This window comes from Ancylobacter sp. 3268, assembly GCF_031456575.1.
GTDB lineage: Bacteria > Pseudomonadota > Alphaproteobacteria > Rhizobiales > Xanthobacteraceae > Ancylobacter.
Map to the genome: position 1 here is coordinate 1 of NZ_JAVDUX010000001.1, position 57480 is coordinate 57480.

Sequence of the window (57480 nt, forward strand, 5' to 3'; positions counted from 1 at the left end):
CTACGAACGCCACGCCGACCTCTATCGCGCTTTCCTCACAATCGCCGCCGCCATCATCGCTTTCAGGGCCCGCACGAGGTTTTGTTAGGCGCTCTTATTGCACTTCTTGCAGGGGATGCCGCGCGCGATCTCAGAGAATGTGAGTGTGCCTTTTATCTTGGCACACAGCCCGCATCGTGCGCATTTGAACTCGGCCCAATCCACGCGTGCAATCGAGCCGGACGCCAGCTTGCTCCTCCCGACGAGTGGCACGGCTCGCATCATCACCCGGCGTTTTCGAGTTGTGTCCGGCAGGGAGGGCGGTGTCGACATCGCCAAGCTCACGCAGATCAGCATTGTGATATCTGCCCGAACTGCACGATCGGTGCCGTTGAGAGCCATTCCAGATCGTCCGCGTCTTGCCATAGCGCGCGATCACGACCGCGGACGCGAACTCTCCTGACGTGGGATCGCCGGTTCGCTCAACGCGATCATGCCGGCCGTGTTCTGGCCAGGAGCGTGGCCTTCGACTTGGCGGCTGTCGCGCTCTGCACCTCGATGCCCTCCCGTGCGACAAGCTCGCCATCCCGTCCCGTACGAAGGGCAGGACGACGTAAAAGTGACAGTGGCCATCGGCCATCCCTCGATTTCGCCCCGCCCGTCCTCACCATGAGGGTGGGCGGGGCTTTTTGTCGTTCCAAGGCCTATGCGCACGCCTGCGCACGGCGAGAAAACCGTACCCGCGACTGCGAGGCCAATCGCTACCCCCGCCCAATACCCAAGCATTGGCAGTCCACCTTCGACCAGCAGGATGATATAGCGGCGGCATGCTGCGCGCACCCGCACTCCTCTTGCTCCTCACCCTCGCATCGATTGTCACCGCCGCCGAGTCGATAGCCGGCCGGGCCACGGCGATCGACGGCGACACGATCGAGATCCACGGCCAGCGAATTAGGCTCAACGGCATCGATGCGCCGGAGAGCCGGCAGGTGTGTCAGCGGGCTGACGGCTCGCCGTACCGCTGCGGCCAGGTGGCGGCGCTCGCCGTGGCGGACTGGATTGGTCGGGCCACGGTCACCTGCGAGCCGCACGGGCATGATCGCTGGCGGCGCGCGACGAGGATATGAGCCGCTAGATGCATTGACAGGCGCGGGGCTTCATGGAGGCGTTCCGCTCGGGCGTCAATTGCGTCCGGCCGCCACATCTAGCGTTCGTCCCAGCATCGCGCACGCCAGCAGCGCCACCGCAACTCCGCTGACGCACGCTGACCATCCGAAGGCGTCGAAGCTCCAGCCGAGCAGCGCGCTTCCACTGAGGCCACCAAGAAAATAGCTCGCCAGATAGATGCCACTGGCAGCCCCGCGATCTGATGTGGCCGTCTGGCCCACGAAGCCGGTTGCGATGGCCTGCGCCAGGAACGTGCCGACTGCGACGAGGCCGAGGCCACACATCAGCACCGGCAGGTGCGGCACCACCAGCATGGGCAGCCCGAGGGCGGCAATGGCGAGCCCGGTCCACAGCGCCCTGCGGGTGCCGAGGCGAATTGCGAGGTGGCCGGCGAGAGGCGTCGTGACGATCGAGGGCAGAAAGACGAGGTAGACGAATCCCACGACCATCATTCCGATGCTGATCGGCGGGCGAACCAGCACGAAATTCACGAAAGTGAAGGTGCCGATGAAGGCGAACAGGATGCAGAAGCCGATGGCGAAGGCGGCGCGGAGCTGGGCATTGCGCAGATGGATCGCGAAGGCGGCACCCGGCGAGGAGTCTCGCCCGCCCGCCGCAGCCGCCGCTTTCGACCGCATCGCGACATAGGCGAGACCGGCGCCGAGCAGGTTAAGGCCGGCGAAGACGATGAAATTAGTGGCAAGGCCAAAATGGTCGGCGATGCCGGCGGCCATCAGCCGGCCGAACAGGTTCGAGGCGACATTGCCGGTGATGTAGGCGGCAAACACCCTGGCCGATTGGCGCGCCCGGAAGGTCTCGCCGAGATAGGCAAGCGTCAGCGTGAAGGCCGACGCCATGAGCAAGCCCTGCAGGACGCGCAGCGCGGCGAAGGAGACGAGATCGGGTGCCGCGGCAAGCAGCAAAGTTGGAATGCTGAGCGCCGCCAGGCTCGCCACCACGCCGATGCGCCGATCGATGCGCCGACTGAACACGGCGACGAGCAGGCTCGCCACCACCATGCCGAAGGTGCTGGCGTTGACGGCAAGGCCCATGGCAGCCGGGCTTACGCCATAGGCGTGCGTGAGCGGCGGCAGGATGGCCTGGGTGGCGAACAGATCGACCAGGGTGAAGAACGCGATCAGGCCGACCAAGGCCGCAACGAAACCAGGTTTTGTGGCGAAGCGATCGGGCCCGTCGGCGCCGGCCTGCGGGGAGTGCGCAGCGGGTGGTGCGGTCATGGTCATGGGGTGCTCTCCGAAGAAAGGGCGCCCTCGGCTTTGCCGGGGCGCCCGGTCGCGCGCGAGATGGGGGGTCACATGTTTTTGTCGCCCTCGTCGTGGAGTACATCGGCCGAGAGCAGGATCGCGGTCCCGCGGCCGGTGTTCTTCCACCAATGCGAAGTGGCCTGGGTCTCTGCGGTCGACTCGCCGCTCTTGTGCACGATGGGCGTCGCGCAGTTGCTGGCGTATTCGGTCACCTCGCCCTGCACGATGTAGATGATGGCGGGACGGTCGCCATGGCTGTGCCAGGGAACGATGCCGTTCGGCTGGATCACCAGCTTGCGCAGGCGCAGCGTGCGGTCCTGGATCGCCGCGGGTTCCTTGGCCAGATCGATCGAGGCCAGCACGTTGTCGGTGACGCCCTTTGCCGCATAGGCGACCGGCTTGGTCGCGTCGGCGATCTGCTTGCCGGCGGGGCACTGGCCGGCATTCGCGGTGCCGGGAAGCAAAGCGGCACCCAGCAGGGCGAGAGCGGCGAGGCCCGGCATGGACCGGACCGGCGAAAATGTGTTCGTCATGGATTCTTCTCCTCATAGTGACCAAGTCTGGGTATCGGCCTTGGCTATGGGCGGAAGGATCGGACCTGCCGGTTCCGTTCTGAAATATCCGATGGCTCTCGGTTCGATAGCGTTCGACTATTCCGCCGCGGAATCTGCCGGAAAGACAAAAGGGCTCGACGCGACCCGAGGTCGGCGGCGAGCCCAGAAAGGCGCGGGGGCAATCGCTATTTGGACGTGACGCTCGATGTCACCGAGCTGATCACGGAAGCCGCCGTTTCGAATTGCTCCTGCCGATCGCGAATGCCGTAGCGGTCGGCGATCCAGGCGAAGTCCGAATAGGCGACGACGACCGATCCATCCGCGTCCTGGCGCACCAGCAGCCGCACCGGCCAATCAAGCCCGGCATTGGGGTTCGAGGTCAGGAACTGCGCGCCGAGCGGCGGATTGCCAAAGATCAGCAGCCGGGAAGGCTGCAAGGCGATGCCGGCGGCGTTGGCGAGGCCGGACTGATCGATCTCGGCGAAGAAGGGGATGCCCTTCGCCGCCACATCCTGCTTCACGCGGACCACCGTCTCTTCGACGGAATAGGCGCTCCTGACCTTCACCACGCCATTGCCGTCACCGGCCGAAGCCGCGACGACCGAGAAGCTGAAGATGAACGCAAGCGCCGCGAAGTTCTTTCCTGCTTTGCGCAACATGAAATCCTCCATTTGACTTCGGTCCGGGCGTCATGCCCGACCAGTGTCGTGAAGAATGGAAGGGGAGCGGCGGGCGTTGAAATGCCGGTTGGCTCCGAAGTCCATAGCGGCGGGCTTGGATACTCAACACGTCCGCCAGGCGGCGCGATAGACGTCCGCCTCCGGGGACCGGGACGTGGGCGAATGTCGCTCCGGCTCGAGCCGCGACGCCGCCAGCGCCCCGGCGACCGCCCTGATGCCGATCTTCCGGTAATGGCGCTGCAAATCATCGACGGGGCCGGGATCCGCGATGCGTGCGCGCTGCGGTGGTTCGTCCGGGACAAGGGTGTTCAAGAGGGCCAACATGGTCGTTTCTCCGATGTTCTCCCGGCACGAACGCCGGTTGCTGTCAGAGCAGGATCGGACGTCCCAGCGGCCGGTTGAAATGCCGGATGTCTCCCGGTTCGATAGAGCCGTGCTATGGAACGGCGGGGGCTGCGGACACGAAAAAAGGGGCCCACACGGGCCCCTTATGAGCTGCGGTTGATGCCGGTGCGTCACGCCGGCTGCACACCCGCCCGCCGCAACTCGTGCAGATGGAAACCTTCCAGCGGATCGAACGGCCTCTCCCAGGGAGCGGCCTCCAGCATGCTCATCGTGTCCTGATAGCCCGCTTTCCACCGCTTCCTTATGCCGGAATGGCTGAAATCGATGTCCTTGGTGTGGTCCTCGTGGTCGAGGCGCTGCGCGAGCAGCCGCACCACATGCATCTGGGTCAGGCAGCCATAGGCGGCGAGTTCGCGGGTGCCGTCGGCGCCGCGTTCGTCCTCCGGCAGCTTTGCGGCGAGCTCGGCGATGATGTGGCGCAGCCGATGGATCTGCTTTTGCCGCATGATGTGGCTGAGTGCGCGGCTCGAATACTGGATCTCCTTCTGCCGGTGCATGACCTGCCAGATGCTCTCCGGTTCGTCGCCCTGCGGATTCCAGATATGCACCGCGAAGACCAGCGAATTGCGGCGCGGATTATCGTCGAAAACCGCTTCGACCGGCGTGTTGGAGAGGATGCCGCCGTCCCAATAGAGCTCGCCATTGATGCGCACCGCCGGGAAGGCCGGCGGCAGCGCGCCGGAGGCCATGATGTGCCGCGCTGTCAGCACGCTGTCGCGGCTGTCGAAATAGCGCATCTCGCTGGTATGCAGGTTCGCCGCGCCGACCGTCAGTCGTGGCGCACAGTGCGATATCCGCGAGAAATCGACCAGTTCGCCAAGTGTCTTCTCCAGCGGCTTGGTCGAGTAGTAGCCGGCGGCGTCTGCAGAGAGCGGCACATGCAGGCCGAGGAAGGCGAGAGGGTTGGGCTTGAAAAAGCCGGTGATGCCGTTGGTCAGCGTAGCCCAGTTCGGCAGGGCGTTGGCGAGCCACGGCACGCCGCCGCCCACATCGAACAGCGGCGTGTGCGTGACCCGGTCCCAGAATTCCCTTAGCCGTGGCAGCCGGTCGGCCGGCGCATTGCCCGCGATCAGGCTAGCATTGATGGCGCCGATCGAGGTACCAATCACCCAGTCTGGTTCGATGCCGGCCTCGTGCAGCGCCTGATAGACGCCCGCCTGGTAGGCGCCAAGCGCGCCACCGCCCTGAAGGACGAGCACGACCTGGCCGGCACTCGGCCGACTGCCAGCGCGTTGCCCGGCAGCAGGAACGTCCGCCACTGGCCGTGTCGCCTCGCGCTTTGCGGGGCGATGGAGGCTCTTGTCCTCGATATTCATGTCGCGCTCCCGTTTCGGTTCAGTGAGCCGTCCAGCCGCCATCGGCGGCCAGGGCGGCGCCCGTGATCGAGGCCGCACCCTCGCTGGCGAGGAAGACGGCGATCGCGCCCATCTGCTCGACGGTGGCGAAGGTCTTGTTGGGTTGCTGCGCGAGCAGCACATCGCGCACCACACGCTCGCGCGGCAGGTTGTGGGCCTTGGCCTGACCTTCGATCTGCGCCTCGACGAGGGGGGTATAGACGTAGCCAGGGCAGATCGCGTTGCAGGTGATGCCCTGTTCGGCGGTCTCGAGGGCGGTCACCTTGGTCAGCCCGACGATCGCGTGCTTGGCCGCGACATAGGCCGATTTGTAGGGCGAGGCGACGAGACCATGGGCCGAGGCGACATTGATGATGCGTCCCCAGCCGTTCTCCCGCATCGACGCCAGCGCCAGCCGGGTGGTGTGGAACGCCGAGGAGAGATTGATCGCCAGGATGAGATCCCATTTATCGACCGGGAAGCTCTCGAGTGGCGCCACATGCTGGATGCCGGCATTGTTGACCAATATGTCGATCCGGCCGAAGGCGTCCCGCGCTTCGGTGACCATGCGTTCGATCGACGCCGGGTTCGACATGTCGGCGTCGGAGTAGATCACGTGCGTCCCGTGTTCCTCCTCCAGCTTCGCCCGCAGATGTTCCATCTCGTCGGCCGGGCCGAGCCCGTTCAGTACGAGCCGGGCGCCGGCCGCTGCGAAGGCGCGGGCGATGCCCAGCCCGATGCCGCTGGTCGAGCCGGTGACGAGGGCGGTCTTGCCGTTCAGCGAACCGGTAGGATGATAGGCGTTCTCCATCGGTGTCATGCGCATGGCGCTCTGCTCCTCGCGGTGGGTGGGATGTGCGGTCGTCACTGTCCCGCCTCGGCCGGACCGACGGAAATACCCTCTGGCTCCGAAGACGATAGAGTCGCGCTATGGCCCGCTGGACGCGCGCCAGGCAGTCCCGTGATGAGACGCGCCCCGCGCCGGTGGGTGAGGTAGTTCCAGCCCCAATTGAGCGCGACGACGAAGCGGTTGCGGAAGCCGATCAGGAAATAGATGTGGGCAAGCGACCAGAGCAGCCAGGCCGGATATCCGCTGATCCTCAGCAGACCGATCTGCGCGACGGCGCGCTTTCGCCCGATGGTCGCCATCATGCCCAGCCCGCGATAGCGGAAGGGTGGGAGGGATCGCCCCCGCGCCTTCGCCTGCAGCAGCTTGGCCACATACAGGCCCTGCTGCTTGGCCACCGGGGCGATCCCCGGCAGCGGACGCCCGTCGGCGGTTTCGACATGGGCGGTGTCTCCGAGCACGAAGATCTCGGGATGGCCGGGCAGCGACAGGTCCGGTCCGACCTTCACCCGCCCCACGCGATCCGTGGAGGCACCGAGCCAGATGCCGGCCGGCGACGCCATCACGCCCGCCGCCCAGATCACGGTCGTAGCGTCGATGCGCTCGTCGCCCAGCTCGACGCCATCGGCATCGCAACCGGTCACGGACCGCTCAAGACGCACCTCGACACCGAGTTCGGCCAGCGAGCGGCGCGCGGCTTCCGACAGCGCCGGGTGGAATGGCGTCAGCAGGCGTGTATCTGCCTCGACCAGAACGACCCGCGCCGCGCCGGGATCGATGGACAGGAAGTCGCCGGTCAACGCCTTGCGGGAAAGCTCGGCGATGGCACCGGCCATCTCGACTCCGGTCGGTCCGCCTCCCACGACCACGAACGTCAGCAACGCCCGCCGTCGCGCCGCGTCGCTCTCCGATTCCGCGCGCTCGAAGGCGAGCAGGAGCCGCCGCCGCAGGTCCGTGGCATCGTCGATGCGCTTCAGCCCGCAGGCATGGGCGGCCCAGTGCTCATGGCCGAAAAAGGCGTGCCGCGCGCCGGTCGCGAGCACGAGATGATCGTAGCCGAAGCGCCTCCCCTCGGCGATCACCTCCCGCCGGTCGAGATCGACTCCGGATACTTCGCCGAGAACCACCGAGATGCCGGTCCTGCCGTGCAGGATTCCACGAATGGGTGAAGCGATGTCGGCGGGAGACAGCACGGCCGTGGCGACTTGGTAGAGCAGCGGCTGGAACAGATGATAGTTGTGTCGGTCGATCACCGTCACGTCACGACCGGTTCCTGCCAGTACCTTCGCCGCCGACAATCCGGCAAAGCCGGCGCCGACGATGACGACGCGTTCTCTGCTCTTTCCGACGGCGACCATGTCTATGCTCCCAGGCTCGACGATCGGCCGCACGGCCGCGCTTCGACGAGGAGCATTAGGAGGCGGGGCGGCCTTCAGCGGAAATGCCGCCTGCCTCCCGATTCGATAGTGGCGGGCTATTGGCCGCCGCCACGCTGATCATGCATCATCCGGTTTCGGCGATTGCCTGGAGCGGCACGAGGTGTGACGTGACATCGACCAGAACCCTGGGCGAATCTTTGGCCGAGATAACGGCGATGAATGCACCGCTGGCCGAGCGGCTCGCCGCCTATTCACAGGCCTTGAAGCAAGCCCAGTCCCCCTTTGTGGAAGAGTATGACCGTCTCGTCGAACGTATTCGCCACGGGCTTGTTGGGGCCGCCGCGCCTGCGGTTGGCGATGCGATGCCGCCTTTCCTACTTCTGGACCCGACCGGACGTATGGTCGCTCTGGACGATTTGCTGGCCGCCGGCCCGCTCGTGGTCAGCTTCAACCGCGGCCATTGGTGCCCGTTCTGCACGATCGAGCTCACCGCGCTTGCGGCGGCCCGCCGCGAGTTCGCCGAACTCGGGGCGCGGGTGGTCTCGGTCATGCCCGAGCGGCAGGCCTTCACCGCTCCGCTCCAGGCGGGCCTTGGCGGCGGGGTACTCGTCCTGACGGACATGGACAACGAATATGCGCTGTCGCTCGGCTTGGTCATCTGGGTGGGCGAAGCCATTCGCGAGCTGATGATCGGCTGGGGCCCGCGGCTTGACGAGTTCCAGGGCAATGACAGCTGGTTCCTGCCATTGCCCGCGACGTTCGTCGTCGGGCGCGACGGGCGCGTGCTGGCACGCCATGTGGAAGCCGACTTCCGCATGCGGATGGAGGTGGTGGATATCCTGCGGGCGCTGCGCTCGGAATAGGGTTCAGCTCACGTCCGCCGACCAGTCGCGGGCTCGCAGCAGTTTCAGCAGCGCCGCCGCCGGTGCTGACCGCTCCCGACCGGAGACGCCGTAGAGCGACACGGTGCGGTGTATTTCGAAGCCGTCCACCTGAAGCCAGCGCAGTCCTTCGGTGTTGCCGGACGCCGTGCTCTTCGGCAGAACTCCGACCCCGAGGCCCGAGCGGACCAGATGCAGCAAGTCCTGTTCGCTGACCACCTCGTAGCGGTCCGTCCATGATACTTGGCCCTCGAGCAGATGCTCGTCGATGAGGCCGGCCATCTCGCAATAGGGTCGATACAGTAGGCGGCTGCGCGCGAGATCGCGTAGGCTGACCGGCTCGTCCGAAGCCGGCCCGCTCGCCTCGCCCACCACGATCTCCATCGCCTCGGAGAACAGCGGCCAGGCGTCGAACCGCTCCCAGCTTTCGCCGAGCGGTCCAGCAACGGCGAGCGCGGCGTCTCCCTTCTTAAGATGTTCCGCGATCTCTACCGCAGTTCCGCGCAGGAAGCGGAGCTCCAGCTGAGGAAACAGCCGCAGCAATTCGGTTAGAGCGGGGATCAGCAGCGTCATGCTGACCGTATGCGACAGGGCCAGCGTCAGCGATACCAGCGAGCCGCTGCGGATAGAGGTTGCGAGCCTCTTCGCTGCCACTGCGCTCTCGTAGCATTGCCCGAGCAGAGGCAGCATGCGCTTGCCGAACTCGGTGAGGTGCGTGAGGTTGCGCTCGCGCCGGAACAGATCTCCGCCGAGTTCGGCCTCCAGCAGCTTGATGGCACGGGTGAGCGAGGGCTGCGCCACGTGGCAGTCTTCTGCCGCCCGGGTGAAGTTCAACGTGCGCGACACCGCCAGAAAATATCGGATCTGATGCATTTCCATCGGGAATCCTCCCCGTGAGACATCCGATGTCACATCCCCTGCGGTGTCACTATAGCGGATCACTATCGAATTGGCAGTTTACGGGTATTTCCGTCCGCTCGCGCGATCCCGCATCGTTCTGGCCGTGAACCACGCAACCCCGGCATAGCCCGGGCAACCACGGATCCAGCCATGACCACGAAACTCTCCGCCTCCCTCGCCCTCGCCAGCGCTGTCGCCGGCGCCGTCACCTTGCTCGCGGCCCAGCCGGCGAAGGCCGACGATGCATCGAGGGAGAAGTGCTACGGCGTGTCGCTTGCCGGCAAGAACGACTGTGCGGCCGGCCCCGGCACGACCTGCGCCGGCACCAATAAGGTCGACTATAACGGGGCCGCCTGGAAGCTGGTGCCGAAGGGTACCTGTCTCACCATGTCCACTCCCTTCGGTCCTGGCGCTCTCGCCGCCATCAATCGGCCGAGCTGACAGCCTTCCGCGGACCCGGCTCAGGCCGGGTTCCGCGCCGCTTCCCCCGACAAAGAGGAGTGACGAACATGATTCCCATTCCTGATCGCCTCAGCACGAGCCGCGCCCGCCGCCGACTGCCGAACCGGGCAGGAGCGGGCCTGAAGCCGGAGCATGTCGACGACATCTTGCGCGACGGCGCGGACATCGGCTTCTTCGAAGTCCATGCGGAGAATTACATGGGCGAGGGCGGCCTGCCCCATGCCCAGCTCGCGGCGATCCGCGATCGCTACCCGCTCTCATTACACGGCGTCGGCCTGTCGATTGGAGGCGCGGGGCGGCTCAACCGCGAGCATCTGCGGCGCCTGCGCCGCCTCATCGACCGCTACCAGCCGGAAATGTTCTCCGAGCACCTTGCCTGGTCGAGCCATGGCGAGGTCTTTCTTAACGATCTGCTGCCCTTGCCTTACACCCCGCGCACGCTGAAGCGCGTCGCCGACCATGTCGATGAGGTACAGGAGGCGCTCGGACGGCCGATGCTGCTGGAGAACCCCGCGACCTATCTGGTGTTCGAAGAGAGCGAGATCGCCGAGACGGAGTTCCTGCGGGAGACAGCCGAGCGCACCGGCTGCGGCCTGCTGCTCGACGTCTCCAACGTCTTCATCTCGGCGGCCAATCACGACACCTTGCCGGAAGACTATATCGACCGCTTTCCGCTGGAGCGGGTCGGCGAGATTCACCTGGCTGGCCATGACGTCTCGACCGACGGCGCCGGCAGGCCCTTGCTGCTCGACACCCATGACCGACCGGTCGCCGACGCGGTCTGGCAGCTCTATGCGCGCGCAATCCGCCGCGCCGGAGCGCGGCCGACGCTGATCGAGTGGGATGCCGACCTGCCATCCTGGCCCGTGCTCGCGGAGGAGGCGGAACTGGCGGATGCAGTTATGTTTGCGGCCCTGCCCGCCGGAACGCTGTGAGGCCCGCCATGTACGGCAACACCGAGCTCCGCATGCGCCGCGCCTTGCTCGATCCCGCCGCGGCGGTTCCGGCCGGCATCGGTCCTTACGCGCAGGAGGCGCGCGATCGCCGTTTCGCCGTCTATCGCAACAATGTCGCCCTGAGCCTCGTCGAGGCGATGGCCGGGCGTTTCCCGGTGGTGCGCGCCATCGTGGGCGACGAGTTCTTCCGGGCGATGGCGCGGGAATTTGTGCTCGCCTCGCCGCCGCGCTCGCCCGTATTGATGCGCTATGGCGAGGTGTTTCCGGACTTTCTGGCGAGCTTCGGCCCGGCTGCCGATTTGCCCTATCTCGCGGATGTCGCCCGGCTGGAGATCGCGCGCGGACAGGCCTTTCACGCGGCGGATGCCCCGCCGCTCACGGCTGAGGCGCTCGCGGCGCTCGATCCGCAGCGGCGGGGCGTGCGTGTTGCGATCCACCCCGCGGTGCGGCTGATCCGCTCGGCCTATCCGATCGTCACGCTGTGGGCGATGAATTCGGGCGAACAGGAACCGGCGGCGATCGATGATTGGACCGGCGAGGACGCGGTGGTCACCCGGGCGGCCTATCAGATCCTCGTGCGCCGTCTTTCACCGGGACATTTCGCTTTCCTTCAGGCGCTTCGCGAAGGACAGACGCTGGAAGCCGCCATGATGGTGGGCTTCGCCGAGTGCGAAGATTTCGACGCGTCCGCGACCCTCGCCGACCTTGTGGTCCTTGGAATCGCTACATCTCTCATTCAGATCAGGAGTCGATCATGAGCCTCGCCTTGACGAGCCGGGTTCTCGACCCGGCAAGCCCTGCCGCACGCCTCTTCAAGGGCATGCTGCAGCTCTTCGGGCGCATTCCGCATTCGCCGCTGGCGCTGCTCGCGCGGCTGTCGATCGCCTCGGTGTTCTGGGCCTCCGCGCGCACCAAGGTGGAGGAAGGGACGCTATTCACGCTTTCGGACAGCGCCATCTATCTGTTCCGCGAGGAATATCGGCTCCCGATCCTGCCTCCGGAGATCGCCGCGCACCTCGCCCTGATCAATGAGTACGCCATGCCGATATTGCTGGTGTTTGGCCTGGGCAGTCGCTTTGCGGCGACGGTGTTACTTGCGATGACGCTGGTGATCCAGCTCTTCGTCTATCCCGACGCCTATGGCGTCCATAGCCCCTGGGCCGTGTGCCTTCTCTATCTCATGAAGTATGGTCCAGGGGCGCTTTCGATCGATCACCTGTTCGCTCGGACGTCGTACTTCAAGCGATGGCACAGCGGCTTTGATGATATCAGGCGGTGTGGACGGACTTAGCGGTTCGAAGCGGATGGGCATTCCTTTGTGTCTGGGCGCAGGCGCTCGCGCCGGCGCTTGTCATCAAGGACACCGATCCCAAGGCGGACGCCGAGGGACTGGAGAAGCTCGTGCTCTGGGCCTTGCAGCGGCTCTCGCCGATCGTGGCTGCCGATCCGCCCGATGGGCTGGTGATCGACACCACCGGTGCCATCTCCACGGGGGCGAAGAACCTATACTGGCGATGCCGGTACAGCGGCTGGCGGCCGTCGATGCCGAGGCCCGGAACGCCATTGCGGACAGCTGGGGCGCCGCCCACGCGGCCGCCCGCTATGTCTCGCGCGCCACAACGCGGCATCTGCCGATCGCAGCGCTCCGGCTCGACATGGAGATCGTGCGTGGCCTGCGGGTGCTCGGCTTCGAGCGTGTTGGCGAGTTGCTCGACCAGCCGCACGCGCCGCTGCCTCTGCGGTTCGGAAATCGGCTGGCACCTCGACCAGGCATTGGGTGTGTTGGCCGGACCGAGCGGCCGTTCCGCTCAGTCGATGATCTATGGCGCCGCGCCGGCGTCCCCTCCGCGACGCTGGTGGAACTCACCGAAGCCGATGCGTTCCGTCCCTCTATGGGGCTCGCCCGGCATGAAGCGCTATGGGCGATCAAGGCGCTGCGTGACGAACCGCTGCCGCTGTTCGCCGCGGCGGCCGCCCGCGAGGCGACGCCGGTCGCCGAGCAGGTCGAGCCATCCGTGCAGTTGCGCCCGGCGACCGCCGGCAGCGAGGTGGTCGAGGATTACAGTCATGTCGGCCTCACCCTGCGCGATCACCCCGTGTCCTTCTTGCGAGCCGACCCGACCCGTCTCCGCCTGTTGGAACGCGCCCATTTTGCGGGTTTGCGTCGAAAGCCCGGTCATGCACCGCGATGCACGTGAGCGCATGAAGGGCTGGGTGAAGCCGCAAACTGGTGCCGCCTCGGCCGGCACACCGGAGCACAAGGCGTGGTCGCGGGTGCATCGGGCGTCACCGGGGCCAGAGCGGTGGCGTGAGCGCTCGCGGACCTATGAAGGTGTCGCCGCCGCCATGGCGGCGCAATGGAGCGCGGGCTTTCCTTTGTCGATGGAGGCGGAGTGAGATTGCACGCGGGTGTGTCAGTTCGGCGGTTTGTTTTGCTGTGCCTTGCCGGCGCGGGCCATGCGCGCGATCTGCGTCTTGCGGAACCGGTCATATTCATCGGTCATAAATTTCTTCAGTTCTTCTTGGAGGCGACTTCGCCCTCCCGGACCTTTCTGACGCTGGGCCATTGCGCCCATATCCCGGCTCAGTTCGCCAGGGGCCCATCGGGCGAGAGCGCGAACCCTGACAATGTATCCGGTCCCTTGGCCGCGGCCGGCGGTTAGAAGGAGGTGAAGGTCACTGGGCACCGATGCTCGGGCCCGAGCCACCTTGGCCAGTGACGGATGTTGGTGACGCCCTTGTCCGGCTCAAGGCGCAGTCGCTCCTGAAGTCGACCGTCTGGCCCTTGGCTGCAAGCTTGGCGCTCGCTTCTTGGTTGCCTCAAACCGGACGGACGACGACATCGGCATGCCTGATCGTGCCATGACCAACACACCCTCGCCATCGACGTCCGTGCGCACGATCGGCGTCGGGTCGTCGGGGAAGATGCTGGGCTGCGGCGGCAGGTTACCGGCGCCGTTCCGCAGGGCACCGACCACTGCTATCGATCAACACGTCGATATCATTGGCTTGCCGGCTGGTCCCAGATCCGAATTCTGCCGACACGCTGGGTAACGTTTCGCGGCGAGGCCCGGCGAAAAAGCGTATAGCTGTGTCAGGATGGGACGGAGTGAATCGCCCCCTGGAGTGCCTGATGGCTCGGATCGACCTGCCGCATTCGACCTTTCTCGACTACACCAGCCACGGCACCACCGACGCCACCTCCGTGGTCGAGGCCTATGGGCTCGAGCTGCCGCTCACACCCGCCTTGCAGACGATCAACGTGGCGCTGACGCTGCCACGCGCCAACGATCCGAGCGCCCTGCTGACGAGCGACTGGGCGACGCGCCAGACGACACTGAAGGCGCTCCGCGATGCGGGCGAGCTGTGGTCGACTTATGGTGCCTCGCAAGCCGATTACGACTCGACGCTTACCGCCCTGGGCAACATGGGCATCAAGGTGCTCGGCCTCGCTGGAGACGACGGCTATGTCACTTCGGCGGAATCCCGCACGGTATGGGTGCAGCTCGACCCGGCGCAGTTCGAGGTGCTGTTCGGTACCCAGCCCTATCAGAGCGCGCCGCTGGCGGATTACGGCCTGTATTTCTGGGAGGGCGGACTGTCGCTGCCCGACAGCATCAATGCCACCGGCATCTGGTTCGACACCACGCCGATCTGGGGACAGGGACCGGCGACGTCCGACATGTCCGGCGGCGCCACCCTGCCGATCGTGCCGGGCGAGCAGAGCATCGGTAATGCACTGTATCCGCTTACCCAGAATGGGGATTACAAGGAAACCAATTTCTACGCCGGCGCGATCGCGCGGAACTTCTACAATTTTCCGTTGGCCGATCAGGCGGTCGCCACCAAAACCATCGGCCTTGTCGAGCCCGGCATCGGCGCGGCGCTGCCGGGCGGCAGCAAGAGTTTCCAGGATCTGCTCGATGGGTTCCGCGAGGGCGCCGGCATCGACACGCCGGGCAGCTACTATCTCGTTGCTCATGGCGGGCAGAGTTACGAACTCGGCAATTCCGGCGAGCGCTCTCTGGATATCGGCTTCATCGCCTCGGCGACGCCGAACAGCGCCATCGGCCTCTATGCCGGCTCGGGCTTCAAGGACCATGCGCAGGCCAACAGCTTCACCGCCTTCCAGTCGGCGTTCTGGGACGAGGTGAACGATCCGTCGGTAATCTCCTCGTCCTTCTCCATTTTCCCGCAGTCGGACCCGGATTCACCCTTCGCCTCCGCGGTACGGGAGTTGTTCGTCGATGCGGCACTGATGAACCGCACCGTCGCCTTCGCGACCAATGATTTTGGCTCCAGCTGGTCGTTCGGTAACGGGCTCGCCAATGTCTCGTCCAGTTCGTCCTCGCCCTTCGCTTTGCTGGTCGGGGGCACCTCGCTGACCACGCTCGGCGCCGCCCCGCGCGATCCCACCGTCTCGCTGCAGCCGAACGAGGCGGCATCGCTGTACGGGCTCGCCATGGCGAACGATCCGGCGACCCTGTGGAGGCTGATGCAGGGCGGCCTGAACGTGCTACCCTCCGCGGTGGCGCCGGACGAGCTGAACAAGGTCGCGCTGCTGGAATCGGTGTGGAACATCCTCACCATCCGCCACAATGACGAGACCGGCGAAGACCACCTGCTGCCGGCGCCATGGGATCTGGCGGCCGGTGATGGCGGCGTCGACACCAGCCAGCCTACGCCGTGGTATCAGACCGCCTTCGGCCTGACGCCGACCAGTGTCAATCCCGGCGGCGGCACCGGGCGCGGCACGCCGGACGTGTCGGCCAATGCCGGCGGCAACATGTTCTACATCACGCCGACCGACGACATGACCGGCCTGAGCTGGGACGAGGGCACCAGCGCCGCCACCCCGCTCTGGGCGTCGCTGATCGCGCAGATCGACACCATCTTCGCCGACCAGGGTCTGCCGGATCTCGGCTTTGCCAACGACCTTATCTATCAGGCGGCGGCGGTGGCGCCGGCGGCGTTCAACGACATCGTCTATGGCAACAACGTCTCGTCCTATATCGATGGCGGGCCTGTTACGACCGGCGAGGGGCGGCTGACGCTGACCGGCTACGGCTATTACGCGGCGCCCGGCTACGATCTCGCCAGCGGCCTCGGCACGCCCGACGGCGTGCTTCTGGCGCGCGCGTTAAGCACCATCGCCCATGCGCAGATGTATGGCGCGACGCCAGACATGATCGAGCAGGCCGAAGGCGGTAGCTGGTCCAGCGGTGCCGACCAGAGCCTGCTGGTGCAGGCCATGGCGTCGCAGGACCACAGGGTGGCGGTGCTGATCGGCGACAGCGTCACCGATTTCGCCAGCGGCGCGGCGGACGTTTACGGCTGGACCAGCCGGCTGGCGCAGCAGTCCTTGCAGGCGGATTTCGATCCGGAGCTGGTGCGGCTGTTCGACCGCCAGTCGCAGGGCACGGTGATGCAAGTGCAGGCGAATGTTGACGATAATCTTGCCGTGGCGGTGGATTCCAGCATTGGCGCGGCGACGCAAGGCGCGCTTACCAGCCCTTTCGGCTTCGTCGACTTTGTGAGCGCCGACGGGGCGGTGCGGGTGGCGCGACCGGTGGCCATTGCCGAGACCGCCGGCGGCGCTGACGACCAGACGGCGATGCTGCGGCTGCGGCAGAACGGTGCCGACGACCTGTCGCTGGAGCTCTACCGGGTGGACGACCTCTCGGGCGCGATTGGCGGCCTGCACCCCGGCGATCCCGGCTATGAAGCGGCGGCCGCCGCCCGCGCCTACCAACTTGGCACCGGCGACGATTTCGTGCTCGGGCCCGGCTATGGCGAATATGGCCAAACCACCGTGTTGGGCGTCGACGCCGGCGACATCGTCGCCATGAAACTCACCAACATGACGACGCGGGACAATTACTGGAGTTTCGAGGCGCAGAACGAAACGGTGGACGGCACGGCGGTCGGCCATATCTGGAACTACGGCTTGAACACTTGGGGCTTCGAGGACACGTATGGCGGCGGCGACCACGACTTCAACGACCTGCTCCTCCAACTCGACTTCACTAGCACGGCGGGCCATGGCTGGCTCGTATAGGCACAGGGCTATCCTCGCGGCATGCCCAACATGGTCGACCGTATCCGCATCTTGAAGAGATCAAGGCGAGACCGAGGAACTCCGGTAGCGACCGCCCAAGCCGCGACGTCATGCTACGGCGATGGTCCCAGAGCGGCCGTTGAGGCTCACGTGCTCCAGATCGCCGGCGTCGGCCGCGCTGGAGCCGACCTGCCGATTGGGCGGTTCATAGTGACGCGCGGCATGACGACGTGCATGGCGTGGGAGGAACGCCGCAGAGTGGCCCGCGCGATCCTCGCCGCGGGCGATGAAGCCGAAGGCGCTGGCCAGAAGGAATAGTGGCGAGCGGCTTCCTGGATGGGCTGGAGGCCGACCGCATTCAGGCATAGGAGGCCTCGACGATCAGCCTTAGTCGTTCGGTATCGGACACCCGTCGTCAACCCGTGGACGAGTTGCCGGCAGCGCGGCGAAGATCGGCGCCTTCCTGAAGCAGCGCGAGCGGCGGCACCGGGCAACGATGTTTGTCCACGCCTCCTCGAATGCCGCATCGGTTTCTAAGCCATTGATGTCTCTAACGTCCGACGGTAATCTGCTGAGACCACAATTGGGTGAAGCGGTGGGGATCAACCTCGTTGCCGTCGCCGTCGAGCGCGCTCACGATGCGAACACTTTCCCAAATTTCGAGAGCATTGCCGCGCTGGAGTTCGCGGGCACGTGAAACGGCGGCTGCATCGTCATGCGCCTCAACGTCGGTCGCCGACTGGATACGGCCTTGGCCGCTAAGTTCATAAATTCGGAAAACTGGCATGCGCCTGCTCCCCTGTTCGGGTTGAGCGAAAGCGCGGCGGGGGTGGAAACCCACGCTCTCACAGTCGTCAGCGTGCTGGTAACGCTAAGCCTGACGATGGCCCAATATACCATCGGGGAACACGTCGATGAAATAACATAAGTTAACAAAGTCGTTAACGTCATTTGCATTCGATCATTGTCGGACATTCGAACCGATTTGTTGCAACTTTCCAAGTCGCGTCGCATTGTACGGCAATGGGCAAGTACATGCGGTCAGTCAGCGTTTGGGAAAGGGATGCGGTAAAGCGGACCTTTACCGACGTGGAAAGCGCCGCCCGGTTCCTCCTTGAGGGATGGCCGGACGTTGAGCGGACCGAAATCCATGGGGCGGCGCGTCAGGCGGCGCTTGACGCGGTCACCGGGGCTGGCTTTCCGGAACGATTTCGCGCTGCCTTCGTCGCCGCGGCCAAAGAGGCGGGCATTCTGGCGTAATGGGTGGGACGGAACTTGTAGCATCTCTTGGAGGAAAGGCCACGGCGATCGGCGCGGCTTGTACTATCACCCGGGCCGGATGTCATGGCGGGCGGCTGGTGCGGTGGCTGCGGCTGGATGACGAGCCCTGGAACATCGGCCCGGCCGGCTTGTACGCAGCAAGCCCGTGGTAGTTCGACGACGATGTGATGGGCGCAGGTTGTCGATGAGGCCCTGCAGGAAGACGACCACGGACAAAGCGAAGAAGGCTAACTGGTTCCCTCCGCCCGGCGGGACCGCGGCGCACGGAAACGAGAGCGGCAGGGACCAGATTTTTGCCTGAGTGCGACGGGGGTCGCATAGCTGAGCGAAGAGCCTTCGAACACTCAGGGCACCAAGATCGCCGCGCCCTGCAACCGCCCGGCGCGCAGATCCGACAGAGCCTCATTCGCCTGCTCCAGCGGGTAGGCAGTGGTTTTCGTCTTGATCCCGGCCTGCCGGGCGACGGACAGGAATTCGCGGCCATCCGCACGGGTGAGATTGGCGACCGAAACCAATTCGCGTTCGTGCCAGAGCAGGTCATAGCCGAAGCTGGGAATGTCACTCATATGAATGCCGCCGCACACGACGCGTCCGCCCTTCACAACGGCACTCAGCGCAAGCGGGATCAGCGTGCCGACAGGGGCGAAGATCAGCGCGGCATCAAGTGGCGCCGGTGGCCTTTCCTCGGAGCTTCCGGCCCAGCAGGCGCCAAGCGAGCGAGCATGAGCCTGTGCGGCTTCGTCGCCCGGGCGGGTGAAGGCATAGACTTCGCGCCCCTGCCACTTGCAGATCTGCGCGAGGATATGAGCGGCCGCGCCGAAGCCGTAAAGGCCGACCCGCCGGGCTGTGCCTGCGCTGCGAAGGCTACGCCATCCGATCAACCCCGCACACATCAGCGGGGCGGCTGCGACGGGGTCGGGGAACTCATCGAGGGGAAAGACATAGGCTGCGTTGGCGATGACATGGCTGGCGAAGCCGCCGTCGCGCGTATAGCCCGTGAATTTCGGCGCATCGCACAGGTTTTCCCGCAGGGTACGGCAATAGGCACAATGCCCGCAAGTATACCCCAGCCATCCGAGGCCCACGCGCCGACCGATCAGTTCGGGTGCGACGCCCGTTCCGACCAGATCGACCCGGCCGACCACTTCGTGGCCGGGGATGCGCGGGCAATGCAGATCGGCAAGCTCCCCGTCGACGACATGCAGATCCGTGCGGCAGATCCCACATGCCTCGACCCTGATCCGCAGCTCTCCCGTAGCAGGTACGGGATCGGGGCGCCGTTCCTCGACGAGCGGGCGCCCTACTGCGTTCAGCACCATCGCTTTCATGGGATGCTCCCGCTCCCGCTCTACGCACCGAAGAACCTATTGGGCCCAGGACTCACCGACTTTGACCAAACTCAAGGAGAGCAAGGTTCTTGGAGCGCATCTCCACGATATCTCGAAGCAAGGAACCATGCATTCCCATCGCCAACCGGGATGGCCCGGAGGCCCCGGCCGCCGCGCCTTGCAGGGAGGAGGCGCGCGGCGAGGAGACGTTCTCGGTGATCGTTCGCACGTGCGAGGTCGTGATGGCGGAATTCACCGCGGGTTCTCGCCTATGGCGCTGACGCTGGCCCATTTCGACTGGACCATCCATTGGCCGCCGCGTCAGGCAAGCATTCGAACTCGCGAGCAAGGCGGCTCGCCCAGGAGCGCAGTCGATCTCGGATATCCTTGAGGCGCCAGCCCTGACGGATGGCCGGAGATTCGCCGAAAACGCGGATGGCGGGGGCGGGCCGGAGATGCGACGCCGCTCCCCGCTAGAATCGGAAGGTTGCGTTTGCGTTGAAGCTGTGAGCGGTGAGATTTTCGCGGATCTCCGCCTCATAGGCCGCACCAAGCACGAGGCGCTCGGAGGCGCGTGCATTCAGCCCTATGCGCCCGAGGAAGGCATCCCGCCCGATAGGCGCTCCCTGCGCGGTGAAGGAGGCGCCGAGAATATCGAGCTCGGCTGTCTGCTCGAGGTCGCCGAAATCATGCCGCCAGCCGGCGCCGAGCACCGGTTCCAGTACGGTGCCGTTGGCAAGCTCGACACGCCGGGAGGCGGTGAGCGCCAGCGTCGCCTGCGTCTCCTCGAAGGTCTGGCCGGGGGCCGACAGCGCGAACGGGCTCCCGGTTTCCTGCAGGGCGTCGCGGTGGAAGCCGCGATAGCCGAGCGTCGCCGATGGCGTGATCGTCGCCGCCGACATCTCGAAAGCGCGGAACAGCGTCGCCTCCGCCATCCCGCCCAGCCCGTGTCCCTTCGATCCGGCTGTCGCGGCCGTGTCGCCGAGCATGGTGGCGCGGGCGGTGGAAAGCTCGCCATAGGTCAGGCCGCCGCGCAGCGCCAGCATTGCCGGGCCGAGGGCAAACGTGCCGTACACGCCGCCATGATAGGTGTCGACGTCGCCCGACCCGTTCCAGGCCGAGGAGACGTCGGCATATTCATAGGACACGGCCACGCCGGCGACACCGGCATCCAGCCGCCAGTCGAGGCCCAGCACTACCGTGCCGGCGCGGGTGTCGTAGCCGGCGATCCCCTGCGAGCCGCCGACATTGGTGGCGTTGGCCTCGCCGGCCACCCAGGCCTCGCCGGTGCCGTAGGCCGTTCCGGTGGCGTCGAGCCGGCCCAGCGCGAGGCCCATCTGCCGTTCGCCGAGCGTGTCGGCGAACCGCCCCACGGCGCGTACCGCCGTGGTGGCCATCTCCGCCTGCAACTGGCCGGTGAGCGAGGCGAAGCCCTGATCGAGCGCCAATGCGTCGGCGGAGTAGAGGGCATTGAACAGGTCGTTGGCGTCCGCTTCCGGCCGCACGCCGGCGGCCGGACGCACCGCGTCGAGCGCTGCGCCGAGCGCGCGTTCGTTGCTCGTTTGTGACAGGCCGAGGGCGGAAAGGTCGCCATAGCTCGCCGGCGTCACCGCCAGCGCCAGCGTCTGCGGCGCATAGAGCACGTCGAAGCGGGTGGCGGCCGGGAGGCCGGCGTCGGGCTGCGACAGCGTGGCGAAGCCGCCGGCGATCGACGGCGCCTGGACGAAGGCGAAGCTCTGGCCGAGCGTCGGCGTGAAGCTGTTGGTGGCTCCGCCGGCAATGCCGCGCAGCACCGGCGCCAGCGTGCCGGACGCGGTGAAGGTCGAATCCGTCCCCAGTACCACCAGCCGGTCGAACGACCCGGCCCCGGCGCCGGTTGACGGGCCGTCGATCTCGATCCGGGTGGTCGCGGTCGGGGTGAGCGTCACGTCGCCGGCAACGGTGAGGGTGCCAGGCGAGTGGCCGGGGGCCAGCGTGCCGGCGATGGTGACGTCGGCGCTCACCAACCCGGTGCCGCCGAGCGTGCCGGAGCGGGCGATCGCGAGCGCCGGCGTGGTCAGCGCGCCCGCGACCGAGAGCGTGCCGGCCTCGACCGACGAGGCCTTCTGGAACGTCACCTCGTCCAGCACCGTCAGCGTGCCCGCCCCGATCTTTTCGAGGCTGCCCTGGCCGGTAAAGCCGACCAGCCAGGTGGTGTCGATGTCGCCTGCACCGACGGTGTAGGCGCCCGATCCGTTCATGCCGATCGGGCCGGCGGCGAGCGCGCGGTCGAGCCGCACCAGGCCCCAGCCATAGACATCATCGACGCCCGGCGCGCCGAGATCCTGCGCGCTGACGAACATCAGGTTGACGATCTCGGCCGGGGTGAAGCTCGGATAGGCCTCGATCAGCACCGCGAGTGCTCCCGCCACGTTCGGCGAGGCCATCGACGTGCCGCTGTAGTAATCGTATGCGTCCTTCGGCACCGTGGAGTAGATGCCCCGGTCACCCGGCAGTCCTCGATCGGGGAAGCGGACGGCGACCTGGTCGCCGCCCGGTGCCGAGATGCACCAGTTCATGGCGACGCCGCACATCTGGGAATAGCTGGCGAGCTGGTTATAGGCATCGAGCGCCACCACGACCACGATCCGCCCGCGTGCCTTGCCGTCCGAAGCTTCGGCGGCGCTGAGGGCTTCGGCCGAGGTAAAGCTCAGGTCGAGGCCCGAGCCGTGATCGTCATAAACCAGATAGCCCGCCTTGTTGCGCACGCCCTGATTGGCCGGCTGGATGAAGGGGTAAAGCCCTATGCCATCTGGATTCTCCGACCGCACGGGGCTGTAGATCCGCCCATTCCCAGCCGCCATGACGATGATCTGGCCGGCATCGAGATTGCGCCTGATCGTCTGCGCCTCGGCGAGCATGTAGCCCTGATCGACTTCGTTTCCCAGGTCCCAGTTGCCAGCCCCTCGCGGAGGATTAGGCCCGAAGCTGCCATTGATGACGCGGACATCCGGGAACTGAGCGAGGTACTGGAAAGCGTAGGTTTCTGCCGCGGCGTCTTTGCCACCAATCTCGTCGCAGCCGCCTTTGAGAATGCTGGGGCCACAGTACTCGATGTCGACTAGGGACAGTTCTCCACCGTCGTGGGGAATGGTGCCGACTCCGGCTATAGCCTTGACGGCCAGCAAAGTGGCCTCGGGCGCGACGCCTTGCATGCCGAAGCCATTCTGGCCGGCACCGATGATGCCTGCAACGTGCGAACCGTGGCCATCGAGGTCCATGGAGTCGGTAGGACCCTGCACGAAGGCGGCATAGAAGTCGTCGTCGTTCCAGTCCTTGGGCAGCTTGGAAGGGTCAAACCAGTAGAGGAAGCTGGTCGAGCGAGGATCGATGCGGCCGGCGAATTCGGGATGCATCGTCCCGTCCGCCCGGATGTCGATGCCGCTGTCGATGACGCCCACCGTCACGCCCTTGCCGGTCAGGCCAAGAGCAAGCGCGGCATCGGCATGCATGGCATCGAGGCTGTAATTGCGCTGATATTCCGACAGCGTCGTCGGGGGAACGTTCGGGTCGCCGCCGGGAAACGGCGTCGGATTGGCACGGATGGCCGCCCCGCCTGTAATGGACCGTGAGGCTGCCGGGGGCAGATGTGAGAGGTGTTCGCCTATTGCGGCGGCTTGCCGGATCGCCTGGCTCAGTTCGGGACGCAGTTCCCTCGCGACGGTCTCGATCGCTGCCGAACAATAGGGCGTCAGGCGGGCATTCTCGATGATGCTGGCGATAAGCGAACGATCGCCGTGATCCGCGGCGGCGCTGAGCGCTGTTTGCAGGGCAGTGTTCTGCGTGCCTGACGGCTGCTGCGGCTCCGCCATCGCGGCGGAACCCATTAGAGCCGTGATCAACGCCACATATGAGACGACAACGCCACGCCACCCGAACCGAACGCTCAACACTCCGCCCCCGCATGTGTCGATTCACCACCACAACGCGCATAACATTGAGCCACTCGTTAGCGCCACCTTTTTCTGACTATGCATCAAAGAGTTACCGTCAGCCGTCTTCCGGCGGGGAGAGTTGCTTTGCCGGACTTCACCGGTGTTTCGTCGGCTGCATGCCGCTCCGCTGTCGTCCTGATCCCGCTACGGAAGGTATCGGATCCAGCTGAGGCCGCCGGCGGGGCTTTGCCGGTGAGCGGGATGCGGCGGTTCGAGCCGATCTGGCTCAGATCCGTTCCATCATCTGCAACGCGGCGCGATAGTCCGGCTTGGCGTGCCCTTCTTTGAAGGCGGCGACGGCTTCGCCCAGCCGCGTCGCGAAGCGAGGCGCCTGGGGCTGCAGCCGCGCTGCCGCCGTCGCGGTGCGCAATGCCCATGAGCGCAAGCCCGTCCGCTGCGCCAGCCGCCACGCCTCATCAAGATCGTCCATCGCCTCTTCCGGCCGCTCCTGCGCGACGATCTTGGCGCGGATGCGCAGAAGCTCCGGCAAGATCCATCCCTCGCCACTGGCGCGACAAAAGGCAATTGCGCCGTCGACACTGGCGAGCGCTTCCCTTCCAAGTCCGAGCGCTCCAAGCGCCTGCGCGTAATGGCTGAGGAACATCGCCCGGCGGATCGGCCAACGGGTGCGGTCCAGTGCCTCGATGCCGGCGGCGAGATCCTCGGCCGCCTGCGAGATATTTCCACTCAGCAGATGCAGCGAGCCGCCATAGCAACGGGACCAGGCTCGCCAAGGCCCGAAGGCATGCCGGCCGGAAACATCGGCCAGCAGCTCCAGACGCTCGGCGAGAGCGGCGGTCTCGCCGCAATAGAAGGCGACAGGGCATCCGGAATCGACGAGGCTGAGCGCCAGCGTCGTTGCATGGCCGTGCGCCTGTGCATCGACCACGTTGCGGGTGGCGAGGGCGGAGGCCCGATCCTGCAGGCCGAGCAGATACAGATTGGCCGAATGAAAAGCGCGGCCACTCAGCTGCTGATCATACTGCATGCGAACGATGACATTGGCCGCGCCGCCGCCTTCGATCGCCGCTTCCAGTGCCGTTCGCGCCTCCTCGGCACGGCCGAGGAAAAGGAGGGAAATGCCGGCGAGTCGATTGGCGATGACAAGATCGGCCGCACCCGCGCCGTCGCCGGCGGTCCGGGCGAGGGCGGCAAAATCGCGGGCGGTATCGAGGGATATGCCATAGCGGCCGGAGCAGAATTCGACCAGCCACAGCGCCCAGCCCGTCCGCAATTGCAGCTCGATGTTGCCGGTCCTGTGCGCGATCCGGGACGCCGCCCGGAGCGGCTCCTCGGCCTCGGGGCCGGGCCCTGTGGTGTAGATCAGCGCCGTGCCCAGCCCGGTCAGCAGCGAGATTTCACGGGCGGCATCAAGCGGCGGCCCCTCGCGAAGGCTGATCACCGCCCGCTCGAAATGCGCCCGGCATTCATTCACTAGCGACAGCTGAAACCACAGCGCCGCCGAGGAGATGGTGATTGCCACGCCGATCTCGTGGTCGCCTTTCGGCCCGAAGCTCCAGTCGAGTGCGGCGCGCACATTGTCCAGTTGCCCGGCATAGGTGGTAAGCCATTCGGCCGGACGCGCCCGCGGCCATTCCTGCTCGGCGGCGGCGACAAGCTCCTTGACGTGGAGGGCATGCCGGCGGCTCAGCCGATCAAAGCCTCCGCCCTGCCTGAGTTTCTCCAGCGCATAGGCGCGGGTGATCTCCAGCAGGCGATAACGCGGCACCGCCTGTGAAAAGTCGGCGGCGATCAGCGACTTCGACACGAGACTGGTGAGGTTCTCGATGATCTCCCAGCTGGGTTCCTCGATGGCGGCGACCTTGCTGGCGGCATCGAGCGAGAAATGCCCGGCGAAGATCGCCAGGCGGCAGAGCGTGGTCCGCTCGCCGGGGGCGAGATGGTCGTAGCTCCAGCTCAGCGTCGCCAGCAACGTCTGGTGACGCGGCAGGGCGGTGCGCCGGCCGGCGACCAGCAGGCGAAACAGGTCGTCAAGCCGTTGTGCCAGCCCCTTGACGCCAAAGGCATCCACCCGGCCGGCCGCGAGTTCGATCGCCAGTGGCAACCCGTCGAGGCGGCGGCAGATGCCGACGATGACCGCCAACTCCTCGGGTGTCGGCTCGTAGTTTCCCAGCGTGGCGGCGGTACGCTGCACGAAGAGCCGAACTGCCGGAAAGGCCAGTGCGTCGATGCCGGCGCCGTCAGGATCGCGTGGTGGCACCTGTAGCCCCGGCAGCCGGAATACATGCTCGCCCTTGGCCCGCAGCGGCTCGCGGCTGGTCACCAGGAGACGCAGTTCTGGGTTGGCGTTGAGTAGCTTCTCGGCGAGGTCGGCGACGGTGCCCACCACCTGCTCGCAATTGTCGAGGATGAGCACCCCCCGCTCGAGTGGCAACTTCTCGGCGAGCTGGATCGGTCCGGTTTCCAGGGTCATGCCGATCGCCGACGCGATGGTGTTTTCCACCAGGGCGGGGTCGCTGATCGGCGCCAGTTCCACCAGGATCACCGCGTCGGGGCCGGCCGTCCCCTCCTGTCCCAGCAAGGACCGTGCCGCATCCAGCGCCACCGTGGTCTTGCCGACGCCGCCAGGGCCGACGACGCTCACAAAGCGGTGGCGGTTGAGCTCCTGGCGAATCGCCACCACCGCCGCGTCGCGCCCCAGCACCGGCGTGAGGTTGAGCGGCAGGTTCTGCCGAACCACAGGCGGGGCGGCGGCATCACGTTCGGCGATGTCGGTGAAAGTGACGTCGGCAATGAAACTGTACCCGCGGCGGGCGATATTGGCGATGTAGTGTCGCCCATCCTGACCGTCGCCGAGCACGCGGCGCAACGCCGTCATCTGCACCCGCAGATTGGCTTCTTCCACGAAGAGGTCCGGCCAGGCGCTCGCCAGCAGTTCCTGCTTGGACAGCACCTCGCCGGCCTTTTCGACCAGCGCGACCAGCAGCTCCAAGGCCCGCCCGCCCATCGGTACGCTGACGCCATCCTTCAGCAATTGCTTCGACGTGAGAGAGAGGCGAAACGGACCGAACAACGCGGCACGGGAGACGGGTTTCATGAACGATCCGGGAGACGTCTGTTCGACCATCGCATCCTCTATCATAATGGCCGCAAACATGGTGTGAGAAGAGAACCAGCCGCCGAGTTTCCACTGCGACGGCAATGGGTTCTGCCGACGTAGGGGAATAGCAGCCTTAATGGATACGAGCCCTTCCGAAGCGACCGCGCGGGCGGCGACGCAACCCGGTGGCCTGCGTGTCGCCATTCTGGTGGCGCTGCTGGCGATGGTCGGGCCACTCTATATCGACATCATGCCCTCCATCGTCGCGGCCTTGCGGAGCGAATACGGCCTCAGCGCTGCGCAAGCCGGCTTCGTTGCCGCCAGTAATGGCTATGGTTCAACGCTTGGCGCGCTGCTCGCCCTCTTCATCGTGCCGCGCCTGCCGTGGCGTCCGCTGGCGGTCGCGCTGCTCGTCGCCCTCGTCGCCGCGGACGTCGCCACCACCTTGTCGCGCAGCATGGAAACGCTGGTGGTCGTGCGCGCCTCCCATGGCGTGATCGGCGGGATGCTCGTCGGCCTTTGCTACGCGTTGATCGCGCGGACAGGGGATCCCCGCCAGGGCTTCGGCATTCTTTTCGTGTTTCATTTCGGCTTCGGCGGCCTTGGCGTGTTCGCCTCCACCTTGCTGGCGCCCTTCATGACGCGGGGCGTGGTCTTCCTGGTCCTCGCCGCCTTCGGCGTGCTGGCGCTGTTGGTGATTCCCTGGCTACCGGCCTTTGAACCGCCGCAGCGGGAAACCAGCCGCGAGGACAGCCTTCCCGTCCTTCCGGCCCGACGTCTCATGCGGATCGGCGGGTTGTTCCTCTTCCAGGCGGCCAATCTTGGTCTCGGTGCCTTCCTGATCGGCATCGGCGCCGATCTCGGCCATGCGGCGAGCTTTTCCGGCGCCGCAGTGGGACTGGGCCTGTGGGCCGGTGTGGTGGGAGCCCTTGCCATGCTGATCCTGAGCCGCAACTTGGGCTGGCGCCCGATGGTGCCCATCGTGCTGGCGGCCGGTTTGAGCAAGGCGCTGGTCGGCTTCGGCGACGACCCGGCGGTTTTCGCCGGCGCCATAGCCGCGGTGTTCCTCACGATGGCGATGGCGCTGCCCTATGCTTTTGCACTCTGCGCCGAGGGCGACAGCAGCGGCCGTTCTGCGGTGCTGGCAGGTTTCGCCTCGAAGCTTGGCCTGTCCACCGGACCGGCGGTCGGCGGCCTTGTCTATGCGTTTGGCGCCGAAACGCTGATCGCCACAGCGATCGCCACCGTGGTGGCAGCTGCGGTGCTGTTTGCCCTGTCGCTGCGTCCGCACTCGGCCCGCCAATTCGCCTGACCGAGATTTTGCAGTTTTTTGCACCTTTGCACGCGGGCCATCTGCTAATTCATGTATGCCGTCAGTTGGCGGCCGGAGAGTGGCCATGACCAAGGCGATCGAACCAGCATTGCGGAGGGATCCAGCCGACAACAGGGTGGAAGTCGAGACGCTCGATTCGCGCGAGTTTGAGCTCGTCCGCCAGGCGATGGTGGAGGCCTTTGACAGCGGCGAAGACTGCGAGATCGAGCAAATGATGCGGCTGCGCAACGTGTTGCCGGTACGGAGGCGCGTGCAGGTGCGGCTCGAGCGCGATCTTCATGACAAGGTCGCTGCGGTGCATGTCTCTGTCGAGCGCGACGGTGAACCGATAGCCGTATGGATTTGGACGCTGGCGGAGGCCAGCCATATCGGCCATTCGGCCACGATCAATGCCATCAACGCCTTTACCGCGGTGGTCCTGCATGCCGAGGCCGTTAAGCGGCACGTTGCACGCAGCCAGCTGGCGGAGGCTTCCAGTTCGATCGACCATATCCTCGCCAACGTTCACCGCGTCTGGAAGCATGTCGGCGGCCTGTGCCGACAGGTTTCCGCGCCGGTGACGTAAGCCCGGTCCGGAGCGGGAGAGGGCGGAGTTCTTTGAGGTGCCGGCGTGACCTTGGGTGAGGCATCGGCAGACAGCATGACTGGCCGACGTGCCCGTCGACACAGCCCGTCCAGCCCGTCCAGCCCGTGCGACATGCTCCGCTCCTGTCCGCGTTAAGCAGCGAGCAGAGCCGAGGGATCAGCTTGGCCAATGCCAGTTCTGAATCTCGGGCATGTCCTCTCCGTGGTCGCGGACATAGTCGTGATGTTCGGAGAGTTTGCGCTCCAGTGCCGAAATGGCGTCAGTGGTGCGACCGGCGAGTCGGGGGATGCGTTTCAGCGCCGCGATGGCGAGGTGGAAGCGATCGAGCTCGTTCATCACCGTCATGTCGAACGGAGTCGTCGTCGTGCCCTCCTCGCGGAAGCCGTGCACGTGGAAATTGAGATGGTTGCGGCGGCGGTACGTCAGGCGGTGAATGAGGAACGGATAGCCGTGATAGGCGAAGATCACCGGCCGGTCGGTTGTGAACAGACTATCGAAGGCCTCGTCGGTGAATCCGTGCGGATGCGTAGAGTGAGACTGTAGCGTCATCAGGTCGACCACATTGACCACACGGATGCGCAGGTCGGGAAGCGCCGTGCGCAACAGGTCGACGGCGGCCAGCGTTTCGAGGGTCGGCACATCGCCGACGCACGCCATCACCAGGTCTGGTTCCTTCCCCTCATCATTGGAGGCCCACTCCCATATGCCGGCACCGGCAAGGCAATGGGTCTCGGCCGCCTCAGCGGAAAGCCATTGCGGTTGAGGCTGCTTGCCAGCCGTGATCACGTTGATGCGGTTCCAGGTCCGTAGGCTGTGGTCGGTAACCCACAACAGGCTGTTGGCATCCGGTGGAAAATAGAGACGGACGATGTCGGCCTTCTTGTTGGCAACGAAATCGGCGAAACCGGGGTCCTGGTGGCTGAAGCCGTTGTGATCCTGACGCCAGACATGCGAGGTCAACAGATAGTTCAGCGAAGCCACCGGCTTGCGCCAAGGCAGCTCTGCCGAGGTCTTGAGCCATTTCGCGTGCTGATTGACCATCGAATCCACGATGTGGATGAACGCCTCGTAGCAGGAGAACAGCCCGTGGCGCCCGGTCAGCAGGTAGCCTTCGAGCCACCCCTGGCAGAGGTGCTCTGAAAGAACCTCCATGACGCGGCCCTGTCGGGCGAGGTTCGTATCATAGGACTCTATGGCCTCCATCCACACGCGGTTCGTTTCCTCGAACACCGCGTCCAACCGGTTCGAGGCCGTTTCGTCCGGCCCCATGAGGCGGAAATTGCGCGCCTCCTCGTTGAGGCGGATAACCTCCCGGAGATAGCGGCCCATCGCCCGCGTTGCCTCGCCCGTCGTCGCGCCCGGCCGGTCGATGTCCAGCGCCAGATCCTTCCAGTCGGGCAGGGCAAGCTCTTTCCGCAGCAGGCCGCCATTGGCATGCGGCAGTGCGCCCATCCGCTTTTCGCCGCGCGGCGCCAGCGCCTGCAACTCCGGCCGCAGAGTGCCGTTTGCGTCGAACAACTCTTCCGCATGGTAGCTGCGCATCCAGTCTTCGAGGATGCGGCGGTGTGCGGCGTCGCCCCGAGCGTTGGAGACCGGTACCTGGTGCGAGCGCCAGAAACCCTCCACCTTCTTGCTGTCGACCTCGCGCGGGCCGGTCCACCCTTTGGGACTGCGCAGCACGATCATCGGCCAGCGCGGGCGCTCGATGTCACTGGCGGCGGAACGCGCCGCACGTTGAATGTCGCGGATGCGGCCGAAACAAGCGTCGAGGGTTTCCGCCATCGCCTCATGCATGGGCATTGGCTCATGCCCTTCGACGAAGACCGGCTCATAGCCATAGCCGGTGAACAGAGCGCGCAGTTCGTCATCCGACATCCGGGCGAGCAGGGTCGGATTGGCGATCTTGTAGCCGTTGAGGTGCAGGATCGGCAGCACCGCGCCGTCGAGCGCGGGATTGAGGAACTTGTTCGAATGCCAGGCGGCCGCCAGCGGTCCGGTCTCCGCCTCGCCGTCGCCGATCACGGAGGCGACGACAAGGTCGGGGTTGTCGAAGGCTGCGCCGAAGGCATGCACCAGCGCATAGCCGAGTTCCCCACCTTCATGGATCGAGCCGGGCGTCTCGGGCGCCACATGGCTCGGCACGCCGCCGGGAAACGAAAACTGGCGGAACAGCTTGCGCATGCCCGCCTCGTCCAGCGTGATCCCCGGATAGATCTCGCTATAGGTTCCCTCCAGCCAGGTGTTCGCCACCATGGCCGGACCGCCATGGCCGGGCCCGCAGACATAGAGCACGTCGCAATCGCGTTCGCGGATGATCCGGTTGAGATGCGCGTAGATGAAATTGAGTCCCGGCGTGGTACCCCAGTGGCCGAGCAGGCGCGGCTTGACGTGCTCGGCCGCAAGCGGCTCGCGCAGCATGGGATTGTCGAGCAGGTAGATTTGTCCGACCGACACATAGTTGGCCGCACGCCAATAGCGGTCGATGGCTTCCAGTTCGGTCTGTCGGACAGTCATTCTGTTTTCCTCTCGTTTCGTGCGGGCCGCGCCACTTGCCGCAACAGGGGCACGCCGGGAGGCTGCGAGATGTCCGTCCGGGACATCTAGGCACCCGTGGCTGTCGGCCGTCGCGGGTGCGTGTCCAGGTCGATCCTGCCATCGGCGCGCGATGGTGTCGTGACGTGTGCCGGTGGGCAATACGTGGATCAACGAGTGTCGGCGGGGTTTGGATCCACTCCCTTGGTCGATCTGCCTCCTATGTAGACGCGGTCGGGGAAGACGCCGGGGTCTCTGCGGACGCGCCGGACGGGCCGGCGGCGCTCAGGCGAGGCGGCGCGTGAAGGCGACGGCCACCATGGCCAGAAGAAGAAGCGCACCGAGGGCAGCGAACGTATCCGAGAAGCTCATGATCAGCGATTGCTGCGCCACTAGCTGGCCCAACAGGATCTCTCCCTGATGATAGGCGCGGTTGGGGTCGGGTACCCCGTGCTGCAGGAAATAGTGCTGCATGCGGTCGAGGAACTCGCGCACGCTTTCGCCATAGGGCGTGACCGACTGGCCGATAATGTTGGAATGGAACTGCTCGCGCTTGGTGATCAGCGTCGCCAGCGCTGCTGTGCCGATGGCACCGCCCAGGCTGCGCATCATGTTGAACAGTCCGGACGCCTGCCCCGACAGGGCCGGCGGCATGCCGATCATGGTGATGCTGGCGAGCGGGGAAAGCACGATCGCCTGCCCGACGGCACGCACGATGTTGGTCATCATCAACTGGTCGCCGCCGACATTGTAGCTGAGATGCGTGTTCAGGAAGCAGCTCAGCGAGAAGATGGACAGACCAATGCCCACCAGCAGGCGCGCGTCGATATGCTTCATCAGCAGCGGCACGAAGGGGATGATGAGCAGCTGCGGCAGCCCGACCCAGGCGAGCACGGTGCCGATCTGCTGCGCATCATAACCCTGTACCTCGTCGAGATAGGTCGGCAGCACATAGACCGAGCCGAACAGCGCGAAACCGACGATGACATTGGCGAAGGTGCCGAGCGCGAAGTTGCGTCGGTTGAACAGCCGCAGGTTCACCGCCGGTTTCTCGACCTTCAGTTCGATGATGACGAAGATAACGAGGCAGATCGCCGAGACAATGGAGAGCTTCACAATCAGCGGCGAGCCGAACCAGTCATCCTTGTTGCCTTCGTCGAGTACGGTCTGCAGGCAGGCAAGGCCGAGCGCCATGAAGCCGATGCCCCACCAGTCGCCTTCCTTCAGCAGGTGCAGTTGCAGCGGCGCCTTCTCCAGCGTCGGGATCAGCATTCCCAGCATCACCGCACCCGGGATCAGGTTGATGAAGAAGATGTAGGGCCACCCGAACTGGTCGGTGAGCCAGCCGCCGATGGTCGGGCCGATCGCCGGTCCGAAGGTCGCCGTCATGGCGAAGATGGCGATGCCGATCGGCTGCTGCCGGTGCGGCAGCTTGGTCAGCACCATGGTGAAGGCGAGCGGGATCAGGCAGCCGGCGAAGAAACCCTGCAGGCCCCGCGTCACGATCATCTGCGTCAAGTTCGTCGCAAAGGCGCAGCCCATCGAAAAGATGAGGAACAATGTCACGCAGCTGAGAAGGAAGCGGCGGAAGCCGAAAATCCGGCTCAGATAATCGGTCAGCGGGATCATGATGATCTCGCCGATGAGGTAGGAGGTCGATATCCACGTGCCGTTGTCGGAGCCGGTGCCGATTCCGCCCTCGATATAAGGCAGCGAGGCGTTGGTGATCTGGATGTCTAGCACCGCGATCAGCGCACCAAGCATGCAGCCGATGACCGCGATCCAGGTGACGAGGCTCGCGCCCGGCTCCCGAGCCGGGGTCGAGGTGGGGGAATCGGCCATGGCACGCCCCTATTCGTTCGGCGGGATATAGGCGGCGCGCCGCATCTCGGCGGGGGTGGTATCGTCGGTGCGGATGGTGGTCTCCACCGACATGCCGGGCCGCAACTGCTCGGAGAGCGGATCGGTGCGGTCGATGTCGATGCGCACCGGGATGCGCTGCACGATCTTGGTGAAGTTGCCGGTGGCGTTGTCCGGCGGCAGTAGGGCGAATTCCTGGCCGCTGGCCGGTGCCAGGCTGGAGACGAAGCCGCGCACGTTGAGGCCGGGGAAGGTATCCACGGAGATGGCCACCGGCTGGTTGGGCTTCACGTCGGTAAGCTGGGTCTCCTTGTAGTTGGCAACGACATAGGCCGCCTGCAGCGGCACCACCGCGAGCAGCGCGGTGCCGGGCTCGACATATTGCCCGACGCGCAGCGTGCGCGCGCCGACGACGCCGTCGACGGGGGCGCGCAGTTCAGTATAGCCGAGGTTCAGCTTCGCCGTGTCGAGTGCCGCCTGGTTGTGGGCGAGCGTCGCCTTCGCTTCGGCGAGTTCTGCCGTCAGCGTCGCGACCTGCTTCTGTGCGGCATCGAGTGCGGCGGTATCCCGCGCCACCTGCGCCTGCGCCTGGCTGATCTGTGCGGTGGTCTGTTCGGCGGTCTCGACCGGCCCGTAGCCGTCCTGCGCCAGCTTCATGAAACGCTGATTGTTCTGGCGGGCAAAGGTTTGGTTCGCCTCATCGGCGACGATCTGCGCCTTGGCTTCGTCGATCAGGGCCTGCTGCTCGTCCAACTGTGCCTGGTGATCGTCGATCGACGCCTTGGCCTCGGCGACATCCGCTTCGGCCTGATCGACCGCCGCCTGATATTCGCGCGGGTCGACCACGGCGAGCAGGTCTCCCTGCTTCACCGGCTGGTTGTCGGTGACGTTGACCGTGACCAGATGCCCCGCGACCTGCGGCGCGATGGTGACGATGTCGGCCTGCACATAGGCGTCATCCGTGGACGCCTCGAAGCGCCAGAGGGTCCAGTATTCGTAGCCGGCATAGCCGAATCCACCGAGCGCCGCGCAGGCGGCCGCCACCATCAGCCCGATCTTGAGCGAGCGCCGCTGAGGCTTTTTGGACGGCGCCGGGGCTGCTTCGACGCGTTCATCGGCAATGGACTCGGCCTTCAGCGTCCTGGGGTTCGTGGCCATGTTCATGGCGGCCTCCTATGGATCTGCCGCCTCGATGCCATGGTTCGTGCACGGGGTATTTCCGATATCGACACCCGTTGCCTGGATGCATGCCGAAAGGAGCTTCCCGGCGCGGAGCTGTAAGAGATGCGCGAGGTGGTCGGGCGGGAGCGGGTATCGTGGCCCTGTCAGCACTCGACGAAATTGACGGCGAGGCCGCCGAGGCTGGTCTCCTTGTACTTCTCGCTCATGTCCATGCCGGTCTGCCGCATCGTTTCGACGGCGACGTCGAGAGGCACGAAATGCGTGCCGTCGCCCTTTAGCGCCAGCGAGGCGGCGGTGACCGCCTTTACCGCTCCTAACGCGTTGCGTTCGATACAGGGTACTTGCACGAGGCCGCCGATCGGGTCGCAGGTCATTCCGAGATGATGCTCGAGCGCGATCTCGGCCGCATTCTCGACCTGCTCGGGAGATCCACCCAGGACGGCCGCCAGTCCTGCGGCTGCCATCGCGGCGGCGGATCCCACTTCGCCCTGGCATCCGACTTCCGCGCCGGAGATCGAGGCATTCGCCTTGATGATCCCGCCAATCGCGGCTGCCGTCAGGAGAAACTCGCGGATACTCGCCTGATCCGCCTCGGTATGGAAATGTTGCCAATACCGCAGGACGGCCGGCATCACGCCGGCGGCGCCGTTGGTCGGGGCGGTGACGACCCGCCCGCCGGCGGCGTTCTCCTCGTTCACCGCCATGGCGTAGATGGACAGCCAGTCATTGGCGAGCAGTGGGTTGACGCGGTTCTGCCGGGCATCCTCCACCAGCCGGTCGTGCAGGGCGCGGGCCCGGCGCTTCACCTTCAGGCCGCCCGGCATGATGCCGCCCTGCGTGAGGCCGCGGTCGATACAATGGCTCATGGCCTGCCAGATGGCGTCGAGCCCGGCGTCGAGATCGGCGCGGGACATCCACGCCTCCTCGTTCGCGCGCTTCATCTGCGCGATCGACAGGCCGCTGGCAGCGGCCATCGCCAGCATGTCCGCCGCTGTGCAAAAGGGAAAGGGCACATCCCGCCGCTCGGCAAGCGGCGCCCGGTTGGAGCGGGCGAGGTTCAGTTCCTCGTCGGACGCGACGAAGCCGCCGCCAATCGAATAATAGATGCGCTCGAGCAGCAGGCCCCCGGTTTCGTCATATGCCCGGAAGCTCATGCCGTTGGCATGGCCCGGCAGCGGCGTGGTCTTGTCGAGCACAAGGTCGACGGCTGGATCAAATTCATAGGCCGGGTGACCGGGCGGCTGCACGCGGCGCGTCGCCGATACCTCGGCGACGACAGCCTCGACCGCGTCGGGGTCCACCGTCACCGGCGTATAGCCGGCGAGGCCGAGGATCACGGCGCGGTCGGATCCGTGCCCGATGCCGGTATGGGCCAGCGATCCGTGCAGGCGCACGCCGATGTGGGTGATGGTGTCGTCCGCCGCCCGCCGCCAGGTTTCGCCCTTCACGTCTTCCAGAAAGCGCGCAGCCGCGGTCATCGGCCCCATCGTATGAGAGCTGGAGGGGCCGATGCCGATCTTGAAGAGTTCGAAGACGGACAGGAACATGCTGTTTCTCGCCACCACCACGCGGCCCGCCGCGACGGCAAGGATGGAGTTTCTCCATACACCGCACGGGGCGAACGGCTTGGCAAGTTCCAGCGTGTCGCGGCCTTCCGCAATTCCCAGGAACGTCCGCCCGCAGACCGGCACGCCACCATGTCTGCACGGTGCCGTCAGACCCTGCCGCTGACGAGGGCGGCACACAGCGGGCGCTGGGAAACGGGTGACACATGGTGAAGGCGCCGCGGAACCGGCTGTCCCGGGCAGAGACCGGCGCCCGAGGGCTGGCGGGCGGCTGACGGAGGCCAGCGGGGTTAGTCACCGGACGCGGTCTCGAAGGCCGCTTCCGCCAGATCCGTCTCGCGCAGCAGTTTGTGCGCGATGTCGCTCGACAGGTGATGGCTGCGCACCAGGCTGACGATGGCGGCGCTTTCGGCTCGAAGGGCCAGCACGTGCAGTCGCTCCTCCTCATGCAGCGCATCGTCCTCCTCGGTGCCGCGAACTTCCGGCTGAAGCTGTGCCAGACGGTGCTGGTAATAATCGGCGACCAGGGCGACCGCCGCGAGGTGGCGGCTCGGCTCCGGTCCCTTCGGCTTTCCGGCTCGCCCCAGTGCGGCAATGGCCGCTTTGGCCGCCTCGATGCGGGCCATGCGTTCCTGCTGGTCCTGCCGAGGTTCCTGCGGCAGGGGAACCCCTTTCAACAGCCGCGGCAAACTGACATTGGCGAGGATAAGCGAACCGAGGATCACCCCGGCCGCGATGAGGATGGCAAGGTCGCGTGAGGGAAAGGCTGATCCGTCCGGCAGGAACAGCGGCAGGCTGAGAGCGCCGGCGAGCGTGACGGTGCCCCGGACGCCCGCTACCGACATGGCGAGGACCAGTCGGCCGTCGGGCAGCCTTCGGCCGTGGGCGAACTCCGTGTTGAGACGCAGCCAGATGAAGACCGAGATCCAGACCCAGACGAAACGCAGCACCGCCAGCGCGGCGATCACGGCCAGCACATAGACGGCCAGCCAGCCGAGACCCGCATGGCCGCTTTCGGCGGCGCCGGCGTCCACCCGCGCCATGATGCCGGGCAACTGCTCGCCGAGCAGCAGGAAGATGGCGCCGTTCAGCGCGAATTGCAGCGTCTCCCACACGGCGTTGCGGCGGATGCGCGTGACGGCGAGCGCTTGGCCGCTCACCTCGATCCAGCTCATCATCATACCGGCGGCCACCGCCGCCAGCACCGGCGAACAGCCGATGGCGTCGGCCAGGACATAGGCGCCGTAGGGATTGAGAAGGCTGATGAGGATTTGGGAAGAGGTGTTCTCTCCCAGGCGCGTCACCACCCAGAGCTTGACCGAGGCGATCGCCCAGCTGAAGGCGAGGCCGAGCACCACGCCGCCGACCGCCGCCCAGGCCAGCCCGCCCAATGACGGCCAGAAGGGAAAGGTGCCGGTCATCATCACCGCCACGGCAAGCCGCAGGCAGACGAGGCCGGAAGCGTCGTTGAACAGCGCCTCGCCTTCGAGAATGCGCAGGAGCCGGCGCGGGATTGGCACGCGCGTCACCATGGCGGTGGCCGCCACGACGTCCGTGGGCGACAGCACCGCCGCCAGGGCGAAGCAGACCGGCAGCGGCATGGCGGGCAGGATCGCATGCAGCATGAGCCCGACCCCGAGCACGGTGAAGAAGACGAGGCCGAATGCCAGCGACAGCACGATCGCGGCATTGTCCTGAAGGTCGCGCTTCGGCACCCGCCAGCCGTCGAGGAACAGAAGTGGCGGCAGGAACAGCAGGAAGAACAGCTCCGGCTGCAGCGTCACGCCGAAATCGGTGGTGAGGCCGATGAAGGCGCCGGCGGCGATCTGGATCAGAGGCGGCGCGATCCGCCCGCCTGTTGCGGCGGCGATCCAGTGAGTGGCGACGACCCCGACGAGAAGGACGAGGATGATCCAGAGCAGGTTCATGCGGTCTCACCGGGAGAGGTGCGAAGAAGCGACGAGGCCGGATGCGTCATCCCGAGGGAGGAGGGGTAAAGGACCGGAACGACGGTCAGGCGAACGCCGCCCAGCATGGGAGGGCGGGGCGCCGTGTTCTTCCCGATCCACCTCGCCGATGCGGATTCGACCGGCGAGGTGCACGCCGTCCGCGGCGCGGGGCTGCACGAGCGCGGGTGAGCGTCCGCAGCACCCGCGATGGCCCTGCGGTACCGTTACCGCTTTATCGTCGAGGCACTTTCCGAGGAGCCGTGTCGCCGGCCGGGGCAGAAAAGACCGCGAGCGGGTTACCCGGCGCCTCGAGCCGGAAGGCGGAGGGAAAACAATGGTGCGCTGGCAAAAAAAGGCCGCGCTGGCGCAGGCCCCGCCTTGCAACCCTTCAAGCAGGATCGCTGGTCTCGAGCGGTGTGGGGGTCAGCGACGAGCGGAGGAAGGCGCCTACGAAGACGATGCTCATCAACAGCACGATGGTCGGCGCCGGTGCGCTATCGAGAAAGAAGGACAGGTAGACCCCGAGCAGCGAGGTGCTGACGGCGATCGCGACCGACACGGCCAGCATTGCGCCGAAACTGCGGGCAAGCAGGAAGGCGATGGCTCCCGGCGCGATCAGCATGGCGATGGCAAGGATCAGCCCCACCGCCTTCAGCGCGCCGACGATGGTCAGCGAGATCAGGCAGAGCAAGCCGTAATGCAGCAGCCGGACGCGCAGCCCGACCGCCCGTGCCTGCGCGGGGTCGAAGGCGTGCAGCAGGAAGTCCTTCCACTTCACCCCGATGGCACCGGCGACCACCGCGGCGATCAGCGCGGTTTCACCGATGTCGCGCCAGGTCACTCCTAGCATGTCGCCGAAAAGAATATGGTCGAGATGCACCTCAGACTGGATCTTGACGTAGAGCACCAGCCCGGCGCCGAACATGCCGGAGAACACGATGCCCATTACCGTGTCCTGCTTGATCCGGCTATTGTCCTTCAGGAAGCCCGTTGCCACCGCGCAGAACATGCCGGCGGCGAAGGCGCCGAGCGCATAGGGCAGGCCGACGATATAGGCCAGGACTACGCCAGGAAACACCGCGTGGGAGATGGCGTCGCCCATCAGCGACCAGCCCTTGAGCACCAGGAAACAGGAGAGCAGCGCCATCGGCACGGCCACCAGCCCGGAAATGACCAGCGCATTGACCATGAACTCGAACTGGAAGGGTCCCAGCAGCATGTCGATCATGGTCACAGCCCTGCCTTGAGTGCCTGCGCGGTGCGCCGCCGCGCCGCCAGCAGGCCGTGCTTGGGCGCGAAGACGAAGGCGATGAGGAAGATCAGCGTCTGCAGCACGACGATGATGCCGCCGGTGGCACCGTCGAGGAAATAGCTCGCATAGGCGCCGACGAAGCTTGTCACCGCGCCGATGGCGACGGCGATGGTCAATAGGCGCGGAAAGCGGTCGGCGAGCAGATAGGCGGTGGCGCCTGGCGTCACCACCAGGCAGATGACGAGGAAGGCGCCCACCGTCTGCAGCGCGGCGACGGTGCAGGCCGACAGCAGGGTAAAGAACACCACCTTGAGCGCCGTGGGTTTGAGGCCGATCGACCGCGCATGTGCCTCGTCGAAGAAAACGGCCATCAGGTCCTTCCATTTCACCAGCAGGATCGCCAGCGAGACGAAGCCGATGAGCGCGAGCTGCAGCGTGTCTTCCGGGGTGATGGCGAGGATGTTGCCGAGCACGATGGTCTGGATGTTCACCGAGGTCGGCGACAGCGACACCATGAACAGTCCGAGCCCGAAGAAGGAGGAGAAGATCAGCCCGATGACGGCGTCCTCCTTCAGCTTCGTGCGCTGGTTGAGGAACAGCATCGCCGCCGCGGCGAGCCCGCCGGAGAAGAAGGCGCCGATGGCGAAGGGCAGGCCCAGCATGTAGGCGCCGGCGACGCCCGGCACGATGGCATGCGAGAGCGCATCGCCGATCAGCGACCAGCCCTTGAGCATGAGGTAGCAGGACAGGAAGGCGCAGACCGCGCCGACGAGCGCCGAGACCCACATGGCACTGCGCATATATTCATAGCCGAAGGGCTCGGCGAGCAGCTCGATCACGAAGCGTCCTCCGTGGTGCGGGGCCGGCGCTCGCCTTTCTCGCCATAGAACACCAGCGGGCGCTCGTCGTCGGTCAGCACGGCGAGCTGGCGCCGGTCGTCATCGGCATGCAATCCGGCGGCGCCGAGCACGAAATGGCGCAACACACCCCCGAACGTTTTTTCCAGATTGGCTTCTGTGAAGGTCTCGACCGTCGGCCCATAGGCGAGCACGGTGCCCTTGATCAGCACGGTCCGGTCGCAGAATTCCGGCACGCTGCCGAGATTATGGGTGGAGACGAGCATCACCCGGCCTTCGTCGCGCAGCGCCTTCAGCAGCGCGATGATCGCCCCCTCCGTCTTCACGTCGACGCCGGTGAAGGGTTCGTCGAGCAGGATGACCCGCGCATCCTGCGCCAGCGCGCGGGCAAGGAAGACGCGCTTCTTCTGTCCGCCGGAAAGCTCGCCGATCTGCCGCTTGCGGAACTCGTCCATTCCGACGCGGGTGAGCGCGTCGGTCACGGCCTGCCGGTCGGCGGCGCGGGGGATGCGCATCAGGCCCATATGGCCGTAGCGCCCCATCATCACCACGTCCTCGACCAGCACCGGAAAGTTCCAGTCGACCTCCTCCGCCTGCGGCACGTAGGAGACGAGGTTGCGCCGCAGCGCCTCGTCGACGCCGAGGCCGTGGAGCGAGATCTGGCCGGCCGCCAGGCGGACAAAGCCCATGATGGCCTTGAACAGCGTTGATTTACCCGAGCCGTTCACCCCGACCAGCGCGGTGATGGTGCCGGTCGGGATCGAGAAGCTGGCAGCCCGGAGCGCGGTGTGGCCGTTGCGATAGGTGACGGTGACATTGCTGACCTCGATGCCCACGTCGTTGCCTGCCGGTGCCACAGGTCGCGCATTCATTGCGACAATCCTTCGGCCAGTCCCTTTTCCAGCGTGCCGGTGGTTACGGCGAGCAGGTCGATATAGGTCGGCACCGGGCCGTCGGCTTCGCTCAGCGAGTCGACATAGAGCATGCCGCCATAATGCGCGCCGGTCTCGCGCGCCACCTGCCGTGCCGGCTTGTCGGAGACCGTGCTTTCGCTGAACACGGCGGGAATGTCGTTCTTGCGCACGGAATCGATGACCTTTCGCACCTGCTGCGGCGTGCCCTGCTGGTCGGCGTTGATCGGCCAGAGATAGAGCTCTTTCAGCCCGAAATCGCGGGCGAGATAGGAGAAGGCGCCCTCGCTCGATACCAGCCAGCGCTTGTCGGGGGGGACGGTGTCGAGCTTCGCCCGGATCGGCGCCACCGCCGCCTCGATCTTTGCCTTGTAGGCCGCCGCATTGGCCTCGTAGGTCGCGGCATTGGCCGGATCGTACTTCACGAAGGCGTCGCGGATGTTGTCGACATAGATCAGCGCGTTCTGCGGCGACATCCACGCATGCGGGTTGGGCTCGCCGCGATAGGGACCCTCGACGATGCCCATCGGCTCGATGCCGGCGGAAACCACGACGCCGGGCACGCCTTTGAGATTCTGGAAGAATTTTTCGAACCACAGTTCGAGGTTGAGCCCGTTCCACAGGATGAGCTGCGCGCCCTGCGCGCGCTGAATGTCGCCGGGTGTCGGCGCATAATTATGGATCTCTGCACCGGGCTTGGTGATGGACTCCACCACCGCCGCATCGCCCGCCACGTTGCGCGCCATGTCGGCAATGACGGTAAAGGTCGTGACCGCCTTGAATTTCGGCGTCGTCCCGTCCTGCGCCGAGGCACTGGCAAATCCCGCAATGCCGATGAAGCCGGCCGCCACCAGACCCGCCAGAACCACACGCCTCGATCCGTCGAGCATCACCCTCTCCTTTTGCGAATGACTTGCAGGAGCATCCTACGCAGAGTCAATGCCGGTGTGCAACTGCGAATGATTTGCATGGCAGAAGAAGAGTGCTGCCCGGACAGGTACGGGCGAGGGGGCGGGGCTGCGCGATCCGCGTCGGGCGGGCGGGGAGGGTGCAGGCGTCGGCTCGGCCTGGGCCGGGATCTTTGCCGGATGGCGCGCCTGCCCGGCGCGCCTTGACAATTTGGGATCCGCGCCACCTCGTGCCATCGATCAACGGAGAGGCCGCGATGGCAGGCAAGGGAAAGTCTATTCTGTTTTCGGAAATGACGCCGGGCGCTGACTTCGAAGTCGAGTTCAACGCCTGGTACGACACCGTGCATATTCCCGAGCGGATGGAGTGCCCCGGCTTCGTCAGCGGACAGCGCTATCATCGCCATGACGGCTCCGGCCATCTCGCCGTCTACGAGATGGACGATCTGGGCGCGATGAGCACGCCGGCCTACACCAAGGTGAAGACGCAGCCCTCCGAGCAGAGCGCGCGGATGCTGAGGAGCGTCACCGGGTTCACCCGGTATCTCGCGAACGAAACGTCGGTGTGTGCCAAGGGCGATGTCGACGCCACGCTGAACGCTCCGGTGCTCTACGTTGTCGCGTTCAACGTGCCGGCGGAGACCGCCGCGGATTTCGATAGCTGGTACGAGCAAGAGCACGTACCGCTGCTGCTGGAGGAGCCCAAATGGCTCATGGTCCGACGCCTGCGCGTCACGGACGGCGTTCCCGAAACCTACACGCACCTCGCCTTGCACTATCTTGCGGATGCCGATGCGTTGAACTCGCCCGCCCGCGCCAAGGCGCGTGGAACACCGTGGCGCGCCCGCTTTTCCCGCGAGCCCTGGTTCAAGGGAACCTATGCGGTGTTCGACCGAACCGGGCAGCGTCAGTTCGCCAAAGCCTGACGGAGGGGTGTCGGCGCCGTTGACGCCGGAACGTGGCCGCCCGTCCGCTATGGGAGAGCTGCTATGCCTGCAGCAGCGCGGTCACGTCGTCGGTCGACACCACGTCGGCGAAAGTGAGCATCATGTTGTTCAGCGTCGTGTTGTGCTCGAAATCCGTATGCGTCGCCGTGCCGTCGGAGACGAACAAGACTTTGTAATTCAGCATCATCGCATCGCGGGCCGTCGATTCGCAGCAGATATTGGTGGCGCAGCCGGTTATGATGACGGTGTTGATGTCCCGTGCGCCCAGCTGCTCATGGAGATCGGACGATCCATCGACAAAGGCCCCGAATCTGAACTTGTTGATGCGCATATCGCCGGGTTCGGTTTCGATGCCGGGGTGCAGCGCGTGGCCGGGCTGTCCCACCGTGAAGGTTGAATACATCCCTTCACGCTTGCTGGACGTCCAGAACGCATCGAACCAGTTGGACCAGCTGTTCTTGCTCTCCTCGCTGATGGAGTTCTGAATAAACACGTTGAGCGCGCTGGCCTGCCGGCAGGCCGCGCTTATCCTGTTGATGTTGGGAATGATCGCCGCCGCCGGCGCGATCTCGGCCGGCGCTCCGGGAGTCATGAAGCCGACCTGCATGTCGATGACCAGATGCGCGGTCCGCTTGGGATCGATGCTTTCGAAGAGGCGGAGACGGCCGCGCCTCTGGAGAGCGATCTGCACGATGTCGTCTTCGAGCTTCACCTTGTGCACGTGTGTCTCCACTGGCGTCGGCAGTCATTTTCAGGGTCCGATTGGTCGACCGGCGATGGCTTGCCAGCCATCGCCCGGCATTTTCAGAAGGCCCGGCCGGGAACGGCTATCGCTCGTTCGCCGGCGGAAACACCCATCTGCCGTCCTTGAATGGCAGGAAGCTGCCATCGTCCACCCCCACTTCGGTGGCGATGAGGCCGTTCAGCTTGGCGTTGAGCGAGAGGATGAGGTCGCCGTTCGCCTTGCCCTGCATGGCGAGGTTGTTCACCTCGTCCGGGTCGTTCTGCAGGTCGTAGACCTCGATATCGTTCTTCGCCGTCAGGTCCTCCCACGTCTCGGGCGTGTTGAAGCCTTGCGGCGCGAAATAGCGGGAGAAGCGATAGCGACCATCGAACACGCTGCGTATGGAGCAGCGCAGCTGGAAATCAGGCGGCTGCTTCTCCATCGCGGCGATGCGCTGGGCGAGCGGGATGGAGTTGTCGGCCTTCACGTCGAAATGGGCGGCCCACCGGGCATCCTGGTAGCTCAGCATGTTGTAGCAAAACAGCGCGCCTGGCCTCAGCGTATCCGTCTGCGCGGCGGCGGGCGCGGTGAGCAGGGATGAGAAGTCGTGCCCCGGCAGACCTTCCCCCGCCAGCTTCAGCTTCTCCGGCGCGGCGCCTGTGAGCGCGAGAAGGGTCGGCGTCAGGTCCACCTGCGAGGTCACGGCGTTGCAGGAAATGCCGCCGGGATAGGCGGGGTGGACGATCATCAGCGGCAAATGGTTCTGCTGGCGATAGGTGCAGTTGCCCTTGCCGCGCATTTGGTGATGCCCGCCCAACTCGCCATGGTCGGCGGTGAAGACGATGATGGTATCGTCCGACATGCCGTTGGCCTTGATCGCCTCCAGCACGCGATAGACCTGAAGATCGCAGTCCCGGATGCAGTTGAAATAATAGTTCTGCAGCACCCGCCAGCGGCGATCCTCGTCCGGCCACTCGCCGACGAGATAGTCCATCACCTCCTGGTAGATGTGCTGCGCCTTTGGGCGGCCGGGCGCGTCGAAGGCCTGCGTGCGGGTGGAGGGCAGGGGCACGTCCCAGGCCGCGGCGTAAAGATCATTTGCCGGCGGTCGGGCGATCGGCATGGAAGATCGCTTGCCCTGCACGGTCTGCCCCGGCAGGTCCGAATTGATGTACATGACGTCATGCGGATTGACGAAGTTGACCGCCAGATACCAGGGTTTTCCGGTCGCCCGCAGTTCCTGCCCCTTTGTGCGCAGCCAACGCGTCACGAACGCCGTGGTGGTGTCGTCGTAATTATAGCCGCCGAGCGTCGTGTCGTTGATGTCGCCGACGCCGAAGAAGTCGTCGAAACCATAGCTTTCGATGATTTCGCGATATTGCGCGAACGGTGCGTCGATTGCCTTGTCGACCTGATCGAGATTGGCGGAGAGGTGCCATTTTCCCTGATAGGCGGCATGGTAGCCGAGCTGGGCGAGGCGATGGCCGACGGTCTTCACATCCGTCGACATGTCCGGCTGCCACAGGGCGTTGGCGTTGTCGAAGATGCCGGTGTGGGGAATGTGCTGGCCGGTATAGAGCGTGGAGCGGGCCGGCGAACAGACGCAGGACGCCGCTTGGTGATTGTTGAAGGTGATGCCGTTGGCCTTGATCCATTCGCGCCCGGGCACCGGAAACGGCCACGCGTCGAAGAAATGCTCCTGATCCACCAGGATGAACAGGATGTTGTAGCCGCCGGGTGGCGCGTCGGGCGCCTTGATGGGGGACGGCGAACGGGACGGCATGGCGCCGGCGTCCGCCACTGTCGGCAGCAGGCTTGCTCCCATCAGCGCGGCACCGGAGGTGAACAACTCCCGCCGCGAAGCAACAAGCTTACCTTCAGGCTTATCTTTCACGATATCCCCCCAAATAGAAATTTCAGGAATTATTAGATTTGAGCAGTGTGTTTCACAAGAGAAATAGCCGGAAAAAGCCTCTCTTCTGGACGCATAGATGTGAAGCGGCTCTCTCGACGCGGCCAGCGCCATCGGAAAATTTAATTTCGAAACTGAATTATTTTTCAGAAGAAGTAATTGTCCCGTATCACGCTGCGGGAGGCCTCTTCTCAGCGATCTCGCGCCGCTGTAGGTTGCGAAAGCTCAGCGCGCCAACGTTCAATCCCTGGAGCCGTCGTGAAAAAAATCGCCCTTGAGGAGCATTTCATCACGCCGGGTCTCGAGCCTCACATGCGGGCGGCGATGCCGAAACTGTCTCCGGAGAGTGCCGACCATCTTTGCCAGCTCATGCTGGATTTCGGCGAGCGCCGGCTTGCGGCCATGGACGCCGCCGGTGTCGATATCGCCGTCCTGTCCATTTCCGGCCCGGGGGTGCAGGCCGAGCCGGATGCGGCGATGGCGGTAAGGCTCGCCCGTGACGCCAATGACAGGCTTGCGGCGGAAGTCGCCAAGCAGCCCGCCCGGTATCGTGGCTTCGCCCATCTGCCGATGCAGGACGTGCCCGCGGCCATCGCGGAGCTGGAGCGTTGCGTATCCGAACTCGGCTTCGTCGGCTCGATGGTGAACGGCCACACCCACGGGGTCTATCTCGATGATCCCGCATATGATCCGTTCTGGGAGCGCCTGCAGGCGCTCGACGTGCCGCTGTACCTGCACCCGACCGATTCCTTCGTGCTGCCCTATGTGCTCGAAGGTGCGCCGGAGCTGCTGAAGCCGACCTGGGAGTGGAATTTCGAGACCTCCTCCCACTTCCTGCGGCTGCTTTTCGCCGGCGTGTTCGACCGTTTTCCCAGGCTCAAGATCATTCTCGGGCATATGGGTGAAACCATGCCCTACCATCTGTGGCGCTTCGACAGCCGGGCCGCGCTCATCATCGGCAAGCGCCCGCTCCGGGAAGTGCCGTCCTTCTATCTGAGGCGAAACCTGTTCGTGACGACGTCCGGCCAGTTCGACAACGTCCCGTTGACCGCGGCGCTCTCCGCCCTCGGCAGCGACCATGTGCTGTTTTCCATCGACTATCCGTACGAGGATTCCGCTGCGGCCGGTCGCTTCTTCGACGCCGCGCCAATCGACGACGCGACGCGCGGGAAAGTGGCTCGCCTCAATGCCCTCTCGGTCATGAATATCAGGGTATGAGTCGACGCAGGCGGTCCGCTCGCTTCCGCCCGATCACGATGTCGGCCGAGGGAGAGAGTTCGTGTGGATGCTCGCGCTCAGGGCTTGCGGGCCTCAGTCGGCCGCGAGCGACATGCCCAGCCGCACTTCGTGCTCGATCAGCTTCCAGATCTCGTCGACCAGCTGCACGAAGGCCAGGCTGCGCTTGACCTCCAGATCGCGCGGGCGCGGCAGGTCGATCGGGATCTCGGCGCGAATCTGGCCGGGCCGGGCGCTGAAGACCACCACCCGGTCGGAGAGAAACACGGCTTCGTCGATCTGGTGGGTGATCAGGACGACGGTCTTCTTCTGGCGTCCCCAGATGTTCAACAGCTCGGCCTGCATGATCTCGCGCGTCTGGGCGTCGAGAGCGGCGAAGGGTTCGTCGAGCAGCAGGATGCGCGGATCCACCGCCAGCGCCCGGGCGACGTTGACACGCTGGCGCATGCCGCCGGAAAGCTGGTGCGGATAGTGGTGCTCGAAGCCGCGCAGGCCGGCGAGCTCGATGAAGCCCTGGGCGATCGCCTCCCGCTCGCCGCGCGCCATGCCGCCGATGGCGAGGCCATAGCCGACATTCTCGATCACCGTCTTCCAGGGCAGCAGCGAATCGTTCTGGAACACCATGGCCCGGTCCGGACCGGGCCGGGAGACCGCGCCGCTGCCGACGGCGATGGTGCCCGAGCTTGCGGGCATCAGTCCGTCGATGATGCGCAGCAGCGTGGATTTGCCGCTGCCGCTCGCTCCGACGATGGAGACGAACTCGCCGTCCTTCACCGTCAGATTGATGTCGCGCAGGGCCTCGACGCTCGGCTTGCCGGCGCGCAGGAAGGTCTTGTTCACGCCGCGTATGTGGAGGGTGGCGTCGTCGGTCATGCGGTCCTCGGTGAGGCAGGGCGTAACGGAAGCGGGACGGCTGGCGGTCATTCCTGCCTCCAGGGGGCGAGACGGCGTTCGATCGCCTCGAACACCAAGCTGCCGATCAACCCCATGGCGCCGAGCAGCATGACATAGGCGAGCAGCGTCGCGGTATCGAAGGTCTGGCCGGCGGCAAGGATGGCGAAGCCGAAACCGGCAAAGGAGCCGAAGAACTCCGCCACCACGATGCCCACCAGCGCCCGCGCCCAGGCGACGCGGATGCCGCTGACGATGAAGGGCAGCGCATAGGGCAGGGTGACGGTGGTGAAGATCTGCCATTTGCTGGCGTTGAACGAGCGCGCGGCATCGATGAGGCCGCGATCGGTGGAGCGCAGGCCGGTCTCAGTGGTCACCAGCACCGGGAAGACCGCGATCAGCACCACCAGCACGAATTTCGAGGCGAAGCCGAGGCCGAGCCAGGCAATGACCAGCGGCGCGAGCGCCACGATCGGTACCGAGTAGAGGGCGGTGAGCATCGGGCCGGCCGTCAGCGACATCAGCCGGCTGGACGACAGCAGCAGCCCGCCGGCGATGCCGACCGCCACCGCGACGGGGAAGGAGGCGCCGACGGCGAGGCAGGTGGCGAGGCCGTTCGTCCACACCGCGCCCGAGCGGACTTCGCGGATCAGCGCTTCGAACACCTCCTGCGGCGGCACCAGCAGCAGCCGGTTGGTGACGAGGGTCGCGGTGAGGAGCTCCCACACGGCCAGCACGAAGGCGATAGAGAGCAGCACCCGCACCAGCGTGGCGCTGCGGGTTTCGCGTTCGAGAAAGGCATATGTTCTCTGCCAGAAGGTCATGTAAAGCTCCTGCCGGCGCCGGCCTGCGGTTCGAAATGGCCCTCGCGGGCGCGATGCCGGATCACTTCGGGTGTCATGGTGTCGAGGTGCAGCAATGGCAGCAGCGCGTTCGCGGCCCGATAGTCGCGCCCGGTCGCCGCGCCGGCGAGTGCGATGGTTGCACCGTGCACCGGCGTCATCACGCCGGCGCCCCGGGCGAGCTCGGCGGCGAAGACGAGGCCATAGCTGAGATCCTGCGCCAGATAGCGGTGGTCGATGCTGCGGGGCCCTTTGGGGCCGCGGCCATGGGCGTGGAGATGGGCGTTCATTTCCGCCATCGAGCCGAGCGGAATGCGGAAGGACCGCTGGAAGTGCTCGTTGACGCCGTGGATGGTGGCGCCATAGGACGATGCGACAGCCAGCCGCTCGGCATCGAGCGCTTCCATCAGCCGGCCGATCGAGCCCGTGGTCTGCTCATAGGGTGCCCAGCTTTCGCCGTGCTCGATGCGCGACAAATTGAGCAGGCAGACCGGCACGTGGAAAACCGGATTGGCGTTGGACAGCAGGGCGATGGCCAGCGCGTCCGGACGGGCCTCGACGTGCGTGCCCGTCAGCTCCCCGCATAGGGCCAGCGCCGATGCTTCGAGCCGCGAGGGCATCACCGCCGCTTCGATGTGCGGGCGCAGCGTGCGGATATCGACGGCAAGCGGTCCGGTCTTTTGGGCGGTGGCGACCGTCGTGTTCCAGGAAACGATCGGCAGCTCGACCCCCCGCGCGGCAAGCAGTTCGGAGAGGTAAACGGCGCTCATCGAATGCGCCGCGCCGATGAGAAACGGCATGCCGGGTGCCAGCAGCGGCGCGACGGCACGCATCACCGGTACATGGCCGCCGGCATCGACGGCAAGCAGCACCGCATCGGCACCGTCGATCGCGTCGGCGAGATCGCTGCTGGCGGCAATCTCCCATGCGCCGGCGAGGGCACCGGTGGAGATCAGGCGAGGGCGCTGCGGCAGGCCCGCAGTGCCGGTACCGGAGGGCGACCAGATGATCGGCGCATGCCCGCGCGAAGCGAAGAGAGCGGCGCTGGCGAGACCCATCGCTCCGGAGCCGAGGATGGCGATCTTCATGAGCCGTGAACCTCCGCGGGGAAGAGGCGGCTGAGATCGTCGAGCCCCTCTATGCCTCGCAGCCTGGCGAGCAGGTCGGAGGCGATGGCCGGCGACATGAAGGGTGCGACATTGCGCCTGAACTTGGCGTCGAGCAGCTCATCCGGCATCGGACGCATCGGTTTGCCGGTCGATGCCGCCTGGAAATACGAGACCTCGCGGCCATCGGCGGTGGTGAGCGTCACCCGCGTGGCTTCGGTGCCGTTGCGGGCCTCCTCCTCGTCGTCGAACAGGTCGGCACCCACCATCTCTACCTTCGCCATTTCCCGATGAATGGCGGGGTCGGCGACGGTTTCCGCCGTCAGCAGGTCGGCGGTGAACCGCCCATGCGCAAGGATGCAGCCGAGCGCGAAAGGCATGGAGAACTGCGCCTGCGTGACATTGGCGGGGATCGGGAAAGCGAGGTTGCGCAGTATATGACCGGTCACCTCGCAGCGCACGCGCGCCACCTCGCCGACCTCGATATGGTGCTGCTGCAACAACGCCTCCAGCGCCTCGGCTGCCGCCTGCACCGAGGAGCAGGCCGGGTAAAGCTTGAAGGAGGTGCCGGGCGGCTCGAAGCTGCCGAGCCGCGCAAGCGGCGGGCTCGACCACTGGCCGCCATTGATCACCTCGATCAGGCCGCGCGGGCCTTCAAAGGCGTCGAGCGGGCCTTCCGCGCCGTCGCGGGCGAGCAGGGCGGCGCGCAGGCCAGTCTCGCCGGCGCGGGCGCACAGGACCGGCTTCATGTCCGAGCCGACGGCGATGCGCAGTCCGCCGGCCTGCACTGCGGCGATGGCGAGGGCATGGGCGGTGCGCTCGGCATCGAGCCCGATCAGCCGCGCCACCGCCGCCGCGGCGCCGATCGGGCCGAGCACCGCACTGTTGAACCAGCCCTTGTAGAACAGGCTGTCGCGATCCTTACGGTAGGGGGGCTCGGACAGGCACTCGGCGAGGGTCCGTATGAGTTCCGCACCGATGGCGAAGGCGCCGACGAGCGCCGCGCCGCTCGCCCTCGTCTCTTCGCCCATGGCGATCAGCGCCGGATAGAGTGCCGCCGGGGCGAACACCATGCCGATGTTGAAATTGGCATCGAAGTCGAGCACGTGCGCCGCGGTGGCGTTGATCCGCGCTGCCGCCGCCGCCACCAGGCGCTCGCCGCCGGCGTCCAGCACCAGCGCGGCGCCGGCTCGGGCCTCGGCGCGGGTTTGCTCCCGCACCACCCGCGCCAGCGGCAGCGTCGAGCCGGCAAAGGCGGTGCCGACAATGTCGACAAGGGCCCGGCTGGCGGAGAGGTGGGCGCTCGCGGGCAGCGCCGCTGCCGGCAGATCGGCGACGAAGGCGCCGAGCGTCTCGGCGATGCGTGCCGTTTCGGGAGGCTGCATGCTCATGCCCGGGCCGTGGCCTGATGCCGCGCCGTCGCCTGCCGGCCGAAGCCCTTCTCGCCCATGACCTCGCCGTCGCGGTAGACGGAACGCCCGCGCACCAGCGTGTGCACCGGCTTGCCGGTCACCTTGCGGCCGGCATAGGGGCTCCAGCCGGTCAGGCTCAGCACGTCGGCGTCGCGGATCTCATACTCGTTATCGAGGTCGACCAGCACCAGGTCGGCATGGTTGCCGGGTACGATGCCGCCCTTCTTCTCCAGGCCGAACAGCCGTGCCGGCGCGGCCGAGCAGGCGTCGACCACCCGCTCCAGCGTGATCTTGCCTTCGCGCGCCGCGGTGAGGAACATCGAGAGGTAGAACTGGGTCGAGGGCGTGCCGGTGTGGGCTTTCCAGCCGTCGGTCCAGCCGATCTCCTTCTCCTCCCGCAGATGCGGAGCGTGGTCGGTGGCGACGATGTCGATGGTGCCGTCGTTCAATCCTTCCCACAGGCCCGGCACGTTCTTCTCCGGCACCCAATAGGACAGGGCATAGGAACCCAGGCGTTGGATCGACGACCAGTCGCAGCCAAGGAACAGCGCCCACGGATTGATCTCGCAGGTGACCTTCTGGCCCGCCGCCTTGGCCTTGCGGATGAGGTCGACGCTGCCGGCGGTCTGGGTGTGCAATATGTGCAGGTGGCAGCCGGCCGCCTTCTGCAGGCGCAGCAGCGTGGCGATGGCAGTCTCCCAGATCACGCCGTCATGGGCGGCATAGGCCTTGGCATAGGCGAGGGCGTCACGTTCGCCGCGGGCCCAGAACTCCTGCTCGATCACGTCCATCAGCGCCTGGTCGTGCGGATGCACCATCAGCGGCACGTTCACCGCGGCGCAGGCCTGCATGATCTCGAGGATCCGGCCATGATCGTGCACGCCGATGCCCGGCATGTGCGGGTAGTTCCGGCCGGTATCGACGACCATGAAGAACTTGAAGGCGGCGATGCCCTCCTGCGCCATCGACGGCACCTCGTCGAGGATGGTCGGCGCCGGGTTGAAGTTCCAGTCCACCACGGCGTCGGTTTCGTAGATGGCGAACTGCTTCTTCAAAAGGTCCAGCGTGTTCGGCGGCGGGGTGACGTTGGGCATCGCGACCGAGGTGGTCACGCCGCCGGCCGCGCATTGCCGCGTCGAGGTGAGGATGGTGTCCTTGTATTCGAAGCCGGGGAGGGAGCCCTGCCGATGATGCGAATGCATGTCGATGATCCCCGGCAGCACCGCGAGGCCGGCGGCGTCGATGGTCTCGGCGGTGGCCGGTTCGGTGCCGGGCTCGTAGAGGCCGGCGATCAGGTCGTCCTTGATGCCGATCGATCCTTGGAAGCGACCGCCGGGGGTCATGACGAGGCCGTTCACGATGAGGCGGTCCATGGAAGCAATCCTTTGCACTGACGGGTTGGTCACGCCGCCTCGATGCGGCGGGTCTGCAGGGTGGCGAGCACCTCGGCGACATAGTCGCGGCCGAGGTCGCGGGTGATGAAGACGATGCGCGAGCGGCGCGGCCCTTCCGGCCAGGAGGGCAGCTCGACGGGCGGGTGGAACAGCTTCTGCACCGCCTGCACCACGATCGGCCGGTCGCGTCCGGCGACGTCGACGATGCCCTTCACCCTCAGCAGGTCCTTGCCATGGGCGATCACCAGCGCGTCGAGCCAGTGCGCGACATGCTCCCAGTGCAGCGGCTCGTCGAAGCTGAGGCAGAACGAGCCGATCCGGTCGCTGTGCCGGTTGCGGTCGTGATGATGGTGCCCGTGCCCGTGCTCATGCCCGTGGTCCTCATAGGCGTCGGCATTCAGCCAGGCGAGCACGTCGGCGGCCTTGGTGGCGGGGTCGTACAGGCCGGTGCCGGCGACCAGCGTGGCATCGGGCGTGCGGCCGAGGCCGGCATGGATGAGCCGGGCGCCGGGGTTGAGGCCGGTCAGCCGCTCGATCAGCCGCTCTGCCGCCGGGGCGATGTCGGATTTGGTGACGACGATATGGTCGGCGACGGCTACCTGCTTGGCGGCCTCGTGATGGTTGTCGAGCGTGGCGAGCCCCTGCACGCCGTCGACGGCGGTGACCACCCGGTCGAGCCGGTAGGTGCCGGCCACCGGGAAGGTCATCAGGGCCTGGATGACAGGTCCGGGATCGGCGAGCCCGGTCGTCTCGATGATCACGCGGTCGAAGGGGCGGATCTCGCCCCGCTGCCGCTTCTCGTGGAGCTCGCGCAGCGTATCGACGAGATCGCCGCGCACCGTGCAGCACAGGCAGCCGGTCGACAGCTCGATCGTGTTGTCGGCGCTTGCGGCGATGAGGGCGTGATCGATGCCGACCTCGCCGAACTCGTTGACGATCACCGCGGCGCTCGACAGCTCCGGGCTGGCCAGCCAGGCATTGAGTAGCGTGGTCTTGCCGCTGCCGAGAAAGCCGGTGAGCAGGCTCGTGGGGATGCGTTCAGCGGGCATCGGTCCGTTCCGTCCGTCCGGGCATGGGGAAGCGTCGGCGGGAATCGCTCCCCGCTGTCGGTTCGGTTAAAGCGAGCGCGTGCGGCGCTACTTCCCGGCGAGGAAGCTCGGATCGTAGTAGCGCGAGAGCTCGAATTCCTTGGCGCTGTCGGGTTCGGCGCCAACTGCCTTGGAAATCATGATCAGGTTGGTGAGGCTCGCCGCCGAAACTCCGAGCCCGGTCCCGATCGCCTTCTGCTGCTCGACGATGAAGGCGTAGGAATCGGCGCAGATCGCCGGATCCACCTTGGTGTAGGCGGCGAGGATGGCGATCGCCCTCTCCTTGTTGGCAGGGTCGTAGATCCAGTTCGCCGCGTCGCGCGTCGCCTGGGTCACCGCCGTCGCCGCCTTGGGATTCTTGGCCGCCCACTCGGTATTGAGGATCAGCGGGGTCTGGAGATAGGGATCGGTATAGTCGTCGAGCACCTTCATCCCGTCCTTCTGGGCGATGGTGTCGAAGGGGGCGATGAGCAGGGCGCCGACCACCTGGCCATTGCCGAGCGCCACGACGCGATCCTTGGAATTGGCCATCGCCACCAGCTGCAGGCTCCGGGCGTCGCCGCCGCCCTGCTGGATCAGGTAGCGCAGCAGGTTGGCCGTGCCGCCCTTGACCCCGCCGGCGGTCACCGGCTTACCGCTCATCTGGGCGATGTTGGCGATGTCCTTGCCGCCGACCAGGCGCAGGATGGACTTGGTGAGGATGCCGCCGGAAATGACGATCGGCGCCCCCTGGTCGATGGCGCGGATGGCGAGATCCGCCACCGAGACGCCCGCCTCGACCGAGCCGGTGGACACGGCCTGCAACAGCGCCGGGCTGCCGGCGGCGACGAGTTCCTTCACCTCGATGCCGTGCTTGGCATAGAAGCCCTGGTCCTTGGCGATGGCATGCAGCCACAGCAGCGCGCTCGGCGCCAGGATCGCCATGCGCACCTCGGTCTTTTCCTGAGCCCGTGCGGCCGGTGCCGAGAGGATGAGCGCGGATGCCAGCAAACAGCCGGCTGCCCGCAGAAATGCTTTCATCGTTCGTCCTCGCTGCTGGACGGCCGTTCTGCCGCCTCCTCTGGATGCCGTTTCGTTGAACGGCGTGCAGATAGGGCCATATTGCGATGACGAGATCAACGAATTTTGCCAATATGTGTCAATTTAATCATTTTGCAAAATTGCTGCATATTTTGTAAGCGGTCGGAATCCCTTCTCCGCCGCGGATCCAGTAATGAGCCGACAGAGCCATATCCTCTCCATCCTCCAGCTTTTCGATACCGGCATGTCGGTGTGGACCGTGGAGGAGATCGCCAAGGCGCTCGGCGTTTCCGTCCGCACGGCCTACAGGACGGTGAGGGAGCTGACGCAGGGCGGGTTTCTCGATCCGGTCTCCGGCGCCGGCTATGTGCTCGGGCCGGCTTTCATCCGCTTCGATCGGGTGCTGCGGCAGAGCGATCCGCTCATCCGCATTGCCACGCCGGCGATGGAGCGGGTGCTTGAGGAAACCAGCCAGGAAGCGGTGGTCATCCTCTGCCGTCGCTTCAAGGACTGCGTGATGAGTGTGCACATGGTGGAGGGGCGGGAGCCGCATCTGCCCGCGAGCTATGAGCGGGGGGCGGCGATGCCGCTTTTCCTCGGCGCGCCGGCCAAGGTCATTCTGGCCTTTCTGCCGGATCGGGTGTTGCGCGGGCTGTATCTGCGCAACGATGCCGAACTGCGCCTGTCCGGCATCGATTCCTGGGCGAACTTCAAGGAGCAGCTCAAGCCGGTGCGAAAGGCCGGCTATGCGATGACGCAGGCGGAAATCGGCGAAGGCCGGCTCGGCATCGCGGCGCCCATCACGCGTGAGGGGCTGGTCGTCGCCAGCCTCAGTCTGGTGCTGTCGGTGCGCAACGGCAGGCCGGATGCCGAGCGGATCGCTCACTTCGCCGGGAGCGTCCGCCGTGCGGCCTCTGCGGTTTCAGCGGCACTTGATGTTTCCGAGCCGGGAGCGGCACCCCGGTAAAGCCCATTCGCTTCGTTCGGATGGCGCGAGAACTGGATGCGCGGCGAGGGCAAACGGCGAGCGTGTCAATCGAGGCGCGGCAAGCGCCCCGTTGCTTCCGGGAGCCTCCTCTGGGACTGCCTTCCTGTCGATGCGGCCGACATGAATGCTGACTATCCGCTGCTGCATGGCCAGCCGTCGTGTGCCGTGAGGACCTGACGGTAGACGCGACCCGCGGCGGCCGAGGATTGTTCAAGACGTCCCCAGGCTGATGGGGGGCGCGGTGTCGTCCCGTGATTGTTTCAGGCCGCCTGTGGGCAGGTCTTCTCCCTCTGCGCCAGGCAAAGACCCGGGTAGCCATGTTGCCAAGGCACCGCGACCTTCCTCGGTCAGCGCGTAGACGCCACGCTCCGAGCGCTCGAACCAGCCATAGACATTCCGGCGCAGGATCTTCTGGGCGTCGGGTAAAGAGTGTTTGAGATCGCGCGGCCGCTGCGGCGCCAGTACCATCGCCGCGGCGCAGGCGAGTGCCTGCTGGCGATAGGCGGTCATGATCGGCTTGCGCGTGCCGCCACCGGCAGCCGGGTCGCCCTGCCGCCGCTTATGCTCCTCCACCACTCGCGAGCGCCGGCGGGTATTCTTGCGCGGCAGGGGCGCTGTCGGAGACACCAGGATCTCCACCTGCCCGAAGGTCGAAACGCCGAGAAGCCCGAAGCCGAGATGCCGGCACAGATTGCGGTATCTTGGATCGCCCTCGCGGCCCTTGCCCTTGGCCGAGAGCCGCGCGGCCAGCCAGATCTCGTCGCCGACGCTCATCCGGTCGACGCCTTGCAGGACGAGCTCGAGATTGAAGGTCAGCTTCAGCTCGCCAATGACCACCACGGAAGGGTCATCATGCCGAAGACCAACAAGATCGCACGATCCGATTTCACCCTTGACGGTATAACCCAGCTCTTCGAGGAAGCGTTTTACGGGTTCGTAGAGAGACGTTTCCAAATCGGTCCTCCGCGGCGCTATTGCTTGTCGAAGTGAGCGAGAGGCCGACATGGCCGCATTGCCATATGTGGTCCTTCGGCCACGAGCCGGGCCGGTTGCCATTCCTTTCGACGAAGACGCCGCCGGCGGCTTTGACGACCCCATTGAATACAAATGATCGTTGGCTCTTGTGCCGCTATCCGTCGAGCCCGCTCGCGAGCCTCTGACCACCCTGGAGATCAAACGAGAGTCAGAATATCGAGCAACCGTTAAGGTCTCGCTAGCACACCCGGCGAAGCGTCTGGCTTGCTTGGCCATCAGATGTTCGATGCGACGGGTCACCGGAAGCTGAGTTCCGGCGATGAGAATCGCCAGAAGGTGGTTCAGAGAACCTGTTCCAACTCATCGAACCATAGGTCGGTTGCGACGGCGAACAGGCCCACGAGCAGCGCGCCCTGAATGACGTAAGCCGGATTGGAGCCGGATAACCCTTCGATGATCGGCGAGCCGAGCGTCAGCGCCCCGACCGTCGACCCAATCGCCGCGGTGCCGATGTTGAGGATTACCGAGGTCCGCACCCCTGAGAGAATTACCGGTGCGGCAAGGGGTAGTTCCACCCTAAGAAGCCGGCCCTGCGGCGACAATCCGATGCCGTCGGCGGCATCGATCGGCGCCTTGGGAAGGGTGGTGAGGCCAGCGATTGTCGCTCCTATTACTGGCAGCAGACCATAGGCGATGAGCGCGATGACGGTTGGAGCGCCGCCATAGCCGACGGCCGGCACCGCGAGAGCCAGCACGGCCGTCGGCGGGAATGTTTGGCCGATGGCGGCGAGCGTGTCGACGGGTCCGGCAAAGTCGCGCCCGATGGGACGGGTGACAAAGATGCCTATGCCTATGCCGAGGATGATCACGACGAGGCTCGCCATGCCCACCAGTGCGGCGTGCGAAACTGCAAGGTCGAGAAAGGTCGCGCGGGTGTAGAGAGGCCGCGGAAGTTCCGGGAACAGCCATCTGAAAATCGGCGTGCTGTGCGGCAACAAGGCGAGGACGCCGACGAAGATCAGACTCACCAGCACTGCTGGACGCTTCGCCATCTCGACGACATCTCGCACGGTTCGAGCGGCATAGATGCGCGCCATCATGCCTGCCTTCCGTTCCGCAAGGCGATGTCGGCCAGCGCGAGGGTTCCGTATCGATCCGCTGCGCGGTCGTACACCGGTAGGCGGTGAGCGCCCGTCGTCACCATACGCTCCAGGGCAATGTCCAAGGTCACGTCGGCATCGATGGGAGTACCGCCGATAGACTCACCGAAATCGGTGCGTTCACGCACGCGGGTGACCTGCAGCAGGCGCAGGCCACGCTGGGGGCCGCCGACAAAGGCTTCCACGAAGGCATTGGCTGGTCGCGCGAGCAGATCGTGTGGCGAGCCGTGCTGGATCAGCCTGCCGCCGTCCAGCACCGCTATCAGCGAGGCGAGGCGGATTGCCTCGTCGATATCGTGAGTGACGATGACGATCGTTTTCCCGGTCCGGGCCTGAATG

At 65.8% G+C, this 57480-nt stretch carries 49 protein-coding genes and 1 pseudogene (1 of these 50 only partly in view); 16 read left to right on the forward strand and 34 right to left on the reverse strand.

Annotation, left to right across the window (positions count from 1 at the left end):
* The first annotated feature begins 806 nt into the window (after nt 1–806).
* Nucleotides 807–1106 carry a hypothetical protein gene (locus J2X65_RS00005; RefSeq protein WP_310196223.1) on the forward strand — a complete coding sequence of 100 codons (300 nt, stop codon included), beginning with the start codon at nt 807–809 and terminating at the stop codon, nt 1104–1106.
* A gap of 54 nt (nt 1107–1160) precedes the next feature.
* On the opposite strand, the gene J2X65_RS00010 is transcribed toward J2X65_RS00005, so the two are convergent.
* The 7 genes from J2X65_RS00010 to J2X65_RS00040 all read right to left on the reverse strand — a co-directional run bounded on the left by J2X65_RS00010 (nt 1161) and on the right by J2X65_RS00040 (nt 7589).
* On the reverse strand, nt 1161–2384 hold the full coding sequence (locus J2X65_RS00010) for an MFS transporter (protein ID WP_404977643.1): 1224 nt from the start codon (nt 2382–2384) through the stop codon (nt 1161–1163).
* A gap of 74 nt (nt 2385–2458) precedes the next feature.
* Nucleotides 2459–2944, reverse strand: a complete 486-nt coding sequence (locus tag J2X65_RS00015; protein WP_310196230.1) for a cupin domain-containing protein — start codon at nt 2942–2944, stop codon at nt 2459–2461.
* Between the two features lie 206 nt (nt 2945–3150).
* Nucleotides 3151–3624, reverse strand: a complete 474-nt coding sequence (locus tag J2X65_RS00020) for a DUF302 domain-containing protein (RefSeq protein WP_310196232.1) — start codon at nt 3622–3624, stop codon at nt 3151–3153.
* Between the two features lie 123 nt (nt 3625–3747).
* The gene (locus tag J2X65_RS00025; RefSeq protein ID WP_310196235.1) at nt 3748–3969 is read right to left on the reverse strand and encodes a hypothetical protein; all 222 of its coding nucleotides are present in this window, start codon (nt 3967–3969) and stop codon (nt 3748–3750) included.
* 191 nt (nt 3970–4160) lie between these two features.
* Nucleotides 4161–5366: a patatin-like phospholipase family protein gene (locus J2X65_RS00030; RefSeq protein ID WP_310196238.1), complete on the reverse strand. Its 1206-nt coding sequence runs from the start codon at nt 5364–5366 to the stop codon at nt 4161–4163.
* Between the two features lie 19 nt (nt 5367–5385).
* On the reverse strand, nt 5386–6210 hold the full coding sequence (locus J2X65_RS00035; RefSeq protein WP_310196241.1) for a 3-hydroxybutyrate dehydrogenase: 825 nt from the start codon (nt 6208–6210) through the stop codon (nt 5386–5388).
* 38 nt (nt 6211–6248) lie between these two features.
* Nucleotides 6249–7589, reverse strand: coding sequence for an NAD(P)/FAD-dependent oxidoreductase (locus J2X65_RS00040; RefSeq protein WP_310196244.1), 1341 nt, complete (start codon nt 7587–7589; stop codon nt 6249–6251).
* A gap of 119 nt (nt 7590–7708) precedes the next feature.
* Between J2X65_RS00040 and J2X65_RS00045 the strand changes: the two genes are divergently transcribed.
* On the forward strand, nt 7709–8473 hold the full coding sequence (locus J2X65_RS00045) for a peroxiredoxin-like family protein (protein WP_310196246.1): 765 nt from the start codon (nt 7709–7711) through the stop codon (nt 8471–8473).
* Between the two features lie 3 nt (nt 8474–8476).
* On the opposite strand, the gene J2X65_RS00050 is transcribed toward J2X65_RS00045, so the two are convergent.
* Nucleotides 8477–9370: a LysR family transcriptional regulator gene (locus tag J2X65_RS00050; protein WP_310196249.1), complete on the reverse strand. Its 894-nt coding sequence runs from the start codon at nt 9368–9370 to the stop codon at nt 8477–8479.
* A 171-nt stretch (nt 9371–9541) separates the two neighbouring features.
* Here J2X65_RS00050 and J2X65_RS00055 point away from each other — a divergent pair, with 171 nt between their 5' ends.
* The 6 genes and pseudogenes from J2X65_RS00055 (at nt 9542) to J2X65_RS00080 (ending at nt 13206) form a co-directional block, all read left to right on the forward strand.
* Entirely contained in the window at nt 9542–9832 is a 291-nt protein-coding gene (locus tag J2X65_RS00055; protein WP_310196252.1) for a DUF2282 domain-containing protein, read from the forward strand.
* A gap of 68 nt (nt 9833–9900) precedes the next feature.
* A complete protein-coding gene (locus J2X65_RS00060) occupies nt 9901–10788 on the forward strand; it encodes a DUF692 domain-containing protein (protein WP_310196254.1) in 888 nt (295 codons plus the stop codon).
* A gap of 8 nt (nt 10789–10796) precedes the next feature.
* Nucleotides 10797–11567, forward strand: coding sequence for a DNA-binding domain-containing protein (locus tag J2X65_RS00065; RefSeq protein WP_310196259.1), 771 nt, complete (start codon nt 10797–10799; stop codon nt 11565–11567).
* Nucleotides 11564–12100, forward strand: a complete 537-nt coding sequence (locus J2X65_RS00070; protein ID WP_310196260.1) for a DoxX family protein — start codon at nt 11564–11566, stop codon at nt 12098–12100. Before J2X65_RS00065 ends, J2X65_RS00070 begins: the two co-directional genes overlap by 4 nt.
* A 502-nt stretch (nt 12101–12602) precedes the next feature.
* Nucleotides 12603–12947, forward strand: a pseudogene (gene dnaE2 / locus J2X65_RS00075) (error-prone DNA polymerase); the annotation flags it as partial.
* 40 nt (nt 12948–12987) lie between these two features.
* Nucleotides 12988–13206: a hypothetical protein gene (locus tag J2X65_RS00080; protein WP_310196262.1), complete on the forward strand. Its 219-nt coding sequence runs from the start codon at nt 12988–12990 to the stop codon at nt 13204–13206.
* Between the two features lie 17 nt (nt 13207–13223).
* Here the strand turns inward: J2X65_RS00080 and J2X65_RS00085 are convergent, their stop codons facing one another.
* A complete protein-coding gene (locus J2X65_RS00085) occupies nt 13224–13376 on the reverse strand; it encodes a hypothetical protein (protein WP_310196265.1) in 153 nt (50 codons plus the stop codon).
* A 566-nt stretch (nt 13377–13942) separates the two neighbouring features.
* Between J2X65_RS00085 and J2X65_RS00090 the strand changes: the two genes are divergently transcribed.
* The gene (locus J2X65_RS00090; protein WP_310196267.1) at nt 13943–16867 is read left to right on the forward strand and encodes a hypothetical protein; all 2925 of its coding nucleotides are present in this window, start codon (nt 13943–13945) and stop codon (nt 16865–16867) included.
* 150 nt (nt 16868–17017) lie between these two features.
* Nucleotides 17018–17185, forward strand: a complete 168-nt coding sequence (locus J2X65_RS00095; RefSeq protein WP_310196269.1) for a hypothetical protein — start codon at nt 17018–17020, stop codon at nt 17183–17185.
* Between the two features lie 232 nt (nt 17186–17417).
* Here J2X65_RS00095 and J2X65_RS00100 read toward each other — a convergent pair whose 3' ends face one another.
* Entirely contained in the window at nt 17418–17654 is a 237-nt protein-coding gene (locus tag J2X65_RS00100; RefSeq protein WP_310196271.1) for a hypothetical protein, read from the reverse strand.
* 236 nt (nt 17655–17890) lie between these two features.
* Between J2X65_RS00100 and J2X65_RS00105 the strand changes: the two genes are divergently transcribed.
* Nucleotides 17891–18127, forward strand: coding sequence for a DUF982 domain-containing protein (locus tag J2X65_RS00105; protein WP_310196274.1), 237 nt, complete (start codon nt 17891–17893; stop codon nt 18125–18127).
* 365 nt (nt 18128–18492) lie between these two features.
* On the opposite strand, the gene J2X65_RS00110 is transcribed toward J2X65_RS00105, so the two are convergent.
* The 3 genes from J2X65_RS00110 to J2X65_RS00120 all read right to left on the reverse strand — a co-directional run bounded on the left by J2X65_RS00110 (nt 18493) and on the right by J2X65_RS00120 (nt 26508).
* Nucleotides 18493–19476 (reverse strand): zinc-dependent alcohol dehydrogenase family protein, encoded by a 984-nt coding sequence (locus J2X65_RS00110; RefSeq protein WP_310196277.1) that lies wholly within the window; start codon nt 19474–19476, stop codon nt 18493–18495.
* A 473-nt stretch (nt 19477–19949) separates the two neighbouring features.
* Nucleotides 19950–23342, reverse strand: a complete 3393-nt coding sequence (locus J2X65_RS00115; RefSeq protein WP_310196280.1) for a S8 family serine peptidase — start codon at nt 23340–23342, stop codon at nt 19950–19952.
* 334 nt (nt 23343–23676) lie between these two features.
* Entirely contained in the window at nt 23677–26508 is a 2832-nt protein-coding gene (locus J2X65_RS00120) for a winged helix-turn-helix domain-containing protein (protein ID WP_310196283.1), read from the reverse strand.
* A 211-nt stretch (nt 26509–26719) separates the two neighbouring features.
* On the opposite strand from J2X65_RS00120, the gene J2X65_RS00125 reads away from it, so the two are divergent.
* Both J2X65_RS00125 and J2X65_RS00130 read left to right on the forward strand, forming a co-directional pair.
* The gene (locus J2X65_RS00125; protein WP_310196285.1) at nt 26720–27823 is read left to right on the forward strand and encodes an MFS transporter; all 1104 of its coding nucleotides are present in this window, start codon (nt 26720–26722) and stop codon (nt 27821–27823) included.
* Between the two features lie 85 nt (nt 27824–27908).
* Nucleotides 27909–28409, forward strand: coding sequence for a hypothetical protein (locus J2X65_RS00130; protein WP_310196287.1), 501 nt, complete (start codon nt 27909–27911; stop codon nt 28407–28409).
* 177 nt (nt 28410–28586) lie between these two features.
* On the opposite strand, the gene J2X65_RS00135 is transcribed toward J2X65_RS00130, so the two are convergent.
* From J2X65_RS00135 to J2X65_RS00175, 9 genes are all read right to left on the reverse strand, one after another.
* Nucleotides 28587–30944 (reverse strand): phosphoketolase family protein, encoded by a 2358-nt coding sequence (locus J2X65_RS00135; protein WP_310197362.1) that lies wholly within the window; start codon nt 30942–30944, stop codon nt 28587–28589.
* Nucleotides 30945–31247: 303 nt separating this feature from the next.
* Complete coding sequence (locus J2X65_RS00140) at nt 31248–32804, reverse strand: DHA2 family efflux MFS transporter permease subunit (RefSeq protein ID WP_310196290.1); 1557 nt, start codon at nt 32802–32804, stop codon at nt 31248–31250.
* A gap of 9 nt (nt 32805–32813) precedes the next feature.
* Nucleotides 32814–33986 carry an HlyD family secretion protein gene (locus tag J2X65_RS00145; RefSeq protein WP_310196293.1) on the reverse strand — a complete coding sequence of 391 codons (1173 nt, stop codon included), beginning with the start codon at nt 33984–33986 and terminating at the stop codon, nt 32814–32816.
* Between the two features lie 161 nt (nt 33987–34147).
* Nucleotides 34148–35551, reverse strand: coding sequence for an L-serine ammonia-lyase (locus J2X65_RS00150; protein WP_310196295.1), 1404 nt, complete (start codon nt 35549–35551; stop codon nt 34148–34150).
* A 308-nt stretch (nt 35552–35859) separates the two neighbouring features.
* Complete coding sequence (locus J2X65_RS00155) at nt 35860–37497, reverse strand: Na+/H+ antiporter (protein ID WP_310196298.1); 1638 nt, start codon at nt 37495–37497, stop codon at nt 35860–35862.
* 409 nt (nt 37498–37906) lie between these two features.
* Nucleotides 37907–38746 carry a metal ABC transporter permease gene (locus J2X65_RS00160; RefSeq protein ID WP_404977633.1) on the reverse strand — a complete coding sequence of 280 codons (840 nt, stop codon included), beginning with the start codon at nt 38744–38746 and terminating at the stop codon, nt 37907–37909.
* Between the two features lie 2 nt (nt 38747–38748).
* Complete coding sequence (locus J2X65_RS00165; RefSeq protein ID WP_404977644.1) at nt 38749–39570, reverse strand: metal ABC transporter permease; 822 nt, start codon at nt 39568–39570, stop codon at nt 38749–38751.
* A gap of 35 nt (nt 39571–39605) precedes the next feature.
* Nucleotides 39606–40499, reverse strand: coding sequence for a manganese/iron ABC transporter ATP-binding protein (locus J2X65_RS00170; RefSeq protein WP_310196304.1), 894 nt, complete (start codon nt 40497–40499; stop codon nt 39606–39608).
* Nucleotides 40496–41428 carry a metal ABC transporter substrate-binding protein gene (locus tag J2X65_RS00175; RefSeq protein ID WP_310196306.1) on the reverse strand — a complete coding sequence of 311 codons (933 nt, stop codon included), beginning with the start codon at nt 41426–41428 and terminating at the stop codon, nt 40496–40498. Before J2X65_RS00175 ends, J2X65_RS00170 begins: the two co-directional genes overlap by 4 nt.
* A 275-nt stretch (nt 41429–41703) precedes the next feature.
* On the opposite strand from J2X65_RS00175, the gene J2X65_RS00180 reads away from it, so the two are divergent.
* The gene (locus tag J2X65_RS00180) at nt 41704–42372 is read left to right on the forward strand and encodes a DUF4286 family protein (RefSeq protein WP_310196308.1); all 669 of its coding nucleotides are present in this window, start codon (nt 41704–41706) and stop codon (nt 42370–42372) included.
* Between the two features lie 61 nt (nt 42373–42433).
* Here the strand turns inward: J2X65_RS00180 and J2X65_RS00185 are convergent, their stop codons facing one another.
* Both J2X65_RS00185 and J2X65_RS00190 read right to left on the reverse strand, forming a co-directional pair.
* Entirely contained in the window at nt 42434–43114 is a 681-nt protein-coding gene (locus J2X65_RS00185; protein ID WP_310196310.1) for a cysteine hydrolase, read from the reverse strand.
* 106 nt (nt 43115–43220) lie between these two features.
* A complete protein-coding gene (locus J2X65_RS00190; RefSeq protein ID WP_310196312.1) occupies nt 43221–45011 on the reverse strand; it encodes a sulfatase-like hydrolase/transferase in 1791 nt (596 codons plus the stop codon).
* A gap of 177 nt (nt 45012–45188) precedes the next feature.
* Between J2X65_RS00190 and J2X65_RS00195 the strand changes: the two genes are divergently transcribed.
* The gene (locus tag J2X65_RS00195) at nt 45189–46247 is read left to right on the forward strand and encodes an amidohydrolase family protein (RefSeq protein WP_310196314.1); all 1059 of its coding nucleotides are present in this window, start codon (nt 45189–45191) and stop codon (nt 46245–46247) included.
* 93 nt (nt 46248–46340) lie between these two features.
* Here J2X65_RS00195 and J2X65_RS00200 read toward each other — a convergent pair whose 3' ends face one another.
* From J2X65_RS00200 to J2X65_RS00230, 7 genes are all read right to left on the reverse strand, one after another.
* Nucleotides 46341–47189: an ABC transporter ATP-binding protein gene (locus J2X65_RS00200; protein ID WP_310196317.1), complete on the reverse strand. Its 849-nt coding sequence runs from the start codon at nt 47187–47189 to the stop codon at nt 46341–46343.
* The gene (locus tag J2X65_RS00205; protein WP_310196321.1) at nt 47186–47980 is read right to left on the reverse strand and encodes an ABC transporter permease; all 795 of its coding nucleotides are present in this window, start codon (nt 47978–47980) and stop codon (nt 47186–47188) included. The genes J2X65_RS00200 and J2X65_RS00205 overlap by 4 nt, the downstream gene beginning before the upstream one ends.
* Nucleotides 47977–49086: an NAD/NADP octopine/nopaline dehydrogenase family protein gene (locus J2X65_RS00210; RefSeq protein WP_310196324.1), complete on the reverse strand. Its 1110-nt coding sequence runs from the start codon at nt 49084–49086 to the stop codon at nt 47977–47979. Before J2X65_RS00210 ends, J2X65_RS00205 begins: the two co-directional genes overlap by 4 nt.
* Nucleotides 49083–50489 (reverse strand): MmgE/PrpD family protein, encoded by a 1407-nt coding sequence (locus tag J2X65_RS00215; RefSeq protein WP_310196328.1) that lies wholly within the window; start codon nt 50487–50489, stop codon nt 49083–49085. The genes J2X65_RS00210 and J2X65_RS00215 overlap by 4 nt, the downstream gene beginning before the upstream one ends.
* Before the next feature lie 2 nt (nt 50490–50491).
* Complete coding sequence (locus tag J2X65_RS00220; RefSeq protein WP_310196330.1) at nt 50492–51889, reverse strand: dihydroorotase family protein; 1398 nt, start codon at nt 51887–51889, stop codon at nt 50492–50494.
* Between the two features lie 29 nt (nt 51890–51918).
* Nucleotides 51919–52959, reverse strand: a complete 1041-nt coding sequence (locus J2X65_RS00225; RefSeq protein WP_310196333.1) for a GTP-binding protein — start codon at nt 52957–52959, stop codon at nt 51919–51921.
* An 87-nt stretch (nt 52960–53046) separates the two neighbouring features.
* Complete coding sequence (locus tag J2X65_RS00230; protein WP_310196336.1) at nt 53047–54018, reverse strand: ABC transporter substrate-binding protein; 972 nt, start codon at nt 54016–54018, stop codon at nt 53047–53049.
* A gap of 193 nt (nt 54019–54211) precedes the next feature.
* Between J2X65_RS00230 and J2X65_RS00235 the strand changes: the two genes are divergently transcribed.
* On the forward strand, nt 54212–54985 hold the full coding sequence (locus tag J2X65_RS00235) for an IclR family transcriptional regulator C-terminal domain-containing protein (RefSeq protein ID WP_310196339.1): 774 nt from the start codon (nt 54212–54214) through the stop codon (nt 54983–54985).
* A 231-nt stretch (nt 54986–55216) separates the two neighbouring features.
* On the opposite strand, the gene J2X65_RS00240 is transcribed toward J2X65_RS00235, so the two are convergent.
* The 3 genes from J2X65_RS00240 to J2X65_RS00250 all read right to left on the reverse strand — a co-directional run.
* The gene (locus J2X65_RS00240) at nt 55217–55960 is read right to left on the reverse strand and encodes a DUF2161 family putative PD-(D/E)XK-type phosphodiesterase (RefSeq protein ID WP_310196342.1); all 744 of its coding nucleotides are present in this window, start codon (nt 55958–55960) and stop codon (nt 55217–55219) included.
* 362 nt (nt 55961–56322) lie between these two features.
* Complete coding sequence (locus J2X65_RS00245) at nt 56323–57081, reverse strand: ABC transporter permease (RefSeq protein ID WP_310196344.1); 759 nt, start codon at nt 57079–57081, stop codon at nt 56323–56325.
* Nucleotides 57078–57480 carry the 3' portion of an ABC transporter ATP-binding protein gene (locus tag J2X65_RS00250; protein ID WP_310196346.1) on the reverse strand. 539 nt of this gene lie beyond the right edge of the window, so the window shows 403 of its 942 coding nt (coding positions 540–942); the start codon falls outside the window, past its right edge — the gene reads right to left on this strand; its stop codon occupies nt 57078–57080. The genes J2X65_RS00245 and J2X65_RS00250 overlap by 4 nt, the downstream gene beginning before the upstream one ends.

Coding starts and splice junctions, on each gene's coding strand:
- J2X65_RS00005 (WP_310196223.1), top strand. CDS start 807: ATGCTGCGCGCACCCGCACTCCTCTTGCTCCTCACCCTCGCATCGATT.
- J2X65_RS00010 (WP_404977643.1), bottom strand. CDS start 2,384: ATGACCGCACCACCCGCTGCGCACTCCCCGCAGGCCGGCGCCGACGGG.
- J2X65_RS00015 (WP_310196230.1), bottom strand. CDS start 2,944: ATGACGAACACATTTTCGCCGGTCCGGTCCATGCCGGGCCTCGCCGCT.
- J2X65_RS00020 (WP_310196232.1), bottom strand. CDS start 3,624: ATGTTGCGCAAAGCAGGAAAGAACTTCGCGGCGCTTGCGTTCATCTTC.
- J2X65_RS00025 (WP_310196235.1), bottom strand. CDS start 3,969: ATGTTGGCCCTCTTGAACACCCTTGTCCCGGACGAACCACCGCAGCGC.
- J2X65_RS00030 (WP_310196238.1), bottom strand. CDS start 5,366: ATGAATATCGAGGACAAGAGCCTCCATCGCCCCGCAAAGCGCGAGGCG.
- J2X65_RS00035 (WP_310196241.1), bottom strand. CDS start 6,210: ATGCGCATGACACCGATGGAGAACGCCTATCATCCTACCGGTTCGCTG.
- J2X65_RS00040 (WP_310196244.1), bottom strand. CDS start 7,589: ATGGTCGCCGTCGGAAAGAGCAGAGAACGCGTCGTCATCGTCGGCGCC.
- J2X65_RS00050 (WP_310196249.1), bottom strand. CDS start 9,370: ATGGAAATGCATCAGATCCGATATTTTCTGGCGGTGTCGCGCACGTTG.
- J2X65_RS00055 (WP_310196252.1), top strand. CDS start 9,542: ATGACCACGAAACTCTCCGCCTCCCTCGCCCTCGCCAGCGCTGTCGCC.
- J2X65_RS00060 (WP_310196254.1), top strand. CDS start 9,901: ATGATTCCCATTCCTGATCGCCTCAGCACGAGCCGCGCCCGCCGCCGA.
- J2X65_RS00065 (WP_310196259.1), top strand. CDS start 10,797: ATGTACGGCAACACCGAGCTCCGCATGCGCCGCGCCTTGCTCGATCCC.
- J2X65_RS00070 (WP_310196260.1), top strand. CDS start 11,564: ATGAGCCTCGCCTTGACGAGCCGGGTTCTCGACCCGGCAAGCCCTGCC.
- J2X65_RS00080 (WP_310196262.1), top strand. CDS start 12,988: ATGCACCGCGATGCACGTGAGCGCATGAAGGGCTGGGTGAAGCCGCAA.
- J2X65_RS00085 (WP_310196265.1), bottom strand. CDS start 13,376: ATGGCCCAGCGTCAGAAAGGTCCGGGAGGGCGAAGTCGCCTCCAAGAA.
- J2X65_RS00090 (WP_310196267.1), top strand. CDS start 13,943: ATGGCTCGGATCGACCTGCCGCATTCGACCTTTCTCGACTACACCAGC.
- J2X65_RS00100 (WP_310196271.1), bottom strand. CDS start 17,654: ATGCCAGTTTTCCGAATTTATGAACTTAGCGGCCAAGGCCGTATCCAG.
- J2X65_RS00105 (WP_310196274.1), top strand. CDS start 17,891: ATGGGCAAGTACATGCGGTCAGTCAGCGTTTGGGAAAGGGATGCGGTA.
- J2X65_RS00110 (WP_310196277.1), bottom strand. CDS start 19,476: ATGAAAGCGATGGTGCTGAACGCAGTAGGGCGCCCGCTCGTCGAGGAA.
- J2X65_RS00115 (WP_310196280.1), bottom strand. CDS start 23,342: ATGGGTTCCGCCGCGATGGCGGAGCCGCAGCAGCCGTCAGGCACGCAG.
- J2X65_RS00120 (WP_310196283.1), bottom strand. CDS start 26,508: ATGAAACCCGTCTCCCGTGCCGCGTTGTTCGGTCCGTTTCGCCTCTCT.
- J2X65_RS00130 (WP_310196287.1), top strand. CDS start 27,909: ATGACCAAGGCGATCGAACCAGCATTGCGGAGGGATCCAGCCGACAAC.
- J2X65_RS00135 (WP_310197362.1), bottom strand. CDS start 30,944: ATGACTGTCCGACAGACCGAACTGGAAGCCATCGACCGCTATTGGCGT.
- J2X65_RS00140 (WP_310196290.1), bottom strand. CDS start 32,804: ATGGCCGATTCCCCCACCTCGACCCCGGCTCGGGAGCCGGGCGCGAGC.
- J2X65_RS00145 (WP_310196293.1), bottom strand. CDS start 33,986: ATGAACATGGCCACGAACCCCAGGACGCTGAAGGCCGAGTCCATTGCC.
- J2X65_RS00150 (WP_310196295.1), bottom strand. CDS start 35,551: ATGTTCCTGTCCGTCTTCGAACTCTTCAAGATCGGCATCGGCCCCTCC.
- J2X65_RS00155 (WP_310196298.1), bottom strand. CDS start 37,497: ATGAACCTGCTCTGGATCATCCTCGTCCTTCTCGTCGGGGTCGTCGCC.
- J2X65_RS00160 (WP_404977633.1), bottom strand. CDS start 38,746: ATGATCGACATGCTGCTGGGACCCTTCCAGTTCGAGTTCATGGTCAAT.
- J2X65_RS00165 (WP_404977644.1), bottom strand. CDS start 39,570: ATGCGCAGTGCCATGTGGGTCTCGGCGCTCGTCGGCGCGGTCTGCGCC.
- J2X65_RS00170 (WP_310196304.1), bottom strand. CDS start 40,499: ATGAATGCGCGACCTGTGGCACCGGCAGGCAACGACGTGGGCATCGAG.
- J2X65_RS00175 (WP_310196306.1), bottom strand. CDS start 41,428: ATGCTCGACGGATCGAGGCGTGTGGTTCTGGCGGGTCTGGTGGCGGCC.
- J2X65_RS00180 (WP_310196308.1), top strand. CDS start 41,704: ATGGCAGGCAAGGGAAAGTCTATTCTGTTTTCGGAAATGACGCCGGGC.
- J2X65_RS00200 (WP_310196317.1), bottom strand. CDS start 47,189: ATGACCGCCAGCCGTCCCGCTTCCGTTACGCCCTGCCTCACCGAGGAC.
- J2X65_RS00205 (WP_310196321.1), bottom strand. CDS start 47,980: ATGACCTTCTGGCAGAGAACATATGCCTTTCTCGAACGCGAAACCCGC.
- J2X65_RS00210 (WP_310196324.1), bottom strand. CDS start 49,086: ATGAAGATCGCCATCCTCGGCTCCGGAGCGATGGGTCTCGCCAGCGCC.
- J2X65_RS00215 (WP_310196328.1), bottom strand. CDS start 50,489: ATGCAGCCTCCCGAAACGGCACGCATCGCCGAGACGCTCGGCGCCTTC.
- J2X65_RS00220 (WP_310196330.1), bottom strand. CDS start 51,889: ATGGACCGCCTCATCGTGAACGGCCTCGTCATGACCCCCGGCGGTCGC.
- J2X65_RS00225 (WP_310196333.1), bottom strand. CDS start 52,959: ATGCCCGCTGAACGCATCCCCACGAGCCTGCTCACCGGCTTTCTCGGC.
- J2X65_RS00230 (WP_310196336.1), bottom strand. CDS start 54,018: ATGAAAGCATTTCTGCGGGCAGCCGGCTGTTTGCTGGCATCCGCGCTC.
- J2X65_RS00235 (WP_310196339.1), top strand. CDS start 54,212: ATGAGCCGACAGAGCCATATCCTCTCCATCCTCCAGCTTTTCGATACC.
- J2X65_RS00245 (WP_310196344.1), bottom strand. CDS start 57,081: ATGATGGCGCGCATCTATGCCGCTCGAACCGTGCGAGATGTCGTCGAG.